Origin of the sequence: Mycoplana sp. MJR14, assembly GCF_029210525.1 — a bacterium.
Lineage (GTDB): Bacteria > Pseudomonadota > Alphaproteobacteria > Rhizobiales > Rhizobiaceae > Mycoplana.
Map to the genome: position 1 here is coordinate 55964 of NZ_JARGEO010000012.1, position 56908 is coordinate 112871.

50 protein-coding genes and 1 tRNA gene (1 of these 51 only partly in view) are annotated in these 56908 nt (G+C 66.9%); 21 read left to right on the forward strand and 30 right to left on the reverse strand.

Annotated features, from left to right (window positions below; translation table 11 throughout):
- Positions 1-150 carry the 3' end of an NAD(P)-dependent oxidoreductase gene (locus P0086_RS21840; protein WP_112611957.1) on the forward strand. Its footprint begins 747 nt before the window's first position, so the window shows 150 of its 897 coding nt (coding positions 748-897); the start codon falls outside the window, past its left edge; its stop codon occupies positions 148-150.
- Positions 151-175: 25 nt separating this feature from the next.
- Here P0086_RS21840 and P0086_RS21845 read toward each other — a convergent pair whose 3' ends face one another.
- Complete coding sequence (locus P0086_RS21845; RefSeq protein ID WP_275789869.1) at positions 176-688, reverse strand: BA14K family protein; 513 nt, start codon at positions 686-688, stop codon at positions 176-178.
- Positions 689-877: 189 nt separating this feature from the next.
- Here P0086_RS21845 and gltS point away from each other — a divergent pair, with 189 nt between their 5' ends.
- From gltS to P0086_RS21860, 3 genes are all read left to right on the forward strand, one after another.
- On the forward strand, positions 878-2083 hold the full coding sequence (gene gltS, locus P0086_RS21850; RefSeq protein ID WP_275789871.1) for a sodium/glutamate symporter: 1206 nt from the start codon (positions 878-880) through the stop codon (positions 2081-2083).
- A gap of 103 nt (positions 2084-2186) precedes the next feature.
- Positions 2187-2453 (forward strand): DUF2934 domain-containing protein, encoded by a 267-nt coding sequence (locus P0086_RS21855; protein WP_148151481.1) that lies wholly within the window; start codon positions 2187-2189, stop codon positions 2451-2453.
- Between the two features lie 281 nt (positions 2454-2734).
- The gene (locus P0086_RS21860; RefSeq protein ID WP_275790036.1) at positions 2735-4507 is read left to right on the forward strand and encodes a PAS domain S-box protein; all 1773 of its coding nucleotides are present in this window, start codon (positions 2735-2737) and stop codon (positions 4505-4507) included.
- A 59-nt stretch (positions 4508-4566) separates the two neighbouring features.
- Here P0086_RS21860 and ugpC read toward each other — a convergent pair whose 3' ends face one another.
- The 10 genes from ugpC to P0086_RS21910 all read right to left on the reverse strand — a co-directional run bounded on the left by ugpC (position 4567) and on the right by P0086_RS21910 (position 14367).
- Positions 4567-5649, reverse strand: coding sequence for a sn-glycerol-3-phosphate ABC transporter ATP-binding protein UgpC (gene ugpC, locus P0086_RS21865; protein ID WP_275789874.1), 1083 nt, complete (start codon positions 5647-5649; stop codon positions 4567-4569).
- 1 nt (position 5650) lies between these two features.
- A complete protein-coding gene (locus tag P0086_RS21870; protein WP_275789877.1) occupies positions 5651-6697 on the reverse strand; it encodes an NAD(P)-dependent alcohol dehydrogenase in 1047 nt (348 codons plus the stop codon).
- Between the two features lie 14 nt (positions 6698-6711).
- Positions 6712-7533, reverse strand: coding sequence for a carbohydrate ABC transporter permease (locus P0086_RS21875; RefSeq protein ID WP_112599512.1), 822 nt, complete (start codon positions 7531-7533; stop codon positions 6712-6714).
- The gene (locus P0086_RS21880) at positions 7530-8393 is read right to left on the reverse strand and encodes a sugar ABC transporter permease (RefSeq protein WP_112599511.1); all 864 of its coding nucleotides are present in this window, start codon (positions 8391-8393) and stop codon (positions 7530-7532) included. The genes P0086_RS21875 and P0086_RS21880 overlap by 4 nt, the downstream gene beginning before the upstream one ends.
- A gap of 90 nt (positions 8394-8483) precedes the next feature.
- A complete protein-coding gene (locus P0086_RS21885) occupies positions 8484-9752 on the reverse strand; it encodes a sugar ABC transporter substrate-binding protein (RefSeq protein ID WP_112599510.1) in 1269 nt (422 codons plus the stop codon).
- Positions 9753-9913: 161 nt separating this feature from the next.
- On the reverse strand, positions 9914-10816 hold the full coding sequence (locus tag P0086_RS21890; protein ID WP_275789881.1) for an AraC family transcriptional regulator: 903 nt from the start codon (positions 10814-10816) through the stop codon (positions 9914-9916).
- 425 nt (positions 10817-11241) lie between these two features.
- Positions 11242-11317, reverse strand: a tRNA-Lys gene (locus tag P0086_RS21895).
- A 207-nt stretch (positions 11318-11524) separates the two neighbouring features.
- The gene (locus P0086_RS21900) at positions 11525-12439 is read right to left on the reverse strand and encodes a PhzF family phenazine biosynthesis protein (RefSeq protein WP_112599508.1); all 915 of its coding nucleotides are present in this window, start codon (positions 12437-12439) and stop codon (positions 11525-11527) included.
- 81 nt (positions 12440-12520) lie between these two features.
- A complete protein-coding gene (locus tag P0086_RS21905) occupies positions 12521-13264 on the reverse strand; it encodes an NUDIX hydrolase (RefSeq protein ID WP_275789884.1) in 744 nt (247 codons plus the stop codon).
- The gene (locus P0086_RS21910) at positions 13264-14367 is read right to left on the reverse strand and encodes an endonuclease/exonuclease/phosphatase family protein (RefSeq protein WP_112600909.1); all 1104 of its coding nucleotides are present in this window, start codon (positions 14365-14367) and stop codon (positions 13264-13266) included. The genes P0086_RS21905 and P0086_RS21910 overlap by 1 nt, the downstream gene beginning before the upstream one ends.
- Before the next feature lie 197 nt (positions 14368-14564).
- On the opposite strand from P0086_RS21910, the gene P0086_RS21915 reads away from it, so the two are divergent.
- A complete protein-coding gene (locus P0086_RS21915) occupies positions 14565-16178 on the forward strand; it encodes a hypothetical protein (protein WP_275789887.1) in 1614 nt (537 codons plus the stop codon).
- Positions 16179-16201: 23 nt separating this feature from the next.
- On the opposite strand, the gene P0086_RS21920 is transcribed toward P0086_RS21915, so the two are convergent.
- The 6 genes from P0086_RS21920 to P0086_RS21945 form a co-directional block, all read right to left on the reverse strand.
- Positions 16202-17227: an ABC transporter ATP-binding protein gene (locus tag P0086_RS21920; RefSeq protein ID WP_275789890.1), complete on the reverse strand. Its 1026-nt coding sequence runs from the start codon at positions 17225-17227 to the stop codon at positions 16202-16204.
- Positions 17215-18906 (reverse strand): iron ABC transporter permease, encoded by a 1692-nt coding sequence (locus P0086_RS21925; protein WP_275789891.1) that lies wholly within the window; start codon positions 18904-18906, stop codon positions 17215-17217. The genes P0086_RS21920 and P0086_RS21925 overlap by 13 nt, the downstream gene beginning before the upstream one ends.
- A 6-nt stretch (positions 18907-18912) precedes the next feature.
- A complete protein-coding gene (locus tag P0086_RS21930) occupies positions 18913-19893 on the reverse strand; it encodes an ABC transporter substrate-binding protein (RefSeq protein WP_275789894.1) in 981 nt (326 codons plus the stop codon).
- 137 nt (positions 19894-20030) lie between these two features.
- Positions 20031-21257, reverse strand: coding sequence for a PLP-dependent aminotransferase family protein (locus tag P0086_RS21935; RefSeq protein WP_112615154.1), 1227 nt, complete (start codon positions 21255-21257; stop codon positions 20031-20033).
- 163 nt (positions 21258-21420) lie between these two features.
- A complete protein-coding gene (locus tag P0086_RS21940) occupies positions 21421-23973 on the reverse strand; it encodes an EAL domain-containing protein (protein WP_275789898.1) in 2553 nt (850 codons plus the stop codon).
- A gap of 103 nt (positions 23974-24076) precedes the next feature.
- Positions 24077-24631 carry an alpha/beta hydrolase gene (locus P0086_RS21945; RefSeq protein ID WP_112600235.1) on the reverse strand — a complete coding sequence of 185 codons (555 nt, stop codon included), beginning with the start codon at positions 24629-24631 and terminating at the stop codon, positions 24077-24079.
- A 183-nt stretch (positions 24632-24814) separates the two neighbouring features.
- Between P0086_RS21945 and P0086_RS21950 the strand changes: the two genes are divergently transcribed.
- Complete coding sequence (locus P0086_RS21950; RefSeq protein ID WP_275789902.1) at positions 24815-25615, forward strand: DUF2189 domain-containing protein; 801 nt, start codon at positions 24815-24817, stop codon at positions 25613-25615.
- Between the two features lie 628 nt (positions 25616-26243).
- Here the strand turns inward: P0086_RS21950 and P0086_RS21955 are convergent.
- The 5 genes from P0086_RS21955 to P0086_RS21975 form a co-directional block, all read right to left on the reverse strand.
- Entirely contained in the window at positions 26244-26597 is a 354-nt protein-coding gene (locus P0086_RS21955) for a hypothetical protein (protein ID WP_275789905.1), read from the reverse strand.
- Between the two features lie 75 nt (positions 26598-26672).
- The gene (locus P0086_RS21960) at positions 26673-27326 is read right to left on the reverse strand and encodes a L,D-transpeptidase (RefSeq protein ID WP_275790039.1); all 654 of its coding nucleotides are present in this window, start codon (positions 27324-27326) and stop codon (positions 26673-26675) included.
- 41 nt (positions 27327-27367) lie between these two features.
- Positions 27368-28306 carry a glycine betaine ABC transporter substrate-binding protein gene (locus P0086_RS21965; RefSeq protein ID WP_275790042.1) on the reverse strand — a complete coding sequence of 313 codons (939 nt, stop codon included), beginning with the start codon at positions 28304-28306 and terminating at the stop codon, positions 27368-27370.
- A 480-nt stretch (positions 28307-28786) separates the two neighbouring features.
- Complete coding sequence (ilvC, locus tag P0086_RS21970; protein ID WP_112600241.1) at positions 28787-29806, reverse strand: ketol-acid reductoisomerase; 1020 nt, start codon at positions 29804-29806, stop codon at positions 28787-28789.
- 46 nt (positions 29807-29852) lie between these two features.
- Entirely contained in the window at positions 29853-30539 is a 687-nt protein-coding gene (locus tag P0086_RS21975) for a TetR/AcrR family transcriptional regulator C-terminal domain-containing protein (RefSeq protein ID WP_275789909.1), read from the reverse strand.
- 435 nt (positions 30540-30974) lie between these two features.
- Here P0086_RS21975 and P0086_RS21980 point away from each other — a divergent pair, with 435 nt between their 5' ends.
- Together P0086_RS21980 and P0086_RS21985 are read left to right on the forward strand one after the other, a co-directional pair.
- Positions 30975-31358 carry a hypothetical protein gene (locus tag P0086_RS21980; RefSeq protein WP_112600243.1) on the forward strand — a complete coding sequence of 128 codons (384 nt, stop codon included), beginning with the start codon at positions 30975-30977 and terminating at the stop codon, positions 31356-31358.
- Positions 31359-31648: 290 nt separating this feature from the next.
- The gene (locus tag P0086_RS21985) at positions 31649-31858 is read left to right on the forward strand and encodes a cold-shock protein (RefSeq protein ID WP_112600244.1); all 210 of its coding nucleotides are present in this window, start codon (positions 31649-31651) and stop codon (positions 31856-31858) included.
- 107 nt (positions 31859-31965) lie between these two features.
- On the opposite strand, the gene P0086_RS21990 is transcribed toward P0086_RS21985, so the two are convergent.
- Positions 31966-33285, reverse strand: a complete 1320-nt coding sequence (locus P0086_RS21990) for an NAD(P)/FAD-dependent oxidoreductase (protein WP_275789913.1) — start codon at positions 33283-33285, stop codon at positions 31966-31968.
- Between the two features lie 167 nt (positions 33286-33452).
- The gene (locus P0086_RS21995; protein WP_112600246.1) at positions 33453-33869 is read right to left on the reverse strand and encodes a helix-turn-helix domain-containing protein; all 417 of its coding nucleotides are present in this window, start codon (positions 33867-33869) and stop codon (positions 33453-33455) included.
- Between the two features lie 147 nt (positions 33870-34016).
- Between P0086_RS21995 and P0086_RS22000 the strand changes: the two genes are divergently transcribed.
- Complete coding sequence (locus P0086_RS22000) at positions 34017-34904, forward strand: SDR family oxidoreductase (protein ID WP_275789916.1); 888 nt, start codon at positions 34017-34019, stop codon at positions 34902-34904.
- Positions 34905-34957: 53 nt separating this feature from the next.
- Here the strand turns inward: P0086_RS22000 and P0086_RS22005 are convergent, their stop codons facing one another.
- The gene (locus P0086_RS22005) at positions 34958-35710 is read right to left on the reverse strand and encodes a pyridoxine 5'-phosphate synthase (protein ID WP_275789919.1); all 753 of its coding nucleotides are present in this window, start codon (positions 35708-35710) and stop codon (positions 34958-34960) included.
- Between the two features lie 263 nt (positions 35711-35973).
- Between P0086_RS22005 and P0086_RS22010 the strand changes: the two genes are divergently transcribed.
- Together P0086_RS22010 and P0086_RS22015 are read left to right on the forward strand one after the other, a co-directional pair.
- Complete coding sequence (locus P0086_RS22010; protein ID WP_275789922.1) at positions 35974-37089, forward strand: hypothetical protein; 1116 nt, start codon at positions 35974-35976, stop codon at positions 37087-37089.
- 210 nt (positions 37090-37299) lie between these two features.
- Positions 37300-37971: a MerR family transcriptional regulator gene (locus P0086_RS22015; RefSeq protein WP_112600282.1), complete on the forward strand. Its 672-nt coding sequence runs from the start codon at positions 37300-37302 to the stop codon at positions 37969-37971.
- Between the two features lie 49 nt (positions 37972-38020).
- On the opposite strand, the gene P0086_RS22020 is transcribed toward P0086_RS22015, so the two are convergent.
- Positions 38021-39148 carry an ATP-dependent RecD-like DNA helicase gene (locus P0086_RS22020; protein ID WP_112615132.1) on the reverse strand — a complete coding sequence of 376 codons (1128 nt, stop codon included), beginning with the start codon at positions 39146-39148 and terminating at the stop codon, positions 38021-38023.
- Between the two features lie 189 nt (positions 39149-39337).
- On the opposite strand from P0086_RS22020, the gene P0086_RS22025 reads away from it, so the two are divergent.
- The 3 genes from P0086_RS22025 to ligD all read left to right on the forward strand — a co-directional run bounded on the left by P0086_RS22025 (position 39338) and on the right by ligD (position 44077).
- Complete coding sequence (locus P0086_RS22025) at positions 39338-40435, forward strand: AbrB family transcriptional regulator (protein ID WP_275789925.1); 1098 nt, start codon at positions 39338-39340, stop codon at positions 40433-40435.
- Between the two features lie 144 nt (positions 40436-40579).
- Positions 40580-41449 carry a Ku protein gene (locus P0086_RS22030; RefSeq protein ID WP_148151505.1) on the forward strand — a complete coding sequence of 290 codons (870 nt, stop codon included), beginning with the start codon at positions 40580-40582 and terminating at the stop codon, positions 41447-41449.
- A gap of 3 nt (positions 41450-41452) precedes the next feature.
- Entirely contained in the window at positions 41453-44077 is a 2625-nt protein-coding gene (gene ligD, locus P0086_RS22035; protein ID WP_275789930.1) for a DNA ligase D, read from the forward strand.
- 18 nt (positions 44078-44095) lie between these two features.
- Here the strand turns inward: ligD and P0086_RS22040 are convergent, their stop codons facing one another.
- Positions 44096-44905 carry a Ku protein gene (locus tag P0086_RS22040; protein WP_112600254.1) on the reverse strand — a complete coding sequence of 270 codons (810 nt, stop codon included), beginning with the start codon at positions 44903-44905 and terminating at the stop codon, positions 44096-44098.
- Between the two features lie 258 nt (positions 44906-45163).
- Here P0086_RS22040 and P0086_RS22045 point away from each other — a divergent pair, with 258 nt between their 5' ends.
- The 3 genes from P0086_RS22045 (at position 45164) to P0086_RS22055 (ending at position 47851) form a co-directional block, all read left to right on the forward strand.
- A complete protein-coding gene (locus P0086_RS22045) occupies positions 45164-46006 on the forward strand; it encodes an aldo/keto reductase (RefSeq protein WP_275789933.1) in 843 nt (280 codons plus the stop codon).
- Between the two features lie 91 nt (positions 46007-46097).
- Positions 46098-47372: an SDR family oxidoreductase gene (locus P0086_RS22050; protein ID WP_275789936.1), complete on the forward strand. Its 1275-nt coding sequence runs from the start codon at positions 46098-46100 to the stop codon at positions 47370-47372.
- A complete protein-coding gene (locus P0086_RS22055) occupies positions 47369-47851 on the forward strand; it encodes a DUF2269 domain-containing protein (protein WP_148151509.1) in 483 nt (160 codons plus the stop codon). Before P0086_RS22050 ends, P0086_RS22055 begins: the two co-directional genes overlap by 4 nt.
- Positions 47852-47863: 12 nt before the next feature.
- Here P0086_RS22055 and ilvN read toward each other — a convergent pair whose 3' ends face one another.
- Both ilvN and P0086_RS22065 read right to left on the reverse strand, forming a co-directional pair.
- Entirely contained in the window at positions 47864-48436 is a 573-nt protein-coding gene (ilvN, locus tag P0086_RS22060; protein WP_112600258.1) for an acetolactate synthase small subunit, read from the reverse strand.
- Between the two features lie 21 nt (positions 48437-48457).
- The gene (locus P0086_RS22065) at positions 48458-50236 is read right to left on the reverse strand and encodes an acetolactate synthase 3 large subunit (protein ID WP_275789940.1); all 1779 of its coding nucleotides are present in this window, start codon (positions 50234-50236) and stop codon (positions 48458-48460) included.
- 406 nt (positions 50237-50642) lie between these two features.
- On the opposite strand from P0086_RS22065, the gene P0086_RS22070 reads away from it, so the two are divergent.
- Positions 50643-52694 carry a DUF87 domain-containing protein gene (locus P0086_RS22070; RefSeq protein ID WP_275790045.1) on the forward strand — a complete coding sequence of 684 codons (2052 nt, stop codon included), beginning with the start codon at positions 50643-50645 and terminating at the stop codon, positions 52692-52694.
- A gap of 102 nt (positions 52695-52796) precedes the next feature.
- Complete coding sequence (locus tag P0086_RS22075) at positions 52797-54200, forward strand: calcium-binding protein (RefSeq protein ID WP_275789943.1); 1404 nt, start codon at positions 52797-52799, stop codon at positions 54198-54200.
- Between the two features lie 27 nt (positions 54201-54227).
- Here the strand turns inward: P0086_RS22075 and miaA are convergent, their stop codons facing one another.
- A complete protein-coding gene (gene miaA, locus P0086_RS22080; RefSeq protein WP_275789946.1) occupies positions 54228-55154 on the reverse strand; it encodes a tRNA (adenosine(37)-N6)-dimethylallyltransferase MiaA in 927 nt (308 codons plus the stop codon).
- Between miaA and serB the strand changes: the two genes are divergently transcribed.
- On the forward strand, positions 55153-56055 hold the full coding sequence (gene serB, locus P0086_RS22085; RefSeq protein WP_275789949.1) for a phosphoserine phosphatase SerB: 903 nt from the start codon (positions 55153-55155) through the stop codon (positions 56053-56055). The genes miaA and serB overlap by 2 nt on opposite strands.
- A complete protein-coding gene (locus tag P0086_RS22090; protein ID WP_275789951.1) occupies positions 56052-56636 on the forward strand; it encodes a GNAT family N-acetyltransferase in 585 nt (194 codons plus the stop codon). The genes serB and P0086_RS22090 overlap by 4 nt, the downstream gene beginning before the upstream one ends.
- The last annotated feature ends 272 nt before the right edge of the window (positions 56637-56908 follow it).

Here is a 56908-nt window from a genome sequence, read left to right on the forward strand (position 1 = left end):
ACGAAGGAACTCATCGACCGCTTCTATCCGGGCGTGCCGGTGAAGCGCGAACTGGGCACCTACGAAACCCTCCTGTCCAACCGCAAGGCGCGGGACATGCTGGGCTTCGCACCGGAGCACAGCTGGCGGAAATACGTCCGCCAGCCCTGATCGGTCCGCGCAGCGGCTTCAGCCGTCAGTACGGCGAGACGCACACCCGTCGGGGCCCGTAATACGGCTGGTAGGTGTTGTCGTAGGCCCTGTAGGAGCGATAGCGCGCATAGCACCAGCTGACATGGCCGCCGCCGCCATAGTAGCTGCCGCCATAGTAACCGCCGTAGTAGCGCGGCTGCGCGGCGAGACCGCCGATGATCGCTCCTGCGGCGAACCCGCCCAGCGCCCATCCGAAATCGTCGTCATAGTCGCGATAGTACCGGCCGTAGTAAGGACGATAGTATCCGCCGTAGTAGGGGCGGTAATGTCGCCCGTTGTAGCGGGCGTAGCGGCGACCATAGCGGTGCCCCCCGTTGCGCCAGCCGTCCGCGCTGCGCCAGTGCCGGCCTCCCGGCCTGCGCCACTTTCTTTCCCTGACCTGGATCACGTCGGAGGTTTCGATCCGCGGTCCGCTGAATGAGGGAAACGCCTGCGCCGGCAAAACGCCCGAAACGGCAGTTGCCAGCGAAAGCCCTATGATCAAGAGCGTCTTCATGTGCACCACCTTGCCTTTCGAGAAGGCAAACGCATGATACAGCAATTCGTGCCGCGGCTGCGCAAAAGTAACGACATCGTGAAGGCGCCGGCACCGGCGCCCTCGCCTCGACGGGGCGCCCGTCTCGGTGTAATTCTGGGGGCGGCGCGCCACTGCAGCGCGAAGCCCGCAAGCGGAGACGACCGACGGATGACGACGATCCAGATCCCGGGCTTCGTGACCTTCACCATCGCCATCGTCGTCTTCTTCGTGGGATCGGGCCTCAACGGCGTCGTCGGCCCGCTCAAGCGCTGGAACATCCCCGAAGCGGTGACCGGCGGGCTGATCGCCGCCCTGGTCACGCTCTCGGCCTATCGCCTCTTCGGCATCGAGGTCACGTTCGACCTCGCCGCCCGCGACATGCTGCTGCTCTATTTCTTCACCGGCATCGGCCTCAATGCCCGCCTGGACGACCTCAGGGCCGGCGGCAGGCCGCTGGTCGTCCTGCTCATGCTGACGCTGGCCTATCTCCTCCTGCAGAACATGATCGCGGTCGGCAGCACCGCCGCGATGGACCTGCCGGACGGGATCGCCCCCCTCCTCGGCTCGGTGTCGCTGATCGGCGGTCACGGCACCACGATCGCCTGGGCCCCGCTCATCGCCGCCCGTTTCGGCCTCGGCAACGCCCTTGAGATCGGCATCGCCTCGGCGACGCTCGGCCTCGTGATCGCCAGCCTCGTCGGCGGTCCGGTCGCGCGCATCCTCATCGGCCGCTACCATCTCCACGGTCAACCGGCCGAGCCCCCCAGCATCGGCCTTCCGGACACTCCGGCGACGGAGAAGGCGACCGGCATCAACCATGTGAACCTGCTGCGGACCGTGCTGGTCCTCAACGTGGCGATCCTGATCGGCGTCGCCCTGGACGAGATCGTCGCCGAGACGGGCATCAAGCTGCCGCTCTTCGTCATCTGCCTGCTGGTCGCGATCGTCATGACCAACACCGTCCCCCGCGCCTTTCCGCGCATGTTCTGGCCGGCCCGGTCGCGTTCGCTCGCGCTCATCTCCGACCTGTCGCTCAACATCTTCCTCGCCATGTCGCTGATGAGCATGCAGCTGTGGACGCTCGGCGGCCTCGGTCCGGCGCTGATCATCGTCCTGGCGATCCAGACGGTCGTCGCCGTCCTCTACATGATCTTCATCGTGTTCCCGGCCATGGGCCGCGACTACCGGGCCGCGGTCATCGCGGCAGGCTTCAGCGGCATCAGCCTCGGCGCGACGCCGACGGCGATCGCCAACATGACGGCGGTCACCAAGGCCCATGGCCCCGCCCCGACCGCCTTCATCATCCTGCCGCTCGTCTCCGCCTTCTTCATCGACATCGCCAACGCACTGGTCATCGGCTTCATGGTACGATAGGCGCCTGCCGCGGCCGACGCGCCGCCGGCTCTCCGATCATCCCGGCTCCGGGGAACATCCCGACCGGCATTCTCGTTCCATGTTCGGATCTGGAGGGAACATCATGGACGACCGTGAACAGAAAATCCGCGAACGCGCCTACGAGATCTGGGACCGCGAAGGCCGCCCGCTGGGCCGCGAACTCGAGCACTGGATGCAGGCCCAGCGCGAAATCGACCAGGGCGAGGGCGAGATCGGCGGCGACGACGTGCCGAACCTCGAGGCCCTGCGCGAGGCCGCCCGGCAGCACACCGACACCTACATCGTCAAGACGGACCTCGAAGACGCCGACCAGCGCGAAGCGGCCCCGGGAACCCGCGAGCAGCCGTAGGGCTTCCCCGCGCAGCCGGGCGACATCGCAGTTCGGGAGGCAGGGCGGTTTGCTGGCGCCCGGCCGGACCGGCGCGGCCCGAAAACGCCCTGTCCCCCGCCCCTGCCCGGCCATCCGGCCCATGAACAACACCCCTTGCGGAAAGTCCGGCCGGCAAGCTCGACTGCCATCTTTCCGGTTGACGCCATGGCGTTCAAGCCATTGAATTGCAGGGCCGATATGAGGAGGGGGAACTGAACGAACAAAGCGCCTTGCCAGAGCCGGTCCGGGTTGCCAGGGTGATGGAGACGACGGACTGGGCAGACACGCCGCTCGGCCCCATGTCCGGCTGGCCGTCCTGTCTGAAGTCGACGCTCGATATCATGCTGCCGGCCCAGGCGCAGATCGTCCTGTTCTGGGGCGAGGATTTCATCGCGCTCTACAACGATGCCTATGCACCGACCATCGGCAACAAGCATCCCGCCGCGTTCGGCCGGCCCGCGCGGGAAAACTGGCGCGAATTGTGGGACGATCTGGAACCGCTGCTGCGCCGCGTCCTCGATCACGGCGAAACGGTCGTCGCCAGGGACCGCCCGTTCAAGCTGGAGCGGCACGGCTATCCCGAGACCGTCTATTTCGACATTTCCTACTCGCCGATCCGGGACGAGGCGGCCACCATCCGCGGTGTCCTCTGCATCGTCAGCGAGACGACCGACCGGGTCAGGTTCGAGCGTGCATTGCAGGCGAGCGAGGAGCGCCTTCGCGCCATCGTCACCCAGTCGTCCGCGGGGATCGCCGTCAGCGACCTGGCCGGCCGCCTGCTGTCGGTGAACAGGCGATACTGTGAAATCGTCGGCTATCCGGAAGACGAACTGGCCGGCCTGCGGATGCAGGACCTCACCTTCGCCGACGATCTGCCGGAGAACGCGCGCCTCTTCGCGCAACTGGCGGAGACCGGCCAGGGTTTCGACATCGAGAGCCGCTATGTCCGCAAGGATGGGGGGCTGGTCTGGGTCGCCAACTCGGTGTCGGCCCTGCGCGACGAGAACGGCAACATTCGCCAGGCCGTCGCCGTTGTCGTGGACATCACCGACCGCAAGCGCGCCCAGGAGATCGCAAACAGCCTGGCGGCCATCATCGCCTCCTCGAACGACGCCATCCTGGGCATCGATCTCGACATGACGATCACGAGCTGGAACGCCGCGGCCGAACGGCTCTACGGTTATACCGGCGCCGAGGCGATCGGCCGCTCCGTGCTGATGCTGGTGCCCGACGACCGCAAGGACGAAGAACCCGCCATCCTGCGACAGGTGAGCGCCGGTCTGAAGGTCGAGCCCTACGAGACGAAGCGGCGCCGGAAGGACGGCAACCTCGTCGACGTCCTGCTCAGCGTATCGCCGATCCTGGGTTCCTCCGGCAAACCGATCGGCGCCTCCAAGATTGCCCATGACATCACCGCCCGCAAGCAGGCCGAGCGGCTGCAGGCCGTCCTCGTCGGCGAACTGAGCCATCGGGTCAAGAACGTGCTCGCGACCGTGATCGCCATCGCGCGGCAGACGCTCGGTCGCGACGAGGCCACCCGCGAGAAGGCCGAAGCCTTCGAGGCCCGCCTGACGTCGATGGCGCGGGCACACGATCTGCTCCTGCAGGGGGACTGGCAGCGGGCGAACCTCCGCTCCGTCGTCGAACAGGCGCTGTCGCCCTACCCGCCGGAGCGGTTCGTCATCGCGGGCGCTCCCCTCACCCTGCCGCCCACCGCCGCCGTCTCCTTCTCGCTCGCCCTGCACGAACTTGCGACGAACGCGGCCAAGTACGGGGCGCTGTCGGTGCCGGAAGGAATCGTCTCGATCAATTGGACCGCCACGGACGGACCGCCACAGGGGATCAGGCTACGCTGGCAGGAGATGCATGGCCCGATGGTCAACCCGCCCACCCGCACCGGCTTCGGCTCCCGCCTCGTCGAACGGCTGCTGGCATCGGAACTGGGCGGCGAAGCCAGGATCACCTACTTCCCGCAGGGCGTGGTGTGCGAGATCGAGGGCTCGCTGACCGCAGACGGGCACGAAGACCCCTGAGATGATTCGCAGCCGCAACGGCCCGCCCCGGCCCGACCCGGCAGATTTCCGCCTGTCACTCAACACCGCAAGGTCAGACCGTCGTCCTTGTCGAAGATATGCAGCCTGGTCTCTTCGAAGTGGAAGGCCACGCGGTCGCCGGCGGCGGGGCAGCCTGACGCTTTCACCAGCGCTCCGATCTCCTTCCCGCCGAATTTGAAGGTGACGAGTGCGTCGTTGCCATGGAATTCGATGAGGTCCGCGACGCCTGTCAGGACATTGCCTTCGCCGCCGTCAGCCGGCACGAGATCCGGCGGGCGGATTCCGAGTACGACCTCTTTGCCGTGAGTCAGGGCGAAGCCGTGGCCGCGGATGCGCAGATCGGCGCCGTCAGTCCGGAGGAGCCAGCCGTCCTCGGCGCGATTGACGGTCGCGTCGATGAAATTCATGTTCGGCGTGCCGATGAAGCCGGCCACGAAAAGCGTTCTCGGCTTTTCGTAGATCTCGGCCGGCGAGCCCACCTGCTCGATCGCCCCGCCTTTCATCAGGACGATCCTGTCGGCCAGCGTCATCGCCTCCAGTTGGTCGTGCGTCACATAGATGGTCGTCGTCTGGAGCTTCTGGTGAAGCCGGGCGATTTCGACGCGCATGTGGTGGCGCAACTTGGCATCGAGGTTCGACAGGGGCTCGTCGAAGAGAAACACCTTGGGCGTCTTGATCATCGCGCGCGCAATGGCGACGCGCTGCTGCTGCCCGCCCGACAGTTCGGTGGGCTTGCGCGCAAGATAGGGCCCCAGCCCGAGCGTCGCCGAAACCGCCTTGATCCGGGCGTCGATCTGATCCTTCGGCACCTTCATGCGCTTCAGCCCGAAGGCGATGTTGTCGTAGATGGTCATGTGCGGATAGAGCGCGTAGTTCTGGAAGACCATCGCGACGCCGCGGTCACGAGGCTCGAGATCGTTGACGGAGGTTCCTCCGATGGAAACGGTGCCGCCCGAAATCTCCTCGAGCCCGGCGATCATGCGCAGGAGCGTCGACTTCCCGCAGCCGGACGGGCCCAGGAACACGATGAACTCGCGGTCTGCGACATCGAGATTGAAATCGCTGATGACGCTGATCGACCCATAGCTCTTGTCGACGTGGGAGCAGACGATGTTCGACATGTCAGTTGCCTTCGCCTTCCATGAGGATCTGCAGCTTGACGTCGGTCGGCCGGGCCGACGCGGCCCGCTCGAACGCCTTGATGCTGTCGTTGAAATTGAAGGTGTCGGTGATGAGCGGTTTTAGGTCGACCTTCCCGGATGCGATCAGTTGCAGCGCGCGATCGAAGATGTTGGCGTAGCGGAAGACCGTCTCGATGCGGACCTCCTTCGCGATGGCTCCGGACACGTCGAAGGTGACGGGATCCACCGGCAGGCCCACCATCACGAGGGCACCACCCGGGCGCACAAGATCGAACAGGCCGTTATAGGCTTTCGGGCTGCCGCTGGCCTCGAAGACGACGTCGGCGCCCCAGCCGTCCGTTTCGGCAAGCACCACGTCCTTGAGCGCACGCTCGCCGATGTTCACGGGGATGATCCCCTGGTAGCGGCCGGCGATCGCGAGCTTGTCGGCGCTGAAGTCGGAGACGTAGACGCGGCTGCAGCCGCCGGCGAGCGCCGCGAGTGCGACCATGATGCCGATCGGGCCGCAGCCGATCACCACGGCCACGTCGCCGGGCGAAATCCGCGCCCGTGCCGCCGCCTGCATGCCGATCGCGAATGGCTCCACCATGGCGCCCTCGGCGAAGCTGACATTGTCGGGCAGCTTGTAGGTGAAGGCCGCCGGATGGACGACGAACGGCGTCAGCACGCCGTGGATCGGCGGCGTCGCCCAGAAGCGGACGCTCGGGTCGACGTTGTAGATGCCGAGCTTGGACGCGCGAGACGAGAGGTTCGGGATGCCGGGCTCCATGCAGACGCGGTCGCCGACGGCGAGCGTCTGAACGTTCGCGCCGACCTCCACCACCGTCCCGGCGGCCTCGTGGCCGAGGACCATCGGCTCGCGCAGAACGAACGGACCGATGGCGCCGTGCGTGTAGTAGTGGACGTCGCTGCCGCAGACGCCGACCGTGTTGATCCTGATCTTCACGTCGTCGGGGCCGAGTTCGAGCGGCAGATCGATCTCCCTGAGGGAGAGAACGCCCTTTTGCTCAAGAACGAGAGCTTCCATTTCAGCAATCCTTTTTACGATGACTTGCGCTTGAAGGCGCTATTGAGCATCCCGCTCAGGACTCCGAGAAAGAGCAGCGGGGGAATGGAGAGAAGAACGACCGAGGCGTTGAGAATGCCCCAGGGCACGTCGCGCCCGAGCTGGGTCAGTTCCGAGGCGACGATCGGAAGCGTCTTGGCGTCGGACGTCGTCAGCATCAGAGCGATCAGGAACTCGTTCCACACGAGGACGAACGCGAACGCCACCGCCCCGATCAGCGACCGCGAGGCGATCGGCAAGGCGATCAGGAAGAACACCGAGAACGGTCCGTACCCGTCCACCCGGGCCGCCTCCTCGACCTCCTTCGGAACCCGGGCGAAAGCCGGCACGCTCAGCCAGATCACGGTCGCGAGCGTCAGGAGGGTGTAGGTCACGATCATCGAGGTGCGCGTGTCGTAGAGACCGAGGTCGAGCCAGATCACCATCAGCGGAATGGCCACGGCCACCGGCGGCAGGAAGCGCAGCGACAGCACGAAGAACTGGATGTCCTTCGACCAGCGGTTCGGGTAGCGCGCGATCGCATAGGCGGCCGGGAGACCGAGGACGGCGCCGATCAAGACGGCTGCACCCGAAATCAGCAGCGAATTGACGAGGCCCGCAAAGACGCTGTCGCGCCCCAGGACATAGGCGAAGTTGTCGAGCGTCGGGGTGAAGATGAAGAGCGGGGTCGGCGTGACGATGTCGACGCGGTTCTTGAAGGCGTTCAGCGTCGTCCAGAACACGGGAAAGACCGCCGAAAAGGCCGCCAGCGCGAGAATGATCCTGCCGACGAGCCGGCCGGTGGTGGGTCGGCTCATACCTTCGCCCTCTTCCAGATAAAGGTGAACGCGACCGAGGTTGCGATCATCATGAGAACCGCCATGCTCGACGCATAGGAAATGCGTCCGGACTCGATGAACCCTTGTGAGAACGCGTACATGTCGAGCGTCTCCGTCGAGATGCCGGGCCCTCCCCGCGTCATGACGTAGATCAGGTCGAATGCGCGCAGCGATTCGATCATCTTGACGAAGGCAAGGGAGATCAGCGGGGCCTTGAGCATCGGCAGAGCGACATAGGCATAGACCTCCCACGGCCGGGCATGGTCGAGCCGGGCCGCCTCGAACGGCTGCGGCGGCAGCGTCTCGAGCAGTTTCAGCACGATCACCGAAAAGAACAGGCCCCATTGCCAGACGTCGACGAGGGCCACCGTCCCGAGCGCGGTGACGGGGTTCGACAGAAGGTCGAGCGGCTGTCCGGTGATCGCCTTGTACGGATAGGTGATGATCCCATAGAGCGGGTGGAACGCGAACTTCCAGACGAACGCGGCCGAGACGCGCGGCAGGATCACCGGCATCAGGAACAGCAGCGAGAGCACGTTGCGCGCCTTCGGCGACGCGCACTCGAACATCAGAATGCCAAGCCCGATCGCGATGACGAGCGTCGCCGCGACGGTGAGAACCTCCCAGGTCAGCGAGACCTGGATGGCGTTGAGGAACCGGCGGTCCGAGAACAGCGACACGTAGTTGTCAAGGCCGACGAAGCGGCCGTCCGGCCGGCTGAGCTCGCGATCCTCGAACGAGATGACGATCGCATAGACCGTCGGCACCAGCGCCAGGACGGCGAGGATGATCAGGGCGGGGCTGAGAAACGCCGCCGGCAGCAGTGTTTTTGTTTTCATCTGTTTCCCTCCGACGAACCAGCGTCGATGGATGAGGACCCCCGGCGGGCGCGCAGCCCACCGGGGGGGGACATGGTCAGTCTTGGGAGACTACTGGCCGCGCGCGACCAGATCCTTGGCGAAGTCGTTGAGCTCGTCGAGACCGCCCTGGATGTCGGTGCGGGTGCCGGTGATCAGCTCTTCCAGGATGATGCCCCAGCGGTCGCCGAGGTCGGGCCACTGCGGGTTCTGCCAGAAGTTCACGGCCGTCACCTTGCCGGTGTCGGCAAGCGCCTGGCCCAGTGCCGGGCCGTAGGTGTCGGCAAACGTCTTGCTGGTCATGATGCTCGTGCGGTTGAGCTCGCTGAACTGACCTTCCTCCAGCCGGCGGGCCTCGTTCTCCTTGGACGTCGCCCAGCCGATGAAGAGGCCGGCGCACTGCTTCGACGCCTCGTCCGCGTTGGCCTTGGTGCCGATGGCGAGGCCGTGGCCATAGCCGCCGCCGGTCAGCGGCGTCGGAGGCGGCAGATAGCCGATCTTGTCGGCGACCTGCGAGGACTTCTTGTCGAGCGCCATGCCGACGAGCGGCGTGGATTCGATCAGCATCGCGACCTGGCCGGAGGTGAAGGCGCCGACCGCCTCGTCCCAGCCGCCGGTCTGGCTGCCGGGTGCGGAGTACTTGAAGAGTTCGAGATAGGTCTGTGTCGCCTTCACCGCGGCGTCGCTGTCGAAGGCCGGCGTCTGCCCGTCGAACCAGTTCCCGCCCTCGCCCTTGAAGAAGGGCATCCAGCGCCAGACGTTGGCCCCGGAGCCGCGCTGGCCGCGCAGTGCGGTGCCGTAGATGCCCTTGTCGGGCTGGTTGAGCGCCTTCACCGCGGCGATGTATTCGTCCAGCGTCTTCGGCGGCTGGATGCCGGCGGCTTCGAGCAGGTCCTTGCGGTAGACCATCAGGTCGCCGCCGCCCGTCAGCGGCGCGAACCAGACCTTGCCGTCGAACGTCGCGACCTTCTGGCGGCCGGGGTCGAAATCCGCGTAGTCGTAGTCCTTCGGGTAGTAGTCCAGCAGCGGAGCCACCCATCCCGACGAGGCGAAGAGCGCGACGTTGGCTTCGTCAATATAGTACACATTGTACTTGCCGATGGTCGACGCGTCGGCCTTGGTTTTTGCGCGGCGGTCGTTCTCGTTGAGGTAGTCGATCTGGAAGTCGGCGCCCCCGCTGAGCTTGGTGAACTCGTCCTTGTACTTCTCGAGAAGAGTCAAGCCGTCACGCGGCTGCGCAAGCACCCTGATCGTGCCGGAGCACTCTGCGGCAGCGGCAACCGATGCTGCAACGCCGTAAAAAGCGCAAGCGATAGCGATGCTCGAAACGAGCGTCTTCATGGATCTCATGTGAATGCCTCCCTAGTGGTCCATCGTGCAGGCTGCCGGACATCCCAATCCCGCATGCACCTCCCAAGCGATGTCGATCGCTGGCGTGAATAGTATGGACTGGAGCCCGTCTCGCTAGCGCGCTCCATGCACCGAATCTATACTTTAATGCATCAGCTCTGCGGGTTGTCGATGGCCCGGACCGGACGTCTCTGGCTGGTCAGCCTCCGGTAGGAGGACGGGGTCATCTTGTGCTGCCGAAGGAAGGTGCGGTTGAAATTGGATATGTTCAGATACCCGACCTCGAAGCAGATGTCGGTGATCGGCATGTCGGTCTCCGAAAGCAGCTTGCAGGCCTGCCATATGCGCAGCTTGTTGACGTGGTCGGTGAAGCTGTTGCCGGTGTTCTTCTTGAAGAATCGCGAAAACGCGCTCTCGCTCATGCCCGAGAGTTCGGCCAGCGCGCCGATATGGATGTCCGTTGCGAGGTGCTCGAAAATATAGATGAGCGAACGCTGAAGCAGGTCCAGGGATTCGGCATCGAGCTTCGGCGCGAATTCGGGCGAGGACAGGACCTCGTATTCCTCGGACGACGACAGCAGGCTGAGGAGCTCGAGGAACAGCGAGAGCCGGGGGAAGCCCTTCAGGCCGCCCATCTTCTCCACCATTTCGGCGCCGGCCTTCCGGGTGGCGCCCTTGTAGACCAGCCCTCGCTCCGAGCGCCGGAAGAATGCCTCGAGCTGATTGAACTCGGGCACGGCCTGGCCGATCGTCCTCAGGCGATCGGGGTCGAACTGAATGACGACGTCCCGGCCGTGGATCACCTCCCCCGGTTCGGTGGCCGTCACCCAGTCATGCGGCAGGTTGGGGCCGACGACCGTCAGGTAGCCGGCGTCGAACTCGCCGATATGATCGCCGACGAAGGCCATCCCGCTGGATTTCCGCAGCAGGTGGATTTCGATCTCCGGATGAAAGTTCCAGACGTTCCGTTCCCAGGGGTAGTCGTCCATCCGCCACAGGAACGTCTCGTTCACATCCGTGACGATGTGCTCGTAGGTCGGAAGGTTGCCCGCCATCGAAGCAGCCTTGGCTCCGAGCGCTCGATTGGCGGCTGACGGTCTGTTGTGCTTGAGCATTCTCACGTCCGGTCTGAGGGCGCCCCAGAAAAGCGCATCGGCCGGCCGGGCGTCAAGAACGCGCATGCCGTCCCGGTCGACGCTGCCGAGACTGATCCATGGGAGGAGAGAGGATATCAGCGGCGCAGACCAACGCCGGCACCGGCGCGATCCTGCGCCAATTCACGCACAGCAGAAGACGGGCGCTCGTCCTTGCCCGCCCCGATCGCATCCCGCGATTCGGCAGGAGAAAGAGGCAAAGGCAGTTCGGAATTTTGCGGAGAATCCCCGCTCCAGATCAGGTCTTTCGCTGTCAGGTGGCTCAGAAGAGATGCGACATCCGCGAGGGCCCCTGCTATTCTACGATATTGAAATAACAGGGGAAATGGTGGGTGATCACGGGCTCGAACCGTGGACCCGCTGATTAAGAGTCAGCTGCTCTACCAACTGAGCTAATCACCCGTCCAGGACCGCGTCGCTGCGGTCTGGAGGGGCGTATAATGGCGTTCGCGAACCTTGTCTACCCATCGGCCGAAATTTTCTTGGGTTCGCTGCGTTTTTTCCAGGGATGAACAGGCAGGCGTCCGGCAGCGGCGCCGGCCAGCCTCGCCCGGCACCTCGCCCCGTCAAATAAGCCGTTGAAATCTATCGGATAAGTTCGACGCCCGGTCAGACGTCCAGCACGCCCGTGGCAACGCGGATGGCCTGGCCGCCGATGCGTGCGCCCGATATCTGCCCGGCGGCGATGTCGAGATGCAGGTGGATGATCGAGGGACGCCCCATCTCCACCCCCTGCTCCACCAGCATCGGATGATGGCCGTCCACGAGCTGGTCGAAGAACTGGATCGCGCCCGAAAGGGCCGCCACCGCCGAGCCGGTCGCCGGGTCCTCGCTCCCCAGGTCGGACCGGAACATCCGGGCATGGAATCGGGCGAGATGATTGACGGCGCCGCGGCAGTAGAGATAGGCCGAAGCCAGCCTGCCCTCGGCGAAGGGAACGCAGCGCTGCCAGAGCGCCGGATCGAACGCAGCATCGGCGGCGGTTGCGAGATCGTGAACGGGGACGAGCACGAAGGCGACCCCGGCGCTCCAGAGGGAGGGCACGTGGTTCTCGAAGCCGATCTGGCTGACCTTGAGGCCAAAGGCGTCGGCGATCGCCTGGCGGTCGAGGAGCGCATCGAGCCGCGTCGACTTGCGCGGCAGGTCGAACTCGGCGAAGGCGGCCCCGCTTTCGGGAAGCTTCACGGCGCAGCGCACCGGCCCGACGTTCTCCTCCAGGACGCAGACCATGTCGTGCGGCCGGCCCGCCTCCCCGTTCAGCGTCTCCGCGATCGCCACGGCCGCGCCGACCGTCGGATGGCCGGCGAAGGGCAGCTCGTGCATCGGCGTGAAGATCCGCAGCCGCGCGGTGTGCGCGACGTTCTGCGCCTGCCTGACGAACACGGTCTCCGAGAGATTGAACTCGCCGGCGATCGCCTGCATGGCCGCATCGTCCAGCCCGTCCGCATCGAACACGACGGCCAGCGGATTGCCGGCCAGCTTGCGGTCGGTGAAAACGTCATAGATGGCGTATCGACGCGACACTACCTACTCCTTCGCACGATCGTTCCCCGCGCAAACTGCACGAGCCCCCCGCCTGCGGCAAGCGCAAATCATCCCGTCCCCTCATCCCTGTGGCCCGTCGAAGAACCAGGCGAGCACGGGCGGCATGAAGGCGGCGTAGGGGTGGCGGGCCGGGTCGCTGTCGAAGATCGCGACCGCCCCGTCGATCTCCTGCTCGGTGTCCGTGCGCATGTGGCGGTCGATCGCCGAAAGCAGCTCTTCGGCGGTGGCCGAGAAACGATAGAAGCGGAAGATGGTGATGATGCGGTCGAAATGAAGGGCGTGCAGGCGGGGATCGGCCGCGGCCTGGCCGAGGTCCAGTCCCGTCTCCTCGGCCACTTCGCGCACCATGTTCGCCTCCAGGTCGCAGACGCCGTCTATGACGTCGTTTTCGTCGAGCGAGCCCGCGGCGCAATAGACCTTGCCGGGATTGGCCGTGTGCTGCGCCATGCGGATCGCGATGACCGCGCCGTCCGACGAGACGATGACCGGCAGGCCGAACAGATGGTGGCCGACGACGTGGGGCCTGCTCTTGCGCCACAGCAGGAAGGTGGAGAAGGACACCGGGTGCGCCGTCGTGACGATGGCCGCCCGGGAGAGCGAGACGTCGCCCTGCAGCAGCATCCGGCCGTCGAAAAGGGCCGGGTTGGCGGCGATCTCCGCGCGCCAGTTCTCCCGGATCGCCTCCTCCCGGCCGGCGGCAAAGGGATGCGGCGCGTCGGAGACGCGGATCTCGAAGCGCTCGACCGGGAAGATCTGGCCTTCCGGCGGCCAGGCGGCAGGCATTTCATCGGTGGGAAGGTGCATCACACGTCCAGGGTCATGACGACGGGGCAATGGTCGGAAGCCTTCGGGCGATCCCAGCCGATGCGCGGATATCGCTCGACCTCCTGGCCGGGCGGAAAGACGGTGCGGTAGGGCTGGCCGGCGCGGATGATCTCCGGCACCCGCAGGTGATTGCGGCGCGCCAGCGCCGGCGACAGCAGGATATAGTCCAGCTGACAGAGATGCCGCTCCTGCGGGCCCATGTTGTGATAGAGCGTCCAGCGATCGTCCTCGGGCCGCTTCTCCACCGGGTTCTCCGCGAAGCCGTCGCGGGTGAAGACGTCGAGCGCGCTCTGGTCCTCCACCACGCGGCGGAAGCTGTAGCCGTTGCGCCGGTCGCCCTCGACGACGAGCCGCTCCTGGTAGTCGTTCATGTCGCCGCAGATCGCGAACTGCTTGTTGGCGGTGTTGCCTGCGCCGAAGCGGTTCTCGATGATGCGGCGCACCGCCCTCGCCTCGGCCATCCGCAGCGCCATGGTCGAGGTCCGCCCGTCCAGCCCCTCCCGCCCTGGCCCCATCGACTTCAGGTGCACGACGTAGAGCGTCAGCGGCCGCCCGCCGATCCGCAGGTCGAGCTCCAGGCAGTCGCGCTTGAAGATGCGGTCGCTCGGCAGCAGCGGCGCAAGCTCGGGCGCATGCAGGCCGAAGTCGTCGAAGGTCACGCCCGCATGGCTGCGCACGTCGACGCACTCGATCTTCTGGCCGTCGCGCGTCTGCTCGCGCATCAGCACCGCGACGTCGATGCCGCGCTTGTCGTTGCCCTCGATCAGGAAGCGCTGGCGATAGCCGTTGCCGACCATCTTGAACAGGTAGCCGTATTCGAAGGCCTGCAGCGATTCCATGTTGTCGACCTCCTGCAGGCAGAGGACGTCCGCATCCGCATCGGCGATCGCCAGTGCCGACTGCTGGCGCGCATCATCGGCGAGCGCGATCGCGCGCGCCTCCTCCAGCCGCTGGAACTCGGCTTCGGAGCGGATGCTGAACAGCCGCAGCACCCGGTCCTGCCGTGTCTGGTTGCGAAATCCGGTGAAATCGAACCGGGAGAGCAGGTTCTCGACGTTGAAGGTGGCAAGGCGAAGGGACATCAGCACACAACCATTGAATCGGCAGTGAGTCTAGCGATCGCCGGGCGCTTGGGAAGCGGCAAAATCGGTCTTCGCCGCAGGCGGGGCCCGTGGCAAAGGCTCGGGCGGCGGGCAAAAACCAGCTTGTCTGTCGCCCCCTCCGGCACCATGATCGGCCCATCGGCGGCAGAACGATTCAACGACGGGGGAGGATCGGCATGAGGGCGAAGACGATTGCGGCGCGCCTCGTCGCCGCCGGCCTCTTCGCGCTGTTTCTGTCGGTGGCGCCGCCGGCCCGCGCCGACAGTTCCTATATCGCCGACCCCGGCGAGGCGGTGCGCGCCCTCGACGCCATCGCCGCCGAAACGGGCGGCAGTCTCCGCCTCTACGCGCTGGAGCTCTCCGACGGGCGCCTGACCGTCGAAATCGGCGGCAAGCGCAAGACCGAGCTGGACGAATGGCAGATCGGCAGGGTGAAGCGCCTGTTCTTCGAGTTCGAGACGACGGTCGGCCCGCGCCCGGTCAGAGCAGCCGGCCTCGTCGGCGACATCGAGGGCGGCTTCTTCGATCGCAGCGAGATCGCGCTGGACAAGGTGGCGGACGTCGCGGCAAACGCGATCGCCTATGCGAGGCTGGACGAGGAAGCCCATGTCCAGTCGATCGAGATCGCCCGTGCGGTCGAGATCCTGCCCGAACCCGCCTATGGCCCCATCCGCTGGTCCATCTACGTGACCTCGGGGCGCGAGAGCGCGATCGTCCGCGCCGACGCCGCCGGCAACATCATCGGCGCCGATCTCGCCAATACCAACCGCGCCCGCAACATGGACCTGCTCGGCGACGGCGACTGGCCGCACCGGGAGGCCCGCGACGCGCTCTTCGCCGTCTTCGGCGACGAGCGCCGCCTGCGCGATCTGACCGTGCGTCCGCGCGCCATCTCCGTCACCGCCGACCACGCCGCCACCCCCGGCCGCAAGGAGGACTACAACTGGACGATCTCCGGCGTGACCCGCTCGCCGCTGCTCTCGCCGCTGATGCACGGCGCGAGCGAGGACGAGCTGTTCTCGCTGAAGGAGGTGGACTTCACCGCGCTCGCCCGCATCCGCGCCATCGCCCGCACCGCCTGGGGGCATGAAAGCGCCAAGCTGGAATACATGACGCTGCGGCGCGTCAGCGAAACGCCGGGAAAGCCGGAACTGCGCTGGATCGTCACCTTCACCGAGCTCGGCGACGACGCCGGCGGCGCCGGGACGTCGGGGACCGTCGAGGTCACGCCGGAGGGCGCCGTGCGCAAGGTCGTTCTGCCGGCAGGCCACGCGCCGGCTGCGGACTGGCTGGCGCCCAAGACGATAGCGGCGACGCTCGGACGCATTGGAAAGGACTTCGGCCCAGACGGCCGCTTCGCCGAGATCGTCTTCGACGCCGGAAAGGCGCGCATCCTTGGCGAGGATCCGGCGCGCCCCGGCGCCATGGCCGGCTTCGAGGCCGATGCCGGCGGCATCGCCCGCGTCCGCAAGCTGATGCCCTGGGACGAGCAGTACCGAAAGGAACGCCTCTTCGACCTCGAGGCGCTCGCGGTCTTCACGCAGGCCGACCGCCTCGCCGACTTCACCGCGCGGACCTACCGGCGCCTGCAGGTGGACGAGGAGACCATGCCAGGCATCCGCTACGCCTTTGCCATCGGCCAGATCATGGGCCCGGACGGGACCTATATGGTGCCCTCGCCCGACGGCCGCCCGACGCTGCAGGTCCGCCTGGAGAGCGCCGACGGCAGTCGCGTCGGGAGCGTCGTCTTCGACAGTTCCGGCAAGGAGATCGACGTGCGCATGCCCTGAGGCGGCAGGCGCGCGAGCGAAGCCTACAGGCACCAGCCACGGTCCACCGAGAACACCGCCATGGCGCCCGGTGCCAGCCGCTCGGCCGAGAAGGCCTTCAGCAGCGAGCCGTCGGGGCGTGCCAGCGTCAGCGCGTGGCGCTCGCCGGTGAAGACGCATTCGCGCACTTCGAGCGCGATGCCGTCCACCGCCGGGCGGACATGCTCGGGCCGGATCAGCACGTCGCGCGGGGCTCCCTCGCCCTCGCCGAGAAGCAGGGCATGGCAGGCGGCGCGATCGAGGACGCGCTCCCGTCCCGCGCCGACCGGCAGCGACAGGATGCTGCCCTGGCCGATCAGCCCGCCAACGATACGCCCCTCCGGGCGCGCATAGATCTCGTCTGGAGCGGCCACCTGCAGCAGCCGGCCTTCCGACATCACCGCAATCTCGGTAGCAAGCGCCATCGCCTCGGCCTGGTCGTGCGTCACGTAGATCATCGTCGCCCCCGAGCGGGCGTGGAAGTCGCGGAAGGTCTCCTCCATCGCCGCCCGCAGATGCCGGTCGAGGTTGGCGAGCGGCTCGTCGAGAAGCACGACGTCCGGCGCCGTCACCAGGCAGCGCGCCAGCGCCACGCGCTGCCGCTGCCCACCCGAGAGCGCCGCCGGCCGCCGGTCGGCGAGGTCGGCGAGCCGCACGACATCGAGCGCCTCCATGGTCTTGCGGCGAAGTTTCTCGCCCTTCACGCCGCGCACCTTCAGCGGATAGCCGACGTTCTGCGCCACGCTCATGTGCGGCCAGAGCGCGTAGGACTGGAACACCACCGCCATGTTGCGCCGCTCCGGCGGCAGCACCCCCTCCGCCGTCGAGATCACCCGCTCGCCGAGCACGATCGAGCCGTCGCTCGGCTGCTCGAAGCCGGCGATCATGCGAAGCAGCGTCGTCTTCCCGCAGCCCGACGGGCCGAGCAGCGCCAGGAAGCCGCCGTCGCGCACCGTCAGCGAGACGCCGCTCACCGCCGCCCGCCCGCCGTCATAGGCCTTCGCCAGGTGGTTGAGGATCAGCGTCGCCACGGCAGTGCTCCGTCCGGCAGGTAGCGGGCAAGGACTTCGAGCAGGCCCATCAACGCGACGATCATGACGACGACGAGAACCGACAGGGCCGATGCCAGGTCCGAACTGCCGCTGTCATCGAGGTTGAAGATCGCGACCCCGAGCGTCTGCGTGCCGGCCGACCACAGCAGCGCCGAGACGGTCAGCTCGTTGCAGGCGATCAGGAAGACGAGGACGACGGATGCGCCCGCCGCCGGCGCCATGACCGGCAGCAGGATGTCGCGCGCCCGCAGCGCCAGCCCGGCGCCGGACAGCCGCGCGGCCTCCTCCAGTGCCGGATCGACCTGGCGGAAGGCGCTGAGGACGGGCTTGAGGCTGACGGCGAAGAAACTGGAGAGATAGGCGATCAGGATGATCCAGATCGTGCCGTAGAGCGAGACGCCCAGCACCGGCAGCGGTGCGGCGAAGAGCAGAATGAAGGCGACGGCGAGCACGATGCCGGGAAGCGCGTAGGGTATCTCGATCAGCACCATCATCAGCGTCATCGCCCGCCCCCTGCGGTGCAGGATCAGATAGGCCGTCGCCATCGAGAGCACGAGCAGGGCGAGTGCTGCCGTGCCCGCCAGGAAGGCGGAATTGCGGAAGGCGGTGATCGTCACGCCCTGCCGGAACAGGATCTCGCCATAGGCGCGCAGCGACACGGTATCCGCATTGAGCGGGACGCCGTAGGCAGGGACCAGCGAGCTTGCGAGAAGGGCGGCGAACGGCGCGACCAGGATCATGAGCAGGATGAGCCACAGCGCCGCCTCGACCGGCCCGCGCCAGCGCCCCAGCGCAAAGACCGGCGACGTGCCGGAAAGCCCGATCGTGCGATAGTCGCGGCCGGACAGCGCCCGTTGCTGCACGGCCAGTCCCGCCGCGCAGATGGCCGCCATCAGGAGCGACAGCACCGCGAGATCGGCGAAGGTCTGCGATCCGAAGCTCGCAAGCCGGCTGTAGACGAGCGTCGGCAGGGTCAGGATCGAGGCGGGAATGCCGAGGATCGCCGGGATGCCGAAGTTGCCGACCCCGGAGACGAACGCGATCGAGGCCCCGGCGATCAGGCCGGGCAGCGATAGCGGCATGACGATGTCGCGCAGGACCCGGCGTGGCGCGGCCCCGGACAGGCGGGCCGCCTCGATGGTGTCGCGCGGAATGGCCGACAGCCCCGCCTGCATCGAAAGAAACACCAGCGGCGCGTGCTGGACCCCGAGCAGAAGGGCGATCCCGCCGATCGAATAGAGCGGCTGCGGCGTACCGAGCGGCGGCGCGATGCCGAGCGTCTTCAGAAGCGGGCTCGCCGGCCCCGACATCTCGACCCAGGCAAGCGCGGTGATCTGCGGCGGCACCATCATCGGCAGCATGAAGGAGAAGCCGAGCAGGCGCCTCCGCCTGATGTCGGAGAGCGACGTGGCCAGCGCGAAGGCCGCCCCGAGCGCGATGGAGACGAGCATGCCGAGCACGGAGGTGACGAGCGTGTTGGCGAAGGCCCGCCAGGTGCCGGCCTCGAACAGGATCGGCGGCAGGCCGCTGCGGAGCGTCGCGGCGATCCCGGCATGCGCCAGCCGGCCGAGCGGCACCGCACTCAGGAGAAGGATGACGAGAAAGACAGTGGCGAACAGCCAGGCCGGCTGGCTGTTCGCTTTCGGCAGTCGACGCATCGAGGGTCAGTTGGTGCCGAAGATGTCCGAGAAGGACTTGATGTCGCTCTCGCTGGTCTTCAACGCCTGGGCCGCATCGAGCGGCAGCACCTTGATCGCCTCGCGCGCCGGGAAGCCGGCCGGCATGGCGACGCCGTTGCGGGCCGGAATGTAGCCGAGCCTGGCCGAGACCTGCTGGCCCTCTTCGGAGAGAACGAAATCGACGAATTTCCTGGCGTTGTCCTCGTTCCTGGTGCCGGCGAGGATCGCGACCGGTTCGGTGACGGCGGAGACGCCTTCGGCCGGGAAGACGAACTCGATCGGCGCGCCCTTGGCCTTCTCGCGGATCGCCATGTAGTCGACCAGCATGCCGTAGGCCTTCTCGCCGGTGGCGACCGCCTTCAGCACGCCGCCGTTGCCGCCGGAGGCCGCAGCCCCGTTCTGCTGCAGCGCCTTGTAGTAGTCCCAGCCGTAGCCTTCAAGGCCGGTCAGCACCTGCGCATGGATCAGCGCCGCGCCGGAGGTCAGCGGGCTCGGCATCATCACGAGGTTCTTGGCTTCCGGCTTCGTCAGGTCCTTCCAGCCTTCCGGCTTCAGGCCGGCAGCGGTGTTGTAGACGATGCCGGTGGTGATCAGCTTGGTCGAATAGTAGGCGCCGTCGGCATCATAGAGCGTGGCGTCGAAATTCGCCGCTTCCGGCGACTTGTAGGCGAGAAGCTGGCCCGCTTCCTTCATCCGCTGCAGCGTCACCGTATCGGCGATCAGCAGCACGTCCGCCACCGGGTTGCCGGCCTCGATCTCGGCCATCAGCTTGGCCATCAGCTTGGTCGTTCCGTCGCGGACCCACTCCACCTCGATGCCCGGATTGGCGGCCTTGAAGGCGTCGACGGTCGCCTGCGCGTCCTCGTTCGGCTGGCTGGTATAGAGCACGAGATCGGCGGCGGCCGCCGTCGTGGCGAGGAAAGTGGCTGCGGCAAGCGCTGCGAGCGTGGAAACAAGCGTCTTCATCGGAACATCCCCTGTTGGAAGATGCCGAGGCTTTAGTGACCCCGCTTAACAGGGATGTGACAGGCGCCGCGATCGGCGGCCCCTGCCAGAATTGTTGCCCGAACAGGCTTCGCGCAGGCCGTCCGGCCGGAGCCGCCTCAGGCGGCGCCGGTCTCCTCGCGGATCAGCGCGCCGAGGCGGGAGATGCCCTCGTCGATCGTCTTCTCGTCGGCGCAGGAGAACGAGATGCGGAAGGTGTTGGCGCCGCTGCCGTCGGCGTGGAACGCCTTGCCGGGCACGAAGGCCACCTTCTTCTTCTCGATCGCCTTGGCAAGCAGGCTCGCGCCGTCCTGGCCCTCCGGCAGCGTCACCCAGATGAACATGCCGCCCTCCGGCTTCGTCCAGCTGACGCCCGCCGGCATGTACTTGCCGAGCGCCTGCAGCATCGCATCGCGGCGCTTGCTGTAGGCGGCCTTGATCTTCTTCACCTGCGCCTCGAAGCCGCGCTCGGCGACATGGGCGATCGCCATCTGGTTGATCGTCGAGGAGTGCAGGTCGGCCGCCTGCTTCATCAGCACCAGCTTGCGGATGATGTCGTGATTGGCGACGACGAAGCCGACGCGCAGGCCCGGCGCCAGCGTCTTGGAGAAGCTGCCGCAATAGATCGTGCGGGTATGGTTGATGTCGCCGCCCTTGCGTTTCAGTTCCAGCGCCAGGATCGGCGGGATCGCCTCGCCGTCGTAGCGCAGCGACTGGTAGGCGGCGTCCTCGATGATGGCGATGTCGAGTTCGTCGGCAAGATCGATCAGCTTCTCGCGCGCGGCCCGGTCGACGGTCTCGCCGGTCGGATTGGCGAAATCGGCGGAGAGATAGGCGAACTTGACCTTGCCGCCGGCCGCCTGCGCCGCCTTGCGATAGGACTCCGGCGTCCGGTTGCCGGAGAGCGTCAGCTGGTCGTAGGTCGGCTCGTAGGCGTTGAAGGCCTGCAGCGCGCCGAGATAGGTCGGCCAGGTCACGAGCGCGGTGTCGTTCGGCGACAGGAAGAGCTTGCCGAGATAGTCGAGCCCCTGCTGCGAGCCGGAGACGATGAAGACGTTGTCGGCGGTGCAGGCGACGCCGATCTTGCCCATCTCCGCGACGAGCCATTCGCGCAGCGGCTTGTAGCCCTCGCTCACCGAATACTGCAGCGCCGCGTTCACCGCGGGGCCGGAGAAGATGTCGGCATAGGCCGCCTTGAAATCCTGGTCGGGAAACAGCGCCGGATCGGGAATGCCGCCGGCGAACGAGATGATGTCCGGGCGGTCCAGCAGTTTCAAGAGTTCACGGATTTCCGACGCCTTCATCCGGGACGAACGCGTGGCAAAGATATCTTCCCAATTCAGCATGGGTGTTTCCTCGGAATTTTGTCGTGCGGGAGAGGATCACACCGGTCAAATTATGTCAACGATACTGACCTAAAATCCTCCCCTCCGCGCAGGCCGTACCACCGCGGGCCCGGGGCGGCAAGCAGAACCTTGCATCGCCGCAGCCGCCGTGGCGATCCGGCCGCTAGACCGAACGCGTCATCCGGTCCGGCAGGCCCGCCTTCGCCTCGGACGCCTGGCGCCAGCGCCCGGAGCGGACGAAATCGACGATCTCGAGCGCCGGCATCGGCCGCGCCAGCGCGAAGCCCTGCAGCAGGTCGCAGCCCATCTCCTGCAGCAGCCGGACATGGGCCACCGTCTCGACGCCCTCGGCCGTCACGGTGATGTCCAGCGAGCGGCCGATCTCGATGATGGTGCCGACGAGGCGTCGCTGCGCCTGCGACCGCACGATCGGCCGGACCAGCTGCCGGTCGATCTTGAGCCGGCGCGGCAGGAGCTTCATCAGGCTGACGATCGAGGCGTGGCCGGTCCCGAAGTCGTCGACCTCGATGTCGATGCCGAGTTTGCGGATCTCGGCGAGGCATTCGAGGACCTTCGGATCGCAGTCGTCGAGGAAGATCGATTCCAGAAGCTCGAACGACAGCCGCCCGGCCTGCAGCGGCAAGGCGCGCAGCGACGCGCAAAGGTCGGGATCGTGCAGCCGGCGCGAGGAAACGTTGACCGACAGCTTCGGCACCACGACGCCCTGCAGGTCCCAGGCGGCGAGGTCGAAGAGGGCGCGCTCCAGGATCTGCCGGTCGATCGCGCCGACGGCGTTGATGTCCTCGGCAATCGGCAGGAACGCGTCCGGCGTCAGCACGCCGCGTTCGGGATGGTCCCAGCGCGCGAGCGTCTCGACGCCGGCCACATCCAGCGTCCGGGCGCAGAACTGCGGCTGGTAATAGGGCAGGAAGCGGCGCTGTTCGATGCTCGCCATGATCTCGTCGGCCGTCTTCTTGCTGACGATGATCTGCGCCTGGAATTCGCTGGTGAAGAACTCGTGGCGGCTGCGCCCCTTGTTCTTGGCGCGGTAGAGCGCCAGGTCCGCATTGATCAGGAGCTGCCGGCCGTCGATCGAGGGGCCTGCGGCACTGGCGATGCCGATGCTTGCGCCGAAGCGGCAGACATGGCCCTCGAAGGTGACCGGCTCGCGCATCGCCGTGACGATCCGCTCGGCAAGATCGCCGAGATTGCGCTTTTCCGGCCCGCAAACGAGGAAGACGAACTCGTCGCCGCCGATGCGCGCGACAAAATCCTGCGGCCCCATGTGCGCCCGCAGGACCCGCGCCGCATGGGTGAGCATGCCGTCGCCGGCGCTGTGGCCGAGCGTGTCGTTGATCTCCTTGAAGCGGTCGAGGTCGATGTGCAGGATCGACAGCCGCGTTCCGGCTTCCCCGGCCCGTCTCGCGCGCTCCTCCAGGGCTATGTCGAGGTAGCGGCGGTTGGGAAGCTGCGTCAGGTGATCGTGCAGGGCATTGTATTCGAGCCGCGCCTGCGCCTCCTCCAGCGCCGCGCTGCGCGCCTCGGCAAGGTCCTTGGCATGCTGCAGTTCCTGTTGCAGCAGCACGTCCTCGCTCACGTCCCAGTTCGCTCCCACCAGCCGCGGCACGCCGTCGGCATCGATGAAGGTGACCCCGCGCGAGCGGATGTGGCGGATCTCGCCTTCGCCGCGAATGATGCGGAACGCCTGGCTGTATTCCGTACCGCTGGCAATCGCCTGCTGGACCACCGCGCTGGCCTGCGCGCGGTCGTCCGGGTGGATGGCCTCCTCCCAGTCCGTCCGCCCGATCGGCTCGGCGCCCTTGCCGTAGATCTGCCGGATGCGCTCGTCCCAGGTGACGGTCCTGTCGTGGAGGTTGGATTCGAACACGCCGATGCGCGAGATGTCGAGCGCGAGCTCCAGCCGCCTCGAAAGTTGCGCCATCCGCTCCTCGGCCTTGCGGCGCTCGGTGATGTCGGTGTCGGTGCCGGCGATGCGGGAAGGCCTGCCGTCCGGGCCATACTCGACGACGGCGCCGCGGCTTTCGATCCAGACCCAGTGGCCGTCGCGGTGGCGCTCGCGGTAGGAAAAGACGTTGAAGACCGCCTCGGCCGATTCCTGCCGCTCGATCTCCAGGAGCACGCGTTCCCGGTCGTCGGGATGGACGTTCTGGATCCAGGTCTCGAGCGTCCCGTCCACCTCCTCGTCCGGCGCCATGCCGCGGATCGCCTTCCACTGGCGCGAGTAGAACAGTTCGCCCTTCGCAAAATCGTGGTCCCACACCCCCTGCCCCGCGCTCTCCAGCGCATGGTTCCAGCGGCTCTCGCGGTCGGCGAGATCGAGCTCCCGGCGCTTGCGTTCGTCGATGTCGACCAGGTGCAGCGCGAAGGGCGCATCCGCACGGCCGAGCTCGACGATCGACAGAAGGCACCAGACCGGGCTTCCGTCCAGTCGCCTGATCCGCAGTTCGCGCGGCTGCGAGGCGATCCTGTCGGCGCCGGTCAATGCCTGGGCGAGGTCATCGGCGAAAGCGATCCCTTCCAGCGGCGGAAGGTCGTCGATACCAGCGGCGCCGAAGATGCGCAGCAGCGCGGGGTTGGCCGAGATGAACCGCAGCCGGCCGTCGATCGTCCCCATGCCGAACGGCGAATGCCGGAAAACCGCCGCTTCCGGGTCGTCTCCGGCAGATGTCGTGTTCGGAAACGGGGATGAGCCCATATACGCGGCGCCTACTCGCACTAACTCAGGCTAACCCTATATGGCAATTCAATGAAGTTCCGATTAATGCCGGCCGTGCCGCATCGGCACGCCCGATCCGGCGTCAGGGCTTCAGCCGGCTCAGGAACTGGGCGAACACCATGCCGCCCTCCGGCCACGGCCCATGGCCGGATTCGGCATTGATATGGCCTGAATCGCCCGCATCGACGATCATCGAGCCCCAGGCATTGGCGATGTCGTCGGCGTGCTCGTAGGTGCCGAAGGGATCGTTCCGGCTGGCGACCACCAGCGAGGGAAACGGCAGGGGATCGCGCGGATACGGGCCGAAGGTCATCAGATGCTTCGGCCGGATGTCCGGGTTGGCGACATCGGGCGGCGCCACCAGGAACGCCCCGGCGATCTTGTGCCCCACCTGCGGCACGGCATGGATGGCCGTTGCGACGCCGAGCGAATGGGCGACGATGACGACCGGCTTCGTCGCCGCCTCGACCTCCTCGATCATCCGGCGGACCCAGTCCTCGCGCACGGGCTTGGACCACTCCGCCTGCTCGACGCGACGCGACGTCGCCAACCGCGACTGCCAGCGGGTCTGCCAGTGCCCGGGCCCGGAATTGGTGTAGCCGGGGACGATCAGGATTTCTGCTTCGGATGCTTTCATGACGAGGCGATGTGCGTTCGCCGGTGCCTCATGTCAAGGCCCGCCTGCGGCCATCGTCGCGAAAGGCGGGACAATCGGCATCAACGATGCTATCTTCTGGCGATCTAGGGGTACCGCCGTGCGGTGGCTCAAGGTCCTGCCCGCGGTGGCCCTGACGGTTCGAACCGGCAAGGAGGACTGAGCATGGCCACATTTCACGTGATGTCGGACGCCGAGCACGGGGTCGCCCATCCCCAGATCAACAAGATCGGCATAGGTCAGGTCTGGGACGCCTTTCTCCTGGGCATAGACGACTTTCGCGAGCAGCCCTCGCACTACGTATTTCTCTGCCTGCTTTTCCCGCTGTCCGGCGTCATCCTGATGATCTGGAGTTCCGGCGCCAATCTCATGCCGATCATGTTTCCGCTGACGGCAGGTTTCGCGCTGCTGGGCCCGCTCTTCGCCGTCGGCCTCTATGAGATCAGTCGTCGGCGGGAGGCAGGGCTCGACACCTCCTGGCGGCATGCCCTCAAGGTGCGCCATTCCCCGGCCCTGCCGGCGATCATCGTGGTCGGCCTCATGCTCCTGACCTTGTTCGTCACCTGGCTCCTGGTCGCCGACCGGCTCTATGTCAGCCTTTTCGGTCCCGAGCAGCCGCAGTCCTTCTCGGCCTTCCTGCAGCAGGTGCTGGGGACGCAGGCCGGCTGGACGCTGATCGTCGTGGGCCACATCATCGGCTTCTGCTTTGCGGCCGTGGTGCTGGCGACGACCGTCGTCGCCTTCCCGCTCCTGCTCGATCGCGACGTCGGCGCCGTCTCGGCCGTCGAGACCTCGCTCAGGGCCACGATTGCCAATCCCGTCCCGGTCGCCTTCTGGGGACTGATCGTGGCGATCTGCATGATGATCGGCTCGATTCCGGTCTTTGCCGGTCTCGCCGTGATGATGCCGATCCTCGGGCACGCCACCTGGCACCTCTACCGCAAGCTGGTCGTCCCGGTGAAGTGACGCCAGGGGTCGACGCCAGATCTTCGTCTGCACAGCGCCCGCCGCATCACGGCGGGCGCTGCCGCACTTCAACATTTCCCGACAAACCGTTGAATCGATTCCCGTTTGGCAGATCGGCGCGATGATCTCCAAATGGAACTGCGGGGCGCATTGGGGAGAGGCGGAAGCCGGCGCCGATGGCGCGGGCGCGCTGACGCCGCGCCGCTGACCGGCCATGGAAGCGCATCACGGGACAGAACTCACGACAGGAACCGCACCGGCCGCAGCCGGCGGTAACATCGTCATGGCTGCCCGGCGCGACCTAGTGGGTCTTTCTGTCGCCGTACAGGCTCGCCATCACGAGCGCGGCGATCACGGCCAGGATGGCCAGGTCGAACCAGGCAAAATGATAGATCAACGTTGTCATCGCACTCTCCTCCCTGATCGTGAAACGACGGAAGGAAGTATGTGACAGAACTGTAACGAATTCAATCAGCGATACCGGCGGACGTGGAGCTGCCAAGCCTGGTTGTCGCGCGGCTCTGGCCTGCAGCGCAAGCCCGCATGGCCCCGGTTGCACCGCGCCGGCAGGCTTGCATCGAGCGCGACGGTCGTCTCGCTCAACGCCTGCGCCGCGAAGCGGATGCCGCTAGCCGGCCCCCGCCGGCGCCGGTGCCGTCCCTGTGGCCGCCGCGGCAGGCCCGATCGATTTCACCGAGCCGCTGCTGTCGATGACGCAGGTGAACTTGCTGCCGCCGGCGTCGAGGTCGACGCGGTAGGACGTCGCGTCGAGCTGGCTCGAACTCGTCGGCAGGATCTTGCTGCTGTCGACGCCGGACGGCCCGGCCGCAGCGCTAGCGCACATCAGTTGCAGGTCCGCGGGTGCCGTGCCGAGATTGGTCCGCGCCATGTCCTGCGGCGCCGGCGCCGATGACTGGCAGCCACCGGCCAACCCGGCCGCAGCCAGCATCAGCCCGCCGAATGCTATCCCCCTTGCATCCATCCCCGACCCGTCCTCTCTTTGCTGTGGCGATCCGTTGCCGCCAGGCTCTGGTCATCATCGCGCGACGCTGCCGCATCACACGCCCTTGTAGAGTGCCGCCCCCTGCATCAGGACGATCACCTTGGCGCCGACATCGACGCGGCTGTAGAGGTCGACGACGTCGTCGTTGTTCAGCCGGATGCAGCCCGAGGACACGTCGAGGCCGATCGTCCACGGCTCGATGGTGCCGTGGATGCGGTAGATCGTGTCGCTGTCGCCCACATAGAGATACATGGCGCGCGGGCCGAGCGGATTGTCGGGCCGCCCGCCCGGCATGCCCGCCGCCCATTTCGCCGCGTTCGGGTCGCGCGCCACCATTTCCGGCGGCGGCGTCCAGGTCGGGTTCTCCGCCTTGCGCCCGACCCGCACGATGCCGGCCCAGCCGAACCCCTCGCGGCCGACGCCGATGCCGTAGCGGATCGCCTGCCCGCCCGGCTGCACGAGGTAGAGAAAGTGCTGGTTGCCATCGATGATGATCGTTCCGGGCGCTTCCGCCGTCCGGAACGGCACGACCTGTCGCTGGAACGCCTCGGGCAGCTGCTTGTTGCGGGCGTAGAGCTGGCGCGCCTTCTTCTTGTCGTAGTCGACCCATTTGCCCGTGCGCGCGTCGTAGATCTGCGTCTGCGCCAGCGCCACAAGCGGCCCGAGGCACAGGCCCGCCGCCACCAGCGCCGGTGCGAAGCGGCGCATCTTCGTCAGGATCATCCCCGGCAGGCCTCGTGTTCCCGTTCTCATGGCTTGCCCCATCCCGCCACCCGCGCGGCGTTCTGCTCGACCCATTTCTTGGCGTAGTCGAGCGGCGCCTGCCGTTCGACCCCGAGCGCGTAGCTCATCTGCGTCACCTCTTCCGGGGTGAAGTCCACGTTCTCAAGGAACTGCGCGACGTCCGGTCGCTTCGTGGCAAAGGCGGTCGCATAGCCGATCTGGAAATGCGCCGTGTCCCAGGCGGTCGTGGCGTTGGACTTGGTGATCCACAGCGGATCCTGCGCCGAGACCAGGTTCCATTTCGCCGGGTCGTGCGCCGGTTCCTCCAGCCTGGTCAGGTCGTGCAGCTGGAAGACATGGTGCGGCGCATAGCAGTAGAACACCATCGGCTGGTCGGTGGCGACCGCCGCATCGACCGCGGCCATGGCCACGTCCTCCTCCGCCTCCACGAGGTGCAGGTTCTTCTCGTAGCCGTAGCTTTTCGCGCGCACCCGTTCGATCCCGGTGGAAAGCCAGGTCGGCGCGCCGATCCATATCTCGCCCTGGCCGTCGCCGTCCGTGTCCAGCACCTTCGTCTTCTCGGGATCGCCGAGGTCGGAAACGGACTTGAAGGTCGCAGCGGCGGCGGCTGTCGCGCACAGGCCCTGCCAGGCCGGTATCTGCTTGCCTGCCAGCTTCACCGCCCCCTTCTCCTCGACATATTTCTGCACGAGGTCATCGAAGTTGGGACGCCAGATCTCCGGCTGGATGTCCACCGTTCCCGCCTCGAGGCCGACGAACGAGTTCATCGTCCCCATCGGCTTGACCTCGACCTGAAGGCCGAAATCCTTCTCGATGCCGACCTTGAGGATGTTGGCCGTGGCCTGGCCGGACGGCCAGTTGGGCGCCGAGATGGCGAGGTCGGCCGCATGCGTGGGATAGGCCCCGAGCCAGGCGGCAACGGCCGCCGGCGCGAGAAGGCGCAGGTCAATTCGCTTCACAGTGCATTCCTCCCTTGTTCCAAGAAGAACAGGCATTCCAGAAAGAACTGCATGCATGCGAAAGGGTGATCGTCAGACCTGGAGATGCCGCCGCATCGCTTCGACCTGTCGAAGCGCCCCCTTTTAAGCGGCGGTACCGCATTCCGGGGGCGAGGATGCACCAGCTTGCTCGCCCGCGTCAACTTGCCGCCGCCCCTATTTTAGCGAACCGTGATTTCCCTTGGCCGCGGGCCTGCCAGCAGTTCGGAGCCTGGTATCGGTTCTTCTTGCCGGCCCGCCCGGTTCCAGACGAGCAGCCGGTTCAGTCGCCACGTCGTCGACGCCGCCGCAGCTTTCCGCTGCGTTTTCAGGAAGTCCAGAACTGGAAAAGCCGGGCGAATGCCCGGCTCTCCTTCGTGTCTCTGCGGTCACCGGCCTGCCCGGACCGCAGTCCCGGCGACCCCGATGCGCCGCCTTCAGGCGCGATCAGTTGACCGACTTGTCGACCAGCTTGTTCTTGCCGATCCAGGGCATCATGGCGCGCAGCTTCGTGCCGACTTCCTCGATCTGGTGGCTGTCGTTGAGGCGGCGGATGCCCTTGAAGCGGGCGGCACCCGAGCGGTATTCCTGCATCCAGTCCGAGGTGAACTTGCCGGTCTGGATGTCCTTCAGGACGCGCTTCATCTCGGCCTTGGTCTCTTCGGTGATGATGCGCGGGCCGGTGACGTATTCGCCCCACTCGGCGGTGTTGGAGATCGAGTAGTTCATGTTGGCGATGCCGCCTTCATAGATCAGGTCGACGATCAGCTTCACTTCGTGCAGGCACTCGAAATAGGCCATTTCCGGTGCGTAACCGGCTTCCACCAGCGTCTCGAAGCCGGCGCGGATCAGTTCGACCAGACCGCCGCAGAGAACGACCTGCTCACCGAAGAGGTCGGTTTCGCACTCTTCCTTGAAGTTCGTCTCGATGATGCCCGAGCGGCCGCCGCCGACGCCGCAGGCGTAGGAGAGCGCGAGGTCGAGGGCATTGCCCGAGGCGTTCTGGTGAACGGCGACGAGGCAGGGAACGCCGCCGCCCTTCTGGTATTCGCCGCGAACCGTGTGGCCCGGGCCCTTCGGTGCGATCATGACGACGTCGACCGACGACTTCGGCTCGATCAGGCCGAAATGGACGTTGAGGCCGTGGGCAAAGGCGATCGCCGCACCGTCGCGGATGTTGCCGGCGATCTCGGCCTTGTAGATGTCGGCCTGCAGTTCGTCCGGCGTCGCCATCATCAGGAGGTCGGCCCACTTGGCGGCTTCTGCGACGGTCATCACCTTGAAGCCGTCGGCTTCCGCCTTCTTGATCGTCGGCGAGCCCGCCTTCAGCGCGATTGCGACGTTCTTGGCGCCGGAATCCTTCAGGTTGAGGGCGTGCGCCCGGCCCTGCGAGCCGTAGCCGACGATGGCGACGTTCTTCGCCTTGATGAGGTTGAGATCGGCATCACGATCGTAATAGACGCGCATTGATGTTTCCTTCCCTTGCTTGTCAGACAGTGTCGAGCGGCCCGCCCTATGCGTCCGCCATTGCTCCCACGCCGTAGAGGGTCAGGAAGGACGCCACCGCCCTCTCCGCCCGCCCGGCGAATTCCTTCTTCAGCGTGGCCGGGTCGAAGCCCAGCAGCATGCGCAGATGCGCATCGGTGACGATCAGCCCGTAGAGCGTCCCATAGGCCTCGTCGGCATCGTCGAACGACAGCAGGCCCGCCGCCCGTCCGGCCTCCAGCAGCGTGGTCGCGCGGCGCCCGATCTGCCGCCGCCCCCGCTCCTCGAGCAACCGCCCGAGCATCGGCCCCGAGCCGCGCCCGCCGCGCCCGGCGGCCTTGCCGACGGTCTGGCCGATCGCCAGCCGGTTCAGCGCCAGCGACACCTCGCCCGAGAGCACGTCGAGCAGGTCGAGCGCAAAGGCGGACAGATGCTTGCGCAGCCCTTCCGCAGTCAGCGTCTCGGCCCGCACCTCGACGGTGCGCACCTTGCCGGCCTGATAGGATATCATCGCCGACAGCAGCCCGTCGCGATCGCCGAACCACTTGTAGAGCGACTCCTTGGAGCAATTGGCCGCCCGCGCCACGCCGGCCGTCGTCACCGCCTTCTCGCCGCCGTCGACAAGCAGCTTGAGCGCGCTTTCCAGCACGGCGTTCTGGCGCTCGGTCGAGCCGCCCCTCTCCGCCCTTGCTGCACTTTCGTCGACGATCTGCACGCCTGCTCCCTCGCCAATCCGGCCGGCTGGACACCGAACGGATGCGTACCGTACGGTACGGTTCGCCGCCGTTCTATGCCGATCGGAAATCGTGGTCAACAAGTTTTTCGGCCGCAGATCCGCCACGCCGGATCGCAGACGCATCCATGGCGTTCTGATTCTGCCGGAAAACACGCGGGACGTGCGGAAGAGAAAGCTGAACGGGAGATGAATTTACGGGTGAAGGCCCAACATCAACCGATTGAATTGAAACCCTATTCTTAGAAACCACAATTCGAGCGCCGTTTCGCGCATCATTTTTCCCTTCCCAAGACATTTCAACTCGATAGAATTGGTGAGGCCGCTCATCGAACGGTAGTGGTCGTGACGCGGCATGACATGCAACTTTCGCCGCTGCAGGAGTAAGCAGCCACCCCGACGCCAAGGAGACAGAAAATGATGAATTTCCTGCCTGACCTTCACGAAGGACACGCTCCGATCACCCTGCAACATCTCTTTCGCGATGCGATCGACAGCTTCTATGACTGGAAGAGCGACGAGCCGGAGCCTTCCGTCATGCACGAGGGCACGCTGATCCCGATCAGCACGGTCTTCGAGGCCATGCGCGAATGCACCGACATCGTTCCGAAGAGCGTCATGGAGATGGTGGCCCAGCGACTGACCAAGCCCTGGGACGGAGACGGACCGCTGGACGTCATGACGTTTTCCACCGCGGCCCGCATCATGAGCGTGCTGATCCGCAAGCGCCGCCTGCAGGAGGGCGAGGCACAGGCCGTCTTCGTCGAGACCGCCCGCCTGACGCCGCCTTCGCTTCACTGAGGGCTTCAGGCGCTGTCATTGCCATCGCCGCGCTCCGCAACGGGCCCGGCGATGGTTGTTCCAGACGCGAGAAGGGCGGGTCTGGCAGGGCAAGGCCGGCGCAGCGCACGCCTTGACCTCTTCGGACGAAGCACCTATCTTGCTCCGCATCGAGATTTGAACGACGACTTTTGCTTTTGCGCTCGCGCGCAGTTTGACGAACTTCCCCTTCAAATTCGACTTAAGACCGGATTTTCGGCCCGGGGGCCGGATATCCACCCAAAAGACGCCGGAGAGGAAAGGGTTTCGTCATGGCAACAGGTACCGTTAAATGGTTCAACACCACCAAGGGCTACGGCTTCATCGCCCCCGACAATGGTGAACCGGATGTATTCGTACACATCTCGGCCGTACAGCGCGCAGGCCTTGCCGGCCTGAACGAAGGCCAGAAGGTCAGCTACGAACTCGTCCGCGATCGCAAGTCGGGCAAGATGTCTGCCGACCAGCTGCAGGCAGCCTGAGCATCGTGGTGCATTTCAACCGTTGACCACCGAAGGGCGGCAGCGGCAGGAATGAATGGAAAGGCCGGCACCCGCCGGCCTTTTTTGTTGCCGTTTTCACCGCCGCCTCAGCCCGCCGCCTCCCGGTCGCGCGACGGCGCGCCGCCGGCGGCGGGCACCGGCGGATCCCGCTGGGCGATCGTCTCCTTCTGCGTGATCAGGCGGGCGCTGTGCTGGCCGCTGAGGAAAATCCACAGCCAGCTCCAGGCGACGGCGAAGCGGCTGCGCGTCCCGATCAGGAAGTAGATGTGGGCGATCCCCCAGAGCCACCAGGCGAGTGCGCCCTTCAGCTTGAAGCGGCCGAGCTCGATGATCGCGGCGCGCCTGCCGATCGTGGCGAGGCTGCCCTGGTGCCGGTAGCGGAACGGCCCGGGCGAAGGCCTGCCGGCGAGCCGCGCCCGGATCAGCCGGGCCAGATAGCTCCCCTGCTGCTTCGCCGCCGGCGCGATCCCGGGCACCGGCTTGCCGTTCTCCTGCATCACCGCCGCCGTGTCGCCGATGACGAACACGTCCGGCAGGCCGGGCGCCGAAAGGTCCGGCGAAACGATCGCCCGCCCTGCCCTGTCGGCCGCGATGCCGAGCCAGCGCGCGGCCGGCGAGGCCTGCACGCCCGCCGCCCACACGATCGTACGGGCCGGCACGAAGCCCTCGCCGATCGTCACGCCGTCTGCCGTGCACGCCGTCACCGGCACGCCGGTGCGCACCTCCACACCCAATTTCTCCAACGAGCGCCGCGCATAGTCCGACAAGGGCTCGCTGAAGCCGGCAAGGATGCGCGGCCCCGCTTCGACGAGGAGGACCTTCGCCTGACGGGTGTCGATATGGCGGAATTCGCCGGGCAGCGTGCGCTGCGCCAGTTCGGCGATGATGCCGGCGAGTTCGACCCCGGTCGGCCCGGCCCCGATGACGACGAAGGTCAGAAGCGCCGTGCGCTCGGCCGGATCGGTTGACAGTTCGGCGCGCTCGAAGGCAAGCAACAGCCGGCGCCGGATCGTCGTCGCATCCTCGAGCGTCTTCAGGCCGGGCGCCACCGGTTCCCATTCGTCATGGCCGAAATAGGCATGCGTCGCCCCGGTCGCGAGCACCAGCGTGTCGTAGGCGACCATGCCGCCGCTTGCGAGCTTCACCGTCTTTGCCGCGGGATCGACGCCCACCACCTGGTCGAGCAGGGTCGTGACCTCGGACCGGTTGCGATAGAGATGGCGGATCGGCCAGGCGACCTCCGACGTCGCCAGCACGGTGGTCGCGACCTGGTAGAGCAGCGGCTGGAACAGGTGATGGTTCCTGCGGTCGATCAGCGTGATGCGGACCGGCGCTCCCTTCAGCGCGTTGACGAGCTGGAGGCCGCCGAAACCGCCGACCACGACCAGATGATGAAGACCTTGCATGGCAGCATTCCACTTCCGTCGTCGGGCCAAGGCCGCCGATCGGCGCGCGCGGCGCTCCGCCTGGACCCGCCGCTACCATCGGCGGGATCGACCGCGCCGACAACCGCTGTCTCGTCATGCGTGCCCTGCGCTGCGAGCAGGTGCAGCAACCACGATTGCGGCGGCCGTCAGCGACCGTTGCCGGCCTGCGCATCATAGGCGCTGCGCGCCTGGCGGATCGCCGCGTGGTTGCTCTGCGACCACTGCACGAGCGCCCGCACCGGCACGAGCAGCGAGTGCCCGAGATCGGTCAGCCGGTATTCGACGCTCGGCGGCAGCGTCGGATAGACCGTGCGGACCAGATAGCCGTCGCGCTGGAGATCCCGCAGCGTCTGCGTCAGCATCCGCTGGGAGATGTCCGGGATGAAGCGCCGCAATTCCGAAAAGCGCCTCGGCCCGTCGGCAAGCGCCAGCAGCATGAGCGAATTCCACTTCCCGCCGATATGGTCGAGGACGTCGCGGACCGGACAGTCGTCCATCGACATCGGCACGCCGTCGATGACGAGCACCCGCTCGCCCGCGATCCTGCTCGCAACCTTGTTCATCGCGGTTCCCTCCGGGTAACCAGTGGAGCCAAAACTGCCTCCTTTACAAGGTCCGTCCCCTGGTCGAAGAAGACGAACTCTCTTTTTGAGACCATATCCCGGACAGATACCATCTTCCTGTCCGGATTCCAACGGAAGGAAGCAGACATGTCGGAAACAATCCTCATCACCGGCGCCTCCGGCCAGCTGGGCCGCATCGTGCTCGACCAGGTGCTGGCGTCGGGCAAGGTGGCGCCGGCTTCGGTCATCGCCACCTCGCGCGATCCCTCGAAGCTCGCCGCCTATGCCGAAAAGGGCGTGCAGGTGCGCAAGGTCGACTTCGACGATCCGGCGGCGCTGCCGGCCGCATTCGCAGGCGCCGACCGGATCCTGATCGTCTCGACCGACGCGCTCGGCGAACCCGGCAAGCGCCTGGCCCAGCACAAAGCGGCAGTGGAGGCTGCGGCCTCGGCCGGGGCGAAGCGCATTCTCTACACCTCGATGCCGCAACCGGACGATTCGGCAGTCACCTTCGCCGGCGACCATCTGGGCACCGAGAACGCCATCAAGGCGACCGGGCTCGCCTACACCATCTTCCGCAACGGCTGGTACATGGAGAACCTGTTCATGGCGCTGCCGCATGCGCTGCAGACGGGCCAGTGGCACAGCGCCTCAGGCAACGGCCGGATCGCCCATGTCGCCCGCCGCGACGTCGGCGAGGCGATTGCCGCAGGCCTGCTCGCCTCGGACGCGGAGAGCCGGACCTACACGCTGACCGGCGCTGAGGCCCGCACAACCGAGGAGATCGCGGCCGCGGCGTCCAGGGCGACGGGCCGGCCGCTTCGGGTCGTGCATGTCACCGACACGGAACTCGCCGGCGGCCTGAAGGCCGCGGGACTGCCTGATTTCCTGGTGCCGACCGTCGTCTCGTTCGATACGAACACCCGCGAAGGCAAGATCGCCATGGCGACGGGCGACGTGGAGGCATTGACGGGCCATAAGCCCAGGAGCCTCGAGGACTTCCTGTCCGAGAACGCCCAAGCGCTGCAGGCCTGAAAGCCTCTCGCAGCGCCGGACGGGCTACAGCCCGCACCGGACCGGGGCAGCCGCTATACCGGCTGCCCGCAGGCCCGGCGGAAACGCCGCACGGTCTCCGCCATTCCGTATTCCAGCGCGTCCGCCGTGAGCCCGTGGCCGATCGAGACCTCGGCGAGTGCCGGGATTCGTGCTGCAAGCGCCGGCAGGTTGGCAACCGTCAGGTCGTGTCCGGCATTGACGCCGAGCCCCAGCTCGAACGCGATGTCCGCCGTGGCCCCCAGCGCCTCGACCAGTACGGCGGCGCGGTCCGGGTCGGCGTAGCAGCCGCCATAGGGGCCGGTATAGAGCTCGATGCGGTCCGCACCGACGTCCCGGACGATCGTCAGCGCCTCGCGATCCGGTTCGCCGTCGGCAAAGAGCGAAACGCGCAAGCCCAGCCCCTTGAGCCGGCCGACCACCTTCTCCAGAAGGCCGCGCTCCTTGCGGAAGTCCCAGCCGTGGTCGGACGTCGCCTGCGCCGGGTCGTCCGGCACGAGCGTCACCTGCTCGGGCCGATGCTCCTCGACGAGCCGCAGGAAGCCCTCCTCCGGATAGCCTTCCATGTTGAATTCCGCCTCGGGAAAGTCCTGGTCGATCAGCGACCGGATCGGGGCCAGATCGGAGAAGCGGATGTGCCGCTGGTCCGGCCGCGGATGCACCGTCAATCCGCTGGCGCCGGCCTCGAGAGCGATCCGGCCGAGGCCCGGAACGCTCGGCCACGGCAGGTCCCGGCGGTTGCGCAGCATCGCGATCGCATTCAGATTGACCGACAGTTTCGCAGGCATTGCAGCATCTTCCCTCTTGTCCGCGACAAGCTCTAGCCTGTTGCTGTCTATCGTTCAATCGGGACCGGCGCCAGGCGCCCGTCTCTGCACGCAGGCGTAGGCGCTCCGGTGATACTGCACTGCAATAACGTGTGTTTTTCCTGTGCCGCCCGCTTGCCGCCACGTGAGAATCAACGGTAGGGTCTCATCCGGCGAAAGGTGAGCCTTGATCACCTTGGGGCATCATGCGGGGCGGACGATCAGGGGATGATCGCGGCGAGACAGTGGCATTGAACAGCGCGGCACAGGCGGCTGTCATCAGGGCGCATCTGAACGAGATCCTCTCCAGCAGGACGTTCGCGCGCTCCGGACGGTTGCGCGCCTTTCTCGACTATGTCGTCGAATGCGACCTTGCCGGCAAGGCCGGCCAGCTGAAGGGCTACACAATCGGCATCGACGTGTTCGGGCGACCGGTCGGCTTCGACGCCGGCAGCGATCCGATCGTCCGCGTTCAGGCCGGCAAGCTGAGAAAGCTGCTCGAACAATATTATGAAGAGGAAGGCGCCCGCGCGCCGCTTCGCATCCGCATCCCGCTCGGAAGCTACGCCCCGGAAATCGAATGGGAGGGGCGCGGCTTCTCTCCGGCCTGCGCGCGCCTTGCCCCGGTCGCATCCGCCCCGGCGCCCGAACCGGCGCCGCCGCTGCCCCGCAGGAAACGAAAACGCGCGCGCGGCCATTGGCGGCCCGCTCCCATTTCCTCGCATCTGGCGCTGTTCACCCTGCTGCCCATGCTCCTGCTCGCCCCGGCGCCGCATTCCGGGGTCGCGCTCACCTCGATTTCCAACGCACGCATCTATGTCGAGAAGGCGCTCGCAGCGGTCGACCTCAGCGGCCAGCTTCCGGTCGTCAGCATCGAGCGTTGCTGGCCGGGCAGCGGCGGCTGCCGTCTCGGCGACGCCATCCGCAGGGCCGTCGGCTACTACAAGACCGTTCAGCTCGGCGACGGCCGGCCGATAGGCGATGCGGATCCCCTCGCCTATCTGATCCGCATCGAGGCACAGGGCGACGGAGAGACGATGTATGCCCGGCTCATCCATGTGCAGAGCGGCCTGACGGTCCATGCCGAGCAATTCCGGGCCGCCGACCTGAACGAGGCCACGATCGACTACGAGGCCTTCACCTTTGCCGGCCGCATCCTGTCGGCGAACGGCCGCATCTATCTTCACGCGCAAAGGGTCGGCGCCGTCAGCCCGACGATGCGGTGCCTGCAGCAGGCCGACCGCCGCCGCGAACCCGGTTCCGGCTGCCTGCATCTGCCGCTGCTGCAGGCCTCGACGGCCCCGGAAACGCCGGAGCCGCTGTCTTTGGACGACCGCCTGCACCCTGCGCGCGCGCTTTGAAAATCCCTGCGCCTTTTCAGATACATCCCTAGATATAGGGGTATCCAAACCACTCCCCCCAACGTTAGTCTTTTTTTAATCCGGATTCGCAAAGCGGCTTCCGGAACAACGGAAATGACGGCATGATCGGGCAATGTCCTTGACGCTCGATCCTGCCAAGAGCGAGGGACGTGGGCCAATGTCGGCACTTTCATGCAGGTGGTTGTCGTGATGATCAGCGAAACCAGCAAGACCGCTGCTGCCGCGGAACGTGCCATCCGCTTCCTGCCGTCCGCGCCGCTGCCGGGAAACCTGCCTGAAGGTCGGCTCGCGATCGCCGACATGGCGAACGCCTTCGGCGTCACCCACCGGACGCTGCACTTCTACGAGGAAAAGGGCCTTCTCACCGCCACGCGCGTCGGCCCGATGCGCGTCTACGGCCCGCAGGAGATCCAGCAGATGGCGGTGGTGAACACCTGCCGCGAAACCGGCATGCCGGTGGCCGCGATCCAGGATCTTCTCGAGGCGCTCTGCGACGCCAACAGCCAGGAGGAGGCGGACGCCATCTTCCGCGGCGCGATGATCGCCCGCAAGCGCGAGCTGACGGCGCAGCAATCGACGATAAGGCGCCAGATGCAGCAGATCGGCGAGATGCTCGAATTCACCGCTGGCCAGGAAATCCAGCTGAACGACAATGCCCGCCCGGAGGCCTTGTCGGACCAGGAACTGCGCTGCCTGAAGCTGATGGCCGAGGGCTATCCGACGACGCGGATCGCCCGCGCGCTCGAGGTCGAACCCGGCCAGGTGCAGGGAATGGAGAAGGAAATCATCCGCAAGTTTTCCAGCAACAACCGCTTCCAGGCGGTGGCCAAGGCCGTGCTGCTGGGCATCATCGGCCACTGATCGAAGGGCGCGCGGCCGGCCACGCCCGCCGCCTGCTCCCTGACGGGCGTCAGCGAACGATGGTCAGCGTCTCCGCCGCGCGGGTGATCGCCGTATAGAGCCAGCGCTCGCGCGTGTCGCGAAAGGCCCAGCTCTCGTCGAACAGCACCACGTTGTCCCACTGCGAGCCCTGTGCCTTGTGGACGGTCAGTGCGTAACCGTAGTCGAATTCGTCATAGCGCTTGCGCGTCGACCACGGGATCTCTTCCTCGATGTTCTCGAAGGCGGCCTTGAGCAGCTTTATCTTCGCAGCCCCCCTGTCCATGTCGTCGTCCTCGGGCCGGATCATCAGGTTGATGCCGGGCTTCACCGTCTCCTTCGACGAGGTCATCACCTGCCAGAGCGATCCGTTCAGAAGCCCCTTGGCCGGGTCGTTGCGCAGGCAGACGAGCTTGTCGCCCGATTGCGGATATTCGGTCGAGAACCCCTTCAGCTCCCGAAGCCGGACGTTGTAGCGCCGCCGCGTCCTGTTGGTCCCGACCAGGACCTGGTCGGCGTCGAGCACCAGCGCCTGCGTGACGTCGCCCTTGCCGATCACCTTCGCCGTGCCCCAGTCGCCGTGCATGATCTCCTTGCCTTCGCGCACATGCATGGCGAGCTGGATGATCGGATTGTCGCGCGCCTGGCGGTGGATGTCGGTCAGGAGGAAATCCGGCTCCTGGCTGGTGAAGAAGCCGCCGCCCGAGACCGGCGGCAACTGGCCGGGATCGCCCAGCACGAGGATCGGCGTGCCGAAGCTCATCAGGTCCTTGCCGAGCGCCTCGTCCACCATCGAGCATTCGTCGACGATGATCAGCGCCGCCTTCGCGACGGGGCTCTGGCGGTTGATCGAGAACATCGGCGCGATGGACGTCTTGCCGGTTTCCTCGTCGGAAACCTCCTCCTCGCCGCGCGGACGATAGATCAGCGAATGGATCGTCCGGGCGTTGCTCGCCCCCTTCGAACGCAGAACCTGGGCGGCCTTGCCGGTGAAGGCGGCAAACAGCACCTCCCCGTCCACATGCTCGGCGAAATGGCGGGCGAGCGTCGTCTTGCCCGTGCCGGCATAGCCGAACAGGCGGAACAGCGGCGAGCGCCCTTCCTTCAGCCAGCGCGAGACGGCCTTGAGGGCCTCATCCTGTTGCGGTGCGAATTCCATGGGGCCGACTTGGCAGGATTCGAGCCTCTGACGCAAGGAAAAGCGCAACGCCGGGCGCGCAACATTCCGGCCGCCGTCGCCCGGCAGCCGCGCGCATCGAACCGAGGACCGCATTTTGCAATGGCGCGTTGCAGCATTTGCCCATATGTAGGTCCGCATGAATCCCCCGATCGAAATCCGCATCGCGGAATGTCCCCAGTGAACGACAAGCCCTCCAGTGCGGATAAGAAGGACGAGCGGACCGGGCTGGGATTGCTCCGCCCCGCGGTGCAGTGGCTGGTCCTGCTGCTTGTCTCCGTTCCGCTCGCGCTTTTCCTGGAGATGGCGGGCATTCCCGCCGGCCTGATGATGGGACCGATGCTCGCGGGCGTCGTCGTCGCGATCAACGGCGGCACGATCCGGCTGCCGCGCGTCTTCTTCTTCGGGGTACAGATCGTGCTGGCGATGATGATCGCCGGCATGGTCTCGCCGAACCTGATCGACACCTTCCTCAGCCGCTGGCCGATCTTCCTGGCCATCGTGCTCTCGGTGATCGCGATGAGCACGCTGAGCGGCTGGGTGATCACGCGGATGGGCATCCTGCCGGGGACCACCGCGATCTGGGGATCGTCGGCCGGAGCGGCGTCGACCATGCTCGTCATGGGCGGCGCCTATGGCGCCGACGTCCGGCTCGTCGCCTTCATGCAGTATCTGCGCGTGGTGTTCGTCGCCACCCTCGCCACGCTGATCGGCCACTTCGGCGGTCACCAGGCGACGGCGTCCGAGAGCGTGCCGTTCTTCGGTCCCTTCGATCCGCTGGCCTTCGCCCTGACCATCGGCGTCGGCGTCACCTGCGGCATCCTCGGCCGCGTGCTCAGGATCCCCGCCGGCAGCTTCCTCGCGCCGTTTGCCGTCGGTGCGCTCCTCAGCCTCAGCGGCACGCTCCATGTCGAACTGCCGCCGTGGCTGCTCGCCCTGGCCTTCGCGCTGCTCGGCTGGAGCATCGGGCTCGGCTTTACGCGCGCAATCCTGCTGCATGCGCGCCGCGCCTTCCTCCCCACCGTCGTCTCGATCGTCGTGCTTCTGGCTTTCTCCGGGCTGCTCGCGGTCCTGCTGGTGACCGCGCTCGGGATCGACCCGATGACGGCCTATCTCGCGACGAGCCCCGGCGGGCTCGATTCCATCGCCGTCATCGCCGCCTCCAGCAATGTGGACCTCTCCTTCGTGATGGCGCTGCAGACGGCGCGGCTGGTGATCATCACGCTGCTCGGCCCGGTGATCGCCCGCTTCGTCGCCGACCGCGCCTGAGCCGGCCGCGACAGCCCATTGTCCCGACCGCGCAATTCACCTGATTTTCCCTCGTCTTCGCGCTAGAGTGTCAGGAACAAAGAAAATCCGCCTGCGTTCAATTCCTTTGCCGGCCTTCAGTGCCGGCCCTCGAGGACACCGCACATGGCACCGCGCGCGCAATGGAAGGGCTTTCTGACGTTCGGCGAGGTCGTCTGTCCCGTCGCACTGTTCACCGCCGCCTCGACCTCCGATCGCATCGCCTTCCACACCGTCAACCGGGACACCGGCAACCGCGTCCGCCGCGAGTTCGTCGACGGCGTCACCGGCGCGCCGGTCGGCCGCGACGACCAGGTGAAGGGCTACGAGGTCGGCAAGGACGACTACATCGTCCTGGAGCCGGAGGAGGTAGCGGCCGCGATCCCCGAAAACGACAAGACGCTGGCGGTCGAAGCATTCGTCCCGCTGGCCGAGGTCGACGACCTCTATTTCGACAAGCCCTACTACCTGGCCCCCGCCGAACGCATGGCCGACGAGGCCTATGCGCTGATCCGCGATGCGCTGAAGAAGAAGAAATCCGCCGCGATTGCGCAGGCTGTGCTCTTCCGGCGCATGCGCACCGTGCTCATCCGGCCGCAGGGCGACGGCATGATCGCCACCACCTTGAACTTCGACTACGAGATCCGCTCGGCCAAGGACGCGTTTTCCGACATTGCCGCGCTGAAGATCAAGGGCGAGATGCTCGACCTCGCCAAACATATCATCGGGACGAAGGTGGGCGCGTTCGACCCCGCCGATTTCCACGATCGCTACGAGGAGGCCGTGGCCGAACTGGTGAAGGCCAAGATCGAGGGCCGCACGATCGAGCGCCGCAAGGAACCGAAGCGCGAGAAGGTGACCGACCTGATGGAGGCGCTGCGGCAGAGCGCCGCCCTGGGCGGGAAGCAGGAGAAGCCGGCAAAGGCAGGGACCGCGACGAAGGCCGGAGCGACGGCGGCAAAGAAGACGCAGGCGTCGCATCGCAAGGCCGGCTGACCGATGGCGCTCGAGACCTACCGCCAGAAGCGCAACTTCGACAGGACATCCGAGCCGCGCGGCAGAAAGGCGAAGGCGCGCGGCGACAGCTTCGTCATCCAGAAGCACGACGCCCGCCGGCTGCACTATGATTTCCGCCTGGAGATGGATGGCGTCCTGAAGAGCTGGGCGGTGACGCGCGGACCGAGCCTCGTTCCCGGCGAGAAGCGGCTGGCCGTCCACGTCGAGGACCATCCGCTGGAATATGGCGACTTCGAGGGCACGATCCCGAAGGGCGAGTATGGCGGCGGGACGGTCATCGTCTGGGACCGCGGCACCTGGGAACCGGTGGGAGATCCGCACAAGGGCTACGCCAAGGGCCACCTGGAGTTCGCGCTCCACGGCGAGAAGCTGCACGGCCTCTGGCATCTCGTCCGGATGGAAGGCAAGCCCGGCGAGAAGCGGGAGAACTGGCTGCTGATCAAGGGCGAGGACGATTTCGCCCGCGACGAGGGCGCGCCCGACATCCTCGAGGAACGCCCGGAATCGGCCAAGACCGGCCGCGACATCGCCGATGTCGCCGGCGAGGCGCCCGGCTGGTCCTCGAAGACGGGGCGGATCCCGAAGAAGACGGCGCGCAAGGCCGGGAAGGCTGCGGCTGGCTCGAGCGACGCCGCCGAGGAGACCGCCGCCGCGCCCGCGGCAGTACCCGGCGATCCGGCCCGCATCGAGGGCGCCCGGAAGGGACGGCTGCCGAATTTCGTCGAGCCGTCGCTGGCGACGCTTGCCGCCAAACCGCCGGCGGGCCGCCGCTGGCTGCACGAGATCAAGTTCGACGGCTATCGGCTGCAGGTGCGCATCGGGGCCGGCAAGGTCAGGCTGCTCACCCGCAGCGGGCTGGACTGGACCGACAAGTTCGGCAAACAGATCCTCTCGGCCTTCCGCGACCTGCCGCTCGGCAGCGCGCTGATCGACGGCGAACTGGTCGTCGAGGGCGGTTCAGGCGCCTCCGACTTCTCCGCGCTCCAGGCCGATCTCAGCGAGGGGCGGACCGACCGCTTCGTCTACTATGCCTTCGACCTCCTCCACCTCGACGGCTACGACCTGACCGCCGCGCCGCTGGCGCAGCGCAAGGCCCTGCTGCGCACCATCATCCCCTCCGAAACCGGCACGCTGCGATACAGCACCGATTTCGAGGACGACGGCGACATCCTCCTGAAACACGCCTGCCGGCTGGGCCTGGAGGGCATCGTCTCCAAGGTGGCCGACGACCCCTATCGTTCCGGCCGCAGCCGGGGTTGGCTGAAAGCCAAGTGCGCCTTCAGCCAGGAGTTCGTCATCGCCGGCTGGGTCCCCTCCTCCACCTCGCGCAAAGCAGTCGGCTCGCTTCTCCTCGGCGTCTATGACGGCAAGCGGCTGGAGCATGTCGGCCGCGTCGGCACGGGGTTCAGCCATTCGCTCGCCGTCGAGCTGGCAAGGCGCCTCGAACGGCTGAAGGCGGAGGCGAGCCCCTTTGCCGGGCCGCTGACGGGCGTCGAGGCGCGCGGCGCGCGCTTCGTGCGGCCCGAACTGGTCGCCGAGGTCGAGTTCCGCGCCTGGACCGCCGACGGCCACCTCCGCCACGCTTCCTTCCGCGGCATCCGCGAGGACAAGCCGGCGGCCGAGATCGTCCGCGAACAGGCCGAGGCCACGGCGGCAACAGGCACAGACAACAAAGGCAGAAGCAAGAGGTCGACCATGTCGAAATCCACCGCCAGGCCGAATTCATCCGTGGAGCTGACGCATCCGGACCGTGTCTACTGGCCGAAGGAGGGCGTCACCAAGGGCGGCCTTGCCGACTACTACGCCGAGGTCTGGCGCTTCATGGAGCCCTTCGTCGTCGACCGGCCGCTGGCGCTGCTGCGCTGCCCGGACGGCATCGACGGCCAGCAATTCTTCCAGAAGCACCCCTGGAAGGGGATCAACCCGCATATCACCCTCGTCGAGGACCCGAAGGAGCCGGGCGAAGCGCCCTATATCGCCATCCGCGATTTCGACGGCCTGATCGGCCTCGTGCAGTCGGCCGCCCTCGAAATCCATCCCTGGGGCGCGACGACCGCCGAATGGGAAAAGCCCGACACGATCATCATGGATCTCGATCCCGGACCCGGCGTCGGCTGGAGCGACGTCATCTCGGCGGCCGAGGAGATCCGCGACCGGATGAAGGATCTCGGGCTCGCCACCTTCGTCAAAACCTCCGGCGGCAAGGGGCTTCATGTCGTCTCGCCGCTGAAGCCATCTGCCGAATGGCCGGATGCCAAGGCCTTCACCAAGGACTTCGCCGACCGCATGGCCGCCGACAGCCCGGACAAGTACGTTTCGACGATCGCCAAGGCCAAGCGCCGCGGCCGGATCCTGATCGACTATCTGCGCAACCAGCGCGGCCAGACGGCCGTCGCCGCCTACTCCACCCGGGCCCGGCCGGGCGCCCCGGTCTCGATGCCGCTCGCCTGGCACGAACTGGACCCGTCGATCGGCCCGGCCCACTTCACCGTCCTGAACGCAGCAAAGCGGCTTTCAGCGCTCAGCGCCGATCCCTGGGCCGATTTCCGCAAGGCGGCCGCACCGCTCCCCGGCAACAATGCCCGCAGCAAGGGACGCGCGGCGTGACGGCGGCCCGGGCGGCGGTCACTTCTTTCCGGGCTTCTTCTCGGCAGCCACGCTCTTGCGCAACGCGTCCATGATGTTGATGACGTTGGAGGCCGTCGGCTGCGGTGCCTCCGCCTTTTCCCTGGCAGGCTGCTTGCGACCCTTCTTCTTCGCGGCGATGATCTCGAGCAGCCTGTCCTGCACCGGATCCTGCGCCATCTCGGGCGTCCAGGCCCGCGTGTTCTCGGCGATGAAGGTTTCGGCCAGCCCGATCAGCTTCGCTTCCGGCTTGCTCTTCTTCATGTCCTCGAAATAGGCGTCGGGCTGGCGCACCTCCTCGCCGTAGCGCAACGTCCAGAGCACGATGCCCCGGTCGCGCGGTTCCAGCAGCACGGCCCGCTCGCGCCGGTACATAACGAGCCGCGATATCCCGACCATCCTGCTCGCCGCCATCGCATCGCGGATGACGCAGAACGCCTCCTCGCCGACCGGATCGTTCGGCGTCAGGTAGTGCGGCTTGTCGAACCAGATCCAGTCGACGCTGTCTCGGGGCACGAAGGTCTCGATGTCGATCGTCCGCGTGCTCTCCAGCGCGACCGCGTCCAGCTCGTCGTCCTCGAGCAGCACGAACTCGCCCTCGGCGCGCTCGTATCCCTTCACCTCGTCGTCCGGATCGACCGGCTTTCCGGTGACGGAATCGACATACTGGCTGACGACGCGGTTGTTCGTCGCTCGGTTCAGCGTGTGGAAGCGCACTTTCTCGTCCTCGCTCGTCGCCGGCGTCATCGCCACCGGGCAGGTCACGAGCGAGAGTTTCAGATAGCCTTTCCAGAAGACGCGCGTCGCCATGGCTTCTTCCCTTTGGTGAGCAGGACCGAAAAACGTGCGCCCCCGAGCATTCGTTCCCGGCGCCGTCACGAAGACTGCGCCCACGCGTTCCGCAGGGCAAGATGGCTTGCGGGACGATCCTGCGGACCGATGCGGAAATCGCCGCCGCCTTTGTCCGCTCAGGCGCGAAGTGGCGATGGCGGTGGAAGCAACCCCAAATCCGGCCTACTGTGTCACCGCCGAGAACGCCACGCACCAGCACCCAGCCGGGAGACCGCCATGAGCCAGATGCCGCAAGCCCCCCTGCCTGACGGAACCCGCGTCCCCGTGCTCGGTCAGGGCACCTGGCGCATGGGCGAAAGCCGCTCCGCCGTCGCAGCCGAGGTCCGCGCCCTGCAGGCCGGCATCGATCTCGGCATGACGCTGATCGACACCGCCGAGATGTATGCCGACGGCGGCGCGGAGCAGGTGGTGGCCGAAGCGATCCGCGGCCGCCGCGACGGCATCTACCTCGTCAGCAAGGTGCTGCCGACGAATGCGAGCCGCAGGGGCACGGTGGCCGCCTGCGAGGCGAGCCTGAAGCGGCTCGGCACCGACCGGATCGACCTCTACCTGCTGCACTGGCGCGGCCGACATCCGCTTGCCGAGACCGTCACTGCCTTCGAGGAGCTGAAGGCGGCCGGCAAGATCGGAGCCTGGGGCGTCTCCAACTTCGACGTCGACGACATGGAGGATCTGCTGTCGGTCGAACACGGCGGCAACGTCGCGACCAACCAGGTACTCTACAATCCCGCCCGCCGCGGCATCGAGTTCGACCTTCTGCCGTGGACGGCGCGGCGCGGCATCGCCACGATGGCCTACGCGCCCTTCGACAAGGGCGGCATCGTCGATCACCCCGTGCTCGCCCGCATCGGCGCCGCCCACGGCGCGACGGCGGCCCAGGTGGCGCTCGCCTTCCTGCTGGAACGGGACGACGTCATCGCCATCCCGAAATCCTCCTCGCTCGAACGGCTGGCGGAGAACCGCAAGGCGGTCGAACTGAAATTGACACCGGAGGACCGCGCCGCCCTCGACGCCGCCTTCCCGCCACCAAAGAGGAAGCGGCCGCTGGAGATGATCTGAGGCGGTCGCGGCAGCCTGACGCGACAGGGCGACGGGGCGCCCCGACGCAGCACTTGTATTGCGCGCGCGACAATCGCCATAGTGGCGCGTCATGGCCATTCTGATTCTCGGCGCAAACGGCTTCATCGGATCTGCGGTCCTCGCCCGGCTCGAGCGCGCCGGTCACGAGCTCGTCGGCCTCGGCCGCGACATCACGGCTGCCAAGCACCGCTTCCCTTCGGTGCGCTGGCACAGGGCCGATCTCGCCGGATTGAACACCCCGGCCGACTGGACGCCCTATCTCGACGGCATCGACGTCGTCGTCAATTGCGCCGGTGCCCTGCAGGACGGCCAGCGCGACGACGTCACAGCCACCCAGCGCGATGCCATGCTCGCGCTCTACGCCGCGGCCCGACAGGCGGGCCTGCGGCTGCTGGTCCAGATTTCCGCCCGCACCGATGGCGCCGGCGAGCTGCCGTTCCTTGCGACCAAGGCCGAGGCCGACCGCGCGCTCGCCGCATCGGGCCTGAACCACGTCATCCTCCGCCCGGCGCTGGTGCTCGGCCGCAATGCCCATGGCGGCTCCGCCCTGCTGCGGGCGCTGGCCGCCTTGCCGATCGTGACGCCGCTGGTGTTCGCCGATCGCCGGGTCGAGACGGTCTCCGTCGAGGACGGGGCGGACTGCGTGCGCATGGCGATCGACGGCAGCCTGCCCCCGGGCACGGATCTCTACCTTGCCGGCGACGCCCTCGATCTCTCCCGGCTCGTCGCCCTGCACCGGACATGGCTCGGACTGCCGCCGGCGAAAACTCTGGCGCTTCCCGATGCCGTCGCCGGCCCCGTATCGCGGATGGCCGATCTCGCCGGTCGCCTCGGCTGGCGCTCGCCGCTCCGCAGCACCGCCATGCAGGTGATGGCCGGCGGCATCACGGCGGGTGGAAGCAGGCTCGATCTGCCGTTGCAGACGGCCGGCGAGACGCTCGCCCGCAACCCGGCCGGCGTGCAGGACCTCTGGTTTGCCCGGCTCTATCTGCTCAAGCCGGTTCTTGTCGTCACGCTGGCCCTGTTCTGGATCCTCTCCGGTCTCGTGCCGTTTTCCGACCTCGCCCGCGCCGCCGCGCATTTCTCGCCGTTCATGCCGCAGAACGCAGCGCTCGGCCTGACCGTCGCGACCGCGCTCCTCGATATCACTCTCGGCGTGTTGCTGCTGTGGCGGCCGACCGCCCGCATGGCGCTCGTCGGGCAGGCCGCCCTGGCGCTCGCGTATCTCGCCGGCGGAACCCTGCTTGCGCCCGCGCTCTGGCTCGATCCGCTCGGCCCCTACGTCAAGGTGCTGCCGGCGCTTGCCCTGATCCCTCCGACCCTTGCCGTCCTGGACGAACGATGATCGAAGCCGAAACCGTCTATCGCCTGTTGCATGTGATCGGCGCGACCGTGCTCTTCGGCACCGGCGCCGGCATCGCCTTCTTCATGGTGATGGCGCGCCGGACCGGACGGCCGGCACTGATCGCCCATGTCGCCGAAACCGTCGTGATCGCCGACACGCTCTTCACCGCAACGGCGGTCGTCCTGCAGCCGCTGACCGGCTATTTGCTGGCGCGCGAGCTCGGCTGGCCGCTGAGCGAGGGCTGGATCGCCCTGACGCTCATGCTCTACGTCTTTACCGGCCTGTTCTGGCTGCCGGTGGTCTGGATCCAGATCCGGCTTCGCGACTTGGCGCGGACGGCGGCAGCCGACGACGCGCCGCTGCCGCCGGAGTGGCACCGGCTCTACCGGATCTGGTTCGCCTGCGGCTTTCCGGCCTTCCTCGCCGTGCTCACGATCCTCTGGCTGATGCTGGAGAAGCCCGACATCAGCCTGTTCTGAGGCAGGCGGAACTCACATGCCCTGCGGGCCGCGGTTCATCGCGGCAATGCCGGTGCGGCAGACCTCGATCAGCCCGAGCGGCTTCATGATGGCGATGAACTGGTCGATCTTCGACACCTTGCCGGTGATCTCGAAGACGAAATGCTCGGTATTGGCGTCGATCACCGAGGCGCGGAAGGCATCGGCGAGCCGGAGCGCCTCGACGCGGTGATCGCCGGTGCCCGATACCTTCACCAGCGCCAGCTCGCGTTCCAGCGGCCGCTCGTGGCCGAGGTCCCTGGCGCGCACGGTCAGGTCGACGACCCGGTGCACCGGCACGATCCGCTCCAGCTGCGCCTTGATCTGCTCCAGCACATGCGGCGTGCCGCGCGTGACGATGGTGATGCGCGACAGGTGCGCCTGGTGCTCGGTCTCCGACACCGTCAGGCTCTCGATGTTGTAGCCGCGGCCGGAGAACAGGCCGATGACGCGGGCGAGCACGCCCGGCTCGTTGTCGACCAGCACCGACAGCGTGTGGCTCTCCGAAACCTGCGTCTCGGGAGCGATGAAATAGGCCGAACCGGTCGGCTGAAGATGTGCGTTCATGGTTTTTCCTCCTCCCGTATCTCAGACCAGCTGGCGACCCTTGGCGTCGATCGCGTTCGCGACCGCCTCGTCCGTCGCCTCGTCAGGGAGCAGCATCTCGTTGTGCGCCTTGCCGGACGGGATCATCGGGAAGCAGTTGGCGAGGTTGGCGACGCGGCAATCGAAGATGACCGGCTTCTTCACCGCGATCATCTCCTCGATCGCCCCGTCGAGATCGCCGGGCTTCTCGCAGCGCAGGCCGACGGCGCCGTAGGCCTCGGCGAGCTTGACGAAGTCCGGCATCGCCTCGGTGTAGGAATGCGAGAGCCGGTTACCGTGCAGGAGCTGCTGCCACTGGCGCACCATGCCCATGTACTGGTTGTTGAGGATGAAGATCTTGATCGGCGCCTCGTGCTGGATCGCCGCCGACATTTCCTGGATGCACATCTGGATCGAAGCGTCGCCGGCGATGTCGATGACGAGGGCGTCCGGATGGGCGATCTGCACGCCGAGGGCCGCCGGCAGGCCGTAGCCCATCGTGCCGAGCCCGCCCGAGGTCATCCAGCGGTTCGGCTGCTCGAAGCCGAAGAACTGCGCCGCCCACATCTGGTGCTGGCCGACCTCGGTGGTGATGTAGGTGTCGCGATGCTTGGTCAGCTCGTAGAGCCGCTGGATCGCATATTGCGGCATGATGATCTCGTCGCTCGGCTTGTAGGCCAGCGAATTGCGCGCCCGCCACCTGGCGATCGAGGCCCACCAGTCGGCGAGATGCTCCTTGCCGGCCGACTTCGACGACGCCCGCCACAGCCGGACCATGTCCTCCAGCACCCGGCCGACGTCGCCGAGGATCGGCACGTCGACGCGGACGTTCTTGTTGATCGAGGACGGGTCGATGTCGATGTGGATCTTCTTGGAGTTCGGCGAGAACGCGTTCAGCCGACCGGTGATACGGTCGTCGAAGCGGGCGCCGATGCAGACCATGACGTCGCAGTCGTGCATCGCGAGGTTCGCCTCGTAGGTCCCGTGCATGCCGAGCATGCCGAGCCAGTTCTTGCCGGACGCCGGGTAGGCGCCGAGCCCCATCAGCGTCGAGGTGATCGGAAAGCCGGTCAGTTCGACCAGTTCGCGCAACAGATGGGAGGCTTCCGGGCCGGAATTGACGACGCCGCCGCCGGAATAGATGACCGGACGCCTGGCGCCCTGCATCAGCTCGACCGCCTCCTTGATCCGCGCCAGATCTCCCTGGACCTTCGGCTCGTAGGCATGCCGCGCGGGCGTCGCGGACGGCGGGACATAGGTGCCGGTGGCGAACTGGATGTCCTTCGGGATGTCGACGACGACGGGGCCGGGGCGGCCGCTCTGGGCGACGCGGAAGGCCTCGTGGATGATGCGCGCCAGGTCGTTGACGTCCTTGACCAGCCAGTTGTGCTTGGTGCACGGCCGGGTGATGCCGACGGTGTCGCACTCCTGGAACGCATCCGAACCGATCAGCGACGTCGGAACCTGCCCGGAGATGCAGACGAGCGGGATGGAATCCATCAGCGCATCCTGCAGCGGCGTCACCGCATTGGTGGCGCCCGGGCCGGAGGTCACCAGCATGACGCCGACCTTGCCGGTGGAGCGAGCATAGCCCTCGGCGGCGTGTCCGGCACCCTGCTCGTGGCGCACGAGGATGTGCTGGATGTCCTCCTGCTGGAAGATCTCGTCGTAGATCGGCAGGACCGCGCCGCCCGGATAGCCGAAGATGTGTTGGACGCCGTTGTCTCTCAGCGCCTGCAAGACGATCTCCGCACCGGTCATCTGGTTCTCAGTTGCACTCATCGGAATGTTTCCGTCCGTGTCTCGTGTTTTGAAAGTGTGCTTAGCGAAATCGGGGGCATAAAAAAAGGCCCCGTCTGGAGCCTGCTTACCGCGCATGGGTGCTTTCGCCCGGTGGTTACACCACCTTGCCCATGCGCCATCCCACCACAAGAATCTTCGCGACGTTCGAAATCATGGGGCGGAGTGATAGCTGCTAAAGCGCAAGCCGTCAACCGGCCACAATCGCACGGCCGCCTGTCCCGTTCCGGCACACCGCCGCCGCACCCCCCGATGGTCGCGCGCCGTCGGGGCCTGCGACCGCGAAACGCATTGTTAAGCCGCAACTGCTATTCTTTTAGACACTGCTGATATCCCGGCAAACCGTTTCGGAGTGCTTCGTTTGCGAAACACCGATTTTCACCACTCGATGGCAGCCGGCGAACAGGAGCGGCGCGACGAGGAAGCGCCAGGCAATCGCCTTCTCGGCCGCGTCGTCGCCTGCACCGGATCGCGCGCGACGATCAGCGCCATCGCCGAGGACGGCGAGACCTCGCTCACCGAACTCTGGTCCGTCGGCCGGCTGATCTCCATCTCCGTCGGCGAAAACCGCGTCGTGGCGCTCGTCTACGCGATGGGCACCGACCAGCAGACCTGGTCGATGCACGGCGACACGGTCTTCCACGTCGAGGTCGAGCTGCTCGGCGAGGTCCATATCGGCCCCGACGGCCGCGAGGAGTTCTCCGCCGGCATCACCCGCTATCCCTATCTCGGCGCGATCGCCCACCGGATCCGCGCCGCCGACCTCGCCCGTGTGTACGATACCGGACTGAACGATGTCTGCGTGATCGGCAAGCTGACGCAGGACGAGACCCTCGACGCGACGATCCACGTGCCGTCGATGCTGGCCAAGCACTTCGCCATCGTCGGCACCACCGGCGTCGGCAAGTCGACCGCGGTCACGCTCTTGCTGCACAAGGCGATCCAGGCCGATCCCAAGCTGCGCGTCCTGATCCTCGATCCGCACAACGAATTCGCCGCCGCCTTCCCCGATCATTCCGTCGTCATCGAGACGGACACGCTGGACCTGCCCTTCTGGCTGTTCCGGTTGGAAGAGTTCTCGGAGGTGATCTTCCGCGGCCGCCCGGCCGTGCCGGAGGAGCTGGACGTGCTGCGCGACCTGATCCCGGAGGCCAAGAAGGCCTTCCGCGGCTCGGGCGAATCGAGCCTGATGCGCCGCGCCACGGAAAAGAGCTCGATCACCGCCGACACGCCGGTGCCGTACCGCGTCGCCGACCTGCTGGCACTGATCGACGAGCGCATCGGCCGGCTGGAGGGGCGGACGGAGAAGCCGCATCTGCGGTCGCTGAAGGTCAAGATCATGTCGGCGATCAACGACCCGCGCTACCATTTCATGTTCTCCTCCAACACGATCACCGACACCATCCTCGACACGATCGCCCGCATCTTCCGCATTCCCGGCGAGGGCCGGCCGATCACCACCTTCCAGCTCGCCGGCATTCCCTCCGAGGTGGTCAACTCCGTCGCCTCGGTGCTCTGCCGCATGGCCTTCGAGATCGGGCTGTGGAGCGGCGGCGGCGTGCACATGCTCGTCGTCTGCGAGGAGGCCCACCGCTACGTGCCGGCCGATGCCGGCCTCGGCTTCCTGCCGACCCGCCAGGCCATCGCCCGCATCGCCAAGGAAGGGCGCAAGTACGGGGTCTCGCTCGGCATCATCACCCAACGCCCGGGCGAGCTCGACCCGACGATCCTGTCGCAGTGCTCGACCGTCTTCGCCATGCGGCTCGCCAACGACCAGGACCAGGAGATCATCCGCTCGGCGATCCCCAACTCGTCCTCGTCGACCACGAGCTTCATCTCCTCGATCGGCAACGGCGAGGCGATCGCCTTCGGCGAGGCCGTCACCGTGCCGATGCGCATGAAGTTCACCCGCGTGCAGGAAAACCGCCTGCCGAAGGCGAACGGCGTCGGCGTGAAGGCGAGCGACGACACGCCGGACAGCGTCGACCTGCGCTCCATCGTCGGCCGCATGCGTTCGGTTTCCGGACCGGACATCTCCGCCTTCCAGAATTCCTTCCTGGGCGCCGAGACCGAGTTCGCGCAACGCCCGGCTCCTGACTATGCCGCCCCCCATGCCGGTATCAATGACGGCGGGTTCGGGAACGAACCGGTGCCGTCCGCGCGCGAACTGCCGCGCGATCCGCTCCCGCCCGCCCCGGCCGAGATCGAGCCCTACCGGCCCGAGATGCTGCCGCGCGCCCCGGAGGGCCCCAATCCGCTTTCCGCGCATGACCGCTTCGAGGCGCTGCGGCGCGAGCTGAACGAACAGGCCGGCGACCGGGCCACACAGACGCGCTCTCAACGCCCGGCCTTCGGCGAGGGCGGCGGCGAGGCGCGAAGGGACGGCTCGATCCGGGAACAGCTGCTGAAGAAGCCGCTGAGCAGCCTGTTGCGGAAGTGATATTGCGCCGCGCCGGCGAGCCCCCGCATTTCGGCAGCTGGAAATTGCACTTTAGATGTGACACACTCTCGCAAATGGCATTGGCCCGTTGGGGAGCGCGACATGATCTGGAACGGCACGCCGGGGAATGACGATCCACTGGCAATCCCCAAGAACGAACGCAACGAAATCCGCGGCTACGGCGGCAACGACACCTTGCGCGGCGGTGACCTCTACGACCTGATCCTGGGCGGTGACGGCAAGGATGTTCTCTACGGCGAAGACGGGTCCGACTACTTGTCCGGCGACGGCGAAGACGACTGGCTCTATGGCGGCAGCGGCTCCGACGGCCTCTATGGCGGGGTGGGCAACGACCATCTCTATGGAAACGACGGCGCCGACGATATCAACGGCGGCGACGGCGACGACGACATTGTCGGCGGTGCCGGCGACGACATCCTGTACTCGGGCCGCGGCAAAGACAGCCTCACCGGCGGCAGCGGCGACGACACGCTCTACCTCAACTCGACCAATTCCAGCGACCGGACGGTCGCCAACGGCGGCGCCGGCGACGATATCTTCCACGCATCCGCTGCGACGGACGACATGGCGGGCGAGAGCGGCGAGGACACCCTCTGGTACTACTATGGCGCCACCGCCGGCGTAACCGTCGATCTCCAGCGCGGCGTGGGCACGCGCGGCAACGCCAGCGGCGACACCTATCGCTCCATCGAGAACGTGGTCGGCACGGGCCACGGTGACGTCCTGATCGGCAACGGCAGGTCGAACGACCTTTCGGGCGCGGCCGGCAACGATGTCCTGCGCGGCGGCGTGGGTTCCGACTTTCTCGATGGCGGCGACGACGTCGATCGGCTCGACTACCGCACCTCCGAAGCCGCCGTCACGATCGACCTCCAGAACGGGACCGCACGCGGCGGCGACGCCAGCGGCGACCAGTTCGTCGCGATCGAAGGCGTCGTCGGCAGCGTCCATGCAGACACACTCTACGGGGACGGCGGCAGCAACACGCTCGACGGCCAATCCGGCAACGACAAGCTCGACGGCCGCAGCGGCAACGATCGCCTGACCGGTGCGAACGGCGATGACAGTCTCCGTGACAGCGCGGGCAACGACACCCTCGACGGCGGCGCGGGAAGGGACACCCTGGAAGGCGGCGGCGGCGCGGACCGGCTGACGGGCGGTTCGAGCGCGGACCGGTTCGTGTTTCGCGCTTCGGCGGACTCCACGGTCGCCTCGGCCGGGAGGGATACGGTGTACGATTTCAGCCACGCGCAGGGCGACAGGCTGGACCTCGCCGCAATCGACGCCAACACCGAGGCTTCCGGCAACCAGGCCTTCAAATTCAAGGGCACCGCCGCCTTCTCCGGCACCAACGGCGAACTGCGCTGTGTCCGGCAGTCGAGCGACACCTTCATCTACGGGGACCTGAATGGCGACAAGAAGGCTGACTTCGCGATCCACCTCGACGACCGCGCGACGCTGTCGTCGGGCGACTTCATCCTTTGACGACGACCCCGGACGTCCGCCGGCATGTCAGGCCGGCCATCGGTCGAACGCGGTCGAAAGACCGTCGGTCCTGATCCAGCTGTCGTCCATCTGGTTGCGGAACCAGGTCATCTGCCGCTTGGCATATTGCCGGGTCGCCGCCGCACCCCGCTCGATCACCTCGGCCTCGCTCATCTCGCCTGCCAGAAGGGATGCAATCTGCGGCACGCCGATCGCCTTCATCACCGGCATCTCCGGCGAAAGCCCGAGCGCCAGCAGCGCCCGCACCTCCTCGAGCGCGCCGGAGCGCAGCATCTGTCCGAAGCGCCGGTCGATGCGCGCGTGCAGCAGGCTGCGCTCCGGCAGCACGACGAGCTTCAGCGCTCTTGTGGGATCCACGATCGCCGTCCCCGCCGCCGACTGGAAATCGCGGATCGACCGGCCGCTGACATCGAGGATCTCCAGCGCCCGCAGGATGCGCTGCCCGTCGGTGGGCCGGATCGCCCCCGCGGTCTGTGGATCGCGGCTGGCAAGCTCGGCATGCAGCGCCTGCGGTCCCGCCTCGGCGAGCCGCGCCCGCAGGGCATCGCGAACGGCGGCAGGAATCGGCGGCATGTCCGACAGGCCGCCCGTCAGCGCCTTGAAATAGAGGCCGGTGCCGCCGACGAAGACCGGCAGCTTCCCTCGCCCCCGCAAGTCCTGCACCACCTCGGCCGCCTGCCGCAGCCAGGCGCCGCTGGAATAGGCCTGCCCGGCCGGCACATGGCCGTAGAGCCGATGCTCGACGCCCCCCATCTCGTCCGGCTGCGGGCGGGCCGTCAGAATGCAGAGTGTGTCGTAGACCTGCATGCTGTCGGCATTGACGACCACGCCGCCATGGGCCTGCGCCAGCCGCACGGCGAGAGCGGACTTGCCGCTCGCGGTCGGGCCGGTTATCAGGATGGCGCCAGTCTCAGCTTCAGGAATTCTCGTCATGGCTCTCGTTGCCACGCTTATCGCCAATCCGTCAAATCCCGTGCTTGCCGCATCGCTCGGCGAGAAGGCGGCGGATGCGGTCAACGCCTCCGGCCTCTACTGGCTCGCCGACGGGATCGCCTGCGACATCGCGCTGCGCGACGGCACGGACGAGGCGACGGCGCGCGCTACGTTGCTGGCCGCCATCGGCTCGGCCCCGGTCGACCTCGTCGTGCAGGAGGCGGAGACGCGCCGCAAGAAGCTTTTGATCGCCGACATGGACTCGACCATGATCGGCCAGGAATGCATCGACGAGCTGGCCGACGAGGTCGGCCTGAAGGACAAGGTCTCCGCGATCACCGCCCGAGCCATGAACGGCGAGATCGCCTTCGAGCCGGCGCTGCGCGAGCGCGTGGCGCTGTTGAAGGGCCTGTCGCTGTCGGTCGTGGGCGACGTCATCGCCAACCGCATCACGCTGACCCCCGGCGGTCCCGAACTGATCGCCACGATGAAGGCGAACGGCTACTACACCGCGCTCGTCTCCGGCGGCTTCACCGTCTTCACCGGGCCGATCGCCACCCGGCTGGGTTTTGACGAGAACCGCGCCAACGTCCTCCTGGAGAACGGTGGGCAGCTCACCGGCGAGGTCCGTGAGCCGATCCTCGGCAAGCAGGCGAAGGTGGATGCGCTGGAAGACATCGCAGCCCGCCTCGGCATTTCCACCGACGAGGTCATGGCCGTCGGCGACGGCGCCAACGATCTCGGCATGCTGCAGCTGTCGGGCTCCGGTGTCGCCCTGCACGCCAAGCCCGCCGTCGCAGCCGAAGCGAAGATCCGCATCGACCACGGCGACCTGACGGCGCTGCTCTACATCCAGGGCTACCGCAAGACCGATTTCGTCGCGCCGCCAGCGCCGCGATGAACGGCGTCATCGTCACGACGGAGCGGCTGACGGTCCGCAACTGGGTGGAGACCGACCGCGATCTCTTCCACGAGATCAATTCCGATCCGGAGGTGATGGCCTATTTCCCCTTCCGCCGCACCCGGCCGCAGTCGGATGCGCTGTTCGACAGGATCCGCAGCACGATCGGCGAGACGGGCTACGGCTTCTTCGCGATCGCGCTGTCCCACGACGACCGGCCGATCGGCTTTTGCGGCCTGGCCCGCACCGATCTCGAACCCGTGCTGCCGGACGGAACTGTCGAGATCGGCTGGCGGCTGGCCCGCCCCCATTGGGGCAAGGGCTATGTGACGGAGGCGGCGACGGGACTGATCCGGCACGGCTTCACCACCTGCGGCCTCGAGGAGATCGTCGCCTTTGCGGTCAAGGACAATGCCCGCTCCATCGCCGTCATGGAGCGCATCGGCATGGCCGCCGATCCCGCCCGCGACTTCGACCACCCCCGCGTGCCGGCCACCCACCGTCACCTCGCCCGACACGCCTTCTACGCGATCCGTCGCGCGGCATGGCGGCAACGAATGGCGGCCGGCATCGGGCGCTGAACGGCAAGGCCAGGTCGGTGAATCGATTTCGGCGATTGTCGGCATAAGCTGCCGGGAATACAGAGAAAAATGCCTCCGCGCCGCGGACGCGGCGCCGCTGGGTGCCGGACAGGTCCGGCATGACGGGCCGTTGAGCCAGGGGGCGGCGGGAGGCGAAGGCTGCGGCCTCAAGCGAGGCCGTCAGACCGGATCGAGCCTCTGACCAGCGGAAGGCCCGAATTGAAGGCTCGGATGATAGCCAGATGCCGCGGGGTGCGCGCACCGTCCCGACC

Excerpts from the sequence above, each read along its gene's own strand:
- P0086_RS21985 (WP_112600244.1), top strand. The coding sequence starts at position 31,649 with ATGGCAACAGGTACCGTTAAATGGTTCAACACCACCAAGGGCTACGGC.
- P0086_RS22030 (WP_148151505.1), top strand. The coding sequence starts at position 40,580 with ATGGCACCGCGCGCGCAATGGAAGGGCTTTCTGACGTTCGGCGAGGTC.
- P0086_RS21945 (WP_112600235.1), bottom strand. The coding sequence starts at position 24,631 with ATGAAAGCATCCGAAGCAGAAATCCTGATCGTCCCCGGCTACACCAAT.
- ilvC (WP_112600241.1), bottom strand. The coding sequence starts at position 29,806 with ATGCGCGTCTATTACGATCGTGATGCCGATCTCAACCTCATCAAGGCG.
- P0086_RS21960 (WP_275790039.1), bottom strand. The coding sequence starts at position 27,326 with ATGCGCCGCTTCGCACCGGCGCTGGTGGCGGCGGGCCTGTGCCTCGGG.
- P0086_RS21880 (WP_112599511.1), bottom strand. The coding sequence starts at position 8,393 with ATGAAAACAAAAACACTGCTGCCGGCGGCGTTTCTCAGCCCCGCCCTG.
- P0086_RS22070 (WP_275790045.1), top strand. The coding sequence starts at position 50,643 with ATGGCAGCCGGCGAACAGGAGCGGCGCGACGAGGAAGCGCCAGGCAAT.
- miaA (WP_275789946.1), bottom strand. The coding sequence starts at position 55,154 with ATGACGAGAATTCCTGAAGCTGAGACTGGCGCCATCCTGATAACCGGC.
- P0086_RS22025 (WP_275789925.1), top strand. The coding sequence starts at position 39,338 with ATGTCCCCAGTGAACGACAAGCCCTCCAGTGCGGATAAGAAGGACGAG.
- P0086_RS21855 (WP_148151481.1), top strand. The coding sequence starts at position 2,187 with ATGGACGACCGTGAACAGAAAATCCGCGAACGCGCCTACGAGATCTGG.
- P0086_RS21980 (WP_112600243.1), top strand. The coding sequence starts at position 30,975 with ATGATGAATTTCCTGCCTGACCTTCACGAAGGACACGCTCCGATCACC.
- ugpC (WP_275789874.1), bottom strand. The coding sequence starts at position 5,649 with ATGTCGAACATCGTCTGCTCCCACGTCGACAAGAGCTATGGGTCGATC.
- P0086_RS22065 (WP_275789940.1), bottom strand. The coding sequence starts at position 50,236 with ATGAGTGCAACTGAGAACCAGATGACCGGTGCGGAGATCGTCTTGCAG.
- P0086_RS21935 (WP_112615154.1), bottom strand. The coding sequence starts at position 21,257 with ATGCTGAATTGGGAAGATATCTTTGCCACGCGTTCGTCCCGGATGAAG.
- P0086_RS22090 (WP_275789951.1), top strand. The coding sequence starts at position 56,052 with ATGAACGGCGTCATCGTCACGACGGAGCGGCTGACGGTCCGCAACTGG.
- P0086_RS21910 (WP_112600909.1), bottom strand. The coding sequence starts at position 14,367 with ATGTCCCTTCGCCTTGCCACCTTCAACGTCGAGAACCTGCTCTCCCGG.
- P0086_RS21870 (WP_275789877.1), bottom strand. The coding sequence starts at position 6,697 with ATGGAAGCTCTCGTTCTTGAGCAAAAGGGCGTTCTCTCCCTCAGGGAG.
- P0086_RS21890 (WP_275789881.1), bottom strand. The coding sequence starts at position 10,816 with ATGGCGGGCAACCTTCCGACCTACGAGCACATCGTCACGGATGTGAAC.
- P0086_RS21955 (WP_275789905.1), bottom strand. The coding sequence starts at position 26,597 with ATGGATGCAAGGGGGATAGCATTCGGCGGGCTGATGCTGGCTGCGGCC.
- P0086_RS22075 (WP_275789943.1), top strand. The coding sequence starts at position 52,797 with ATGATCTGGAACGGCACGCCGGGGAATGACGATCCACTGGCAATCCCC.
- P0086_RS21860 (WP_275790036.1), top strand. The coding sequence starts at position 2,735 with ATGGAGACGACGGACTGGGCAGACACGCCGCTCGGCCCCATGTCCGGC.
- ligD (WP_275789930.1), top strand. The coding sequence starts at position 41,453 with ATGGCGCTCGAGACCTACCGCCAGAAGCGCAACTTCGACAGGACATCC.
- P0086_RS21990 (WP_275789913.1), bottom strand. The coding sequence starts at position 33,285 with ATGCAAGGTCTTCATCATCTGGTCGTGGTCGGCGGTTTCGGCGGCCTC.
- P0086_RS22045 (WP_275789933.1), top strand. The coding sequence starts at position 45,164 with ATGAGCCAGATGCCGCAAGCCCCCCTGCCTGACGGAACCCGCGTCCCC.
- P0086_RS21950 (WP_275789902.1), top strand. The coding sequence starts at position 24,815 with ATGGCCACATTTCACGTGATGTCGGACGCCGAGCACGGGGTCGCCCAT.
- P0086_RS22040 (WP_112600254.1), bottom strand. The coding sequence starts at position 44,905 with ATGGCGACGCGCGTCTTCTGGAAAGGCTATCTGAAACTCTCGCTCGTG.
- P0086_RS21845 (WP_275789869.1), bottom strand. The coding sequence starts at position 688 with ATGAAGACGCTCTTGATCATAGGGCTTTCGCTGGCAACTGCCGTTTCG.
- P0086_RS22005 (WP_275789919.1), bottom strand. The coding sequence starts at position 35,710 with ATGCCTGCGAAACTGTCGGTCAATCTGAATGCGATCGCGATGCTGCGC.
- serB (WP_275789949.1), top strand. The coding sequence starts at position 55,153 with ATGGCTCTCGTTGCCACGCTTATCGCCAATCCGTCAAATCCCGTGCTT.
- P0086_RS21930 (WP_275789894.1), bottom strand. The coding sequence starts at position 19,893 with ATGAAGACGCTTGTTTCCACGCTCGCAGCGCTTGCCGCAGCCACTTTC.
- P0086_RS22055 (WP_148151509.1), top strand. The coding sequence starts at position 47,369 with ATGATCGAAGCCGAAACCGTCTATCGCCTGTTGCATGTGATCGGCGCG.
- P0086_RS21885 (WP_112599510.1), bottom strand. The coding sequence starts at position 9,752 with ATGAAGACGCTCGTTTCGAGCATCGCTATCGCTTGCGCTTTTTACGGC.
- gltS (WP_275789871.1), top strand. The coding sequence starts at position 878 with ATGACGACGATCCAGATCCCGGGCTTCGTGACCTTCACCATCGCCATC.
- P0086_RS21995 (WP_112600246.1), bottom strand. The coding sequence starts at position 33,869 with ATGAACAAGGTTGCGAGCAGGATCGCGGGCGAGCGGGTGCTCGTCATC.
- P0086_RS22000 (WP_275789916.1), top strand. The coding sequence starts at position 34,017 with ATGTCGGAAACAATCCTCATCACCGGCGCCTCCGGCCAGCTGGGCCGC.
- P0086_RS22015 (WP_112600282.1), top strand. The coding sequence starts at position 37,300 with ATGATCAGCGAAACCAGCAAGACCGCTGCTGCCGCGGAACGTGCCATC.
- P0086_RS21925 (WP_275789891.1), bottom strand. The coding sequence starts at position 18,906 with ATGCGTCGACTGCCGAAAGCGAACAGCCAGCCGGCCTGGCTGTTCGCC.
- P0086_RS21940 (WP_275789898.1), bottom strand. The coding sequence starts at position 23,973 with ATGGGCTCATCCCCGTTTCCGAACACGACATCTGCCGGAGACGACCCG.
- P0086_RS21915 (WP_275789887.1), top strand. The coding sequence starts at position 14,565 with ATGAGGGCGAAGACGATTGCGGCGCGCCTCGTCGCCGCCGGCCTCTTC.
- P0086_RS21905 (WP_275789884.1), bottom strand. The coding sequence starts at position 13,264 with ATGCACCTTCCCACCGATGAAATGCCTGCCGCCTGGCCGCCGGAAGGC.
- P0086_RS22050 (WP_275789936.1), top strand. The coding sequence starts at position 46,098 with ATGGCCATTCTGATTCTCGGCGCAAACGGCTTCATCGGATCTGCGGTC.
- P0086_RS22020 (WP_112615132.1), bottom strand. The coding sequence starts at position 39,148 with ATGGAATTCGCACCGCAACAGGATGAGGCCCTCAAGGCCGTCTCGCGC.
- P0086_RS21875 (WP_112599512.1), bottom strand. The coding sequence starts at position 7,533 with ATGAGCCGACCCACCACCGGCCGGCTCGTCGGCAGGATCATTCTCGCG.
- ilvN (WP_112600258.1), bottom strand. The coding sequence starts at position 48,436 with ATGAACGCACATCTTCAGCCGACCGGTTCGGCCTATTTCATCGCTCCC.